At 32.8% G+C, this 57,671-nt stretch carries 48 protein-coding genes and 1 tRNA gene (1 of these 49 cut by a window edge); 20 read left to right on the top strand and 29 right to left on the bottom strand.

The annotated features are described in order from the left end of the window. Positions 1-108 precede the first annotated feature (108 nt). The 6 genes from CELLY_RS08365 to nadD all read left to right on the top strand — a co-directional run bounded on the left by CELLY_RS08365 (position 109) and on the right by nadD (position 4,979). Positions 109-1,161 (top strand): sugar phosphate isomerase/epimerase family protein, encoded by a 1,053-nt coding sequence (locus tag CELLY_RS08365; protein ID WP_013621232.1) that lies wholly within the window; start codon positions 109-111, stop codon positions 1,159-1,161. A 24-nt stretch (positions 1,162-1,185) separates the two neighbouring features. Continuing rightward, a complete protein-coding gene (locus CELLY_RS08360; protein ID WP_013621231.1) occupies positions 1,186-1,944 on the top strand; it encodes a 3-keto-disaccharide hydrolase in 759 nt (252 codons plus the stop codon). A gap of 2 nt (positions 1,945-1,946) precedes the next feature. Further along, complete coding sequence (locus CELLY_RS08355) at positions 1,947-2,756, top strand: 3-keto-disaccharide hydrolase (protein WP_013621230.1); 810 nt, start codon at positions 1,947-1,949, stop codon at positions 2,754-2,756. A 183-nt stretch (positions 2,757-2,939) separates the two neighbouring features. Then, positions 2,940-3,797, top strand: coding sequence for a YicC/YloC family endoribonuclease (locus tag CELLY_RS08350; RefSeq protein WP_013621229.1), 858 nt, complete (start codon positions 2,940-2,942; stop codon positions 3,795-3,797). Beyond that, a complete protein-coding gene (gene gmk / locus CELLY_RS08345; protein WP_013621228.1) occupies positions 3,797-4,390 on the top strand; it encodes a guanylate kinase in 594 nt (197 codons plus the stop codon). Before CELLY_RS08350 ends, gmk begins: the two co-directional genes overlap by 1 nt. 1 nt (position 4,391) lies before the next feature. Further along, positions 4,392-4,979, top strand: coding sequence for a nicotinate (nicotinamide) nucleotide adenylyltransferase (gene nadD / locus CELLY_RS08340; RefSeq protein ID WP_013621227.1), 588 nt, complete (start codon positions 4,392-4,394; stop codon positions 4,977-4,979). Between the two features lie 4 nt (positions 4,980-4,983). On the opposite strand, the gene CELLY_RS08335 is transcribed toward nadD, so the two are convergent. Next, positions 4,984-6,009, bottom strand: a complete 1,026-nt coding sequence (locus CELLY_RS08335; protein ID WP_013621226.1) for a YiiG family protein — start codon at positions 6,007-6,009, stop codon at positions 4,984-4,986. 165 nt (positions 6,010-6,174) lie between these two features. Here CELLY_RS08335 and CELLY_RS08330 point away from each other — a divergent pair, with 165 nt between their 5' ends. Then, the gene (locus CELLY_RS08330; protein ID WP_013621225.1) at positions 6,175-8,631 is read left to right on the top strand and encodes a zinc-dependent metalloprotease; all 2,457 of its coding nucleotides are present in this window, start codon (positions 6,175-6,177) and stop codon (positions 8,629-8,631) included. A gap of 68 nt (positions 8,632-8,699) precedes the next feature. Here CELLY_RS08330 and CELLY_RS08325 read toward each other — a convergent pair whose 3' ends face one another. Next, positions 8,700-9,413 carry a DUF6503 family protein gene (locus tag CELLY_RS08325; protein WP_013621224.1) on the bottom strand — a complete coding sequence of 238 codons (714 nt, stop codon included), beginning with the start codon at positions 9,411-9,413 and terminating at the stop codon, positions 8,700-8,702. A gap of 92 nt (positions 9,414-9,505) precedes the next feature. Here CELLY_RS08325 and CELLY_RS08320 point away from each other — a divergent pair, with 92 nt between their 5' ends. Beyond that, positions 9,506-9,868: a hypothetical protein gene (locus CELLY_RS08320; protein ID WP_013621223.1), complete on the top strand. Its 363-nt coding sequence runs from the start codon at positions 9,506-9,508 to the stop codon at positions 9,866-9,868. A 71-nt stretch (positions 9,869-9,939) separates the two neighbouring features. Here CELLY_RS08320 and CELLY_RS08315 read toward each other — a convergent pair whose 3' ends face one another. Both CELLY_RS08315 and CELLY_RS08310 read right to left on the bottom strand, forming a co-directional pair. Then, positions 9,940-12,231, bottom strand: coding sequence for an inorganic phosphate transporter (locus CELLY_RS08315; RefSeq protein ID WP_013621222.1), 2,292 nt, complete (start codon positions 12,229-12,231; stop codon positions 9,940-9,942). 74 nt (positions 12,232-12,305) lie between these two features. Beyond that, positions 12,306-13,511, bottom strand: a complete 1,206-nt coding sequence (locus CELLY_RS08310) for a porin (protein ID WP_013621221.1) — start codon at positions 13,509-13,511, stop codon at positions 12,306-12,308. A 223-nt stretch (positions 13,512-13,734) separates the two neighbouring features. On the opposite strand from CELLY_RS08310, the gene dgt reads away from it, so the two are divergent. After that, positions 13,735-15,078 carry a dGTP triphosphohydrolase gene (gene dgt / locus CELLY_RS08305; protein WP_013621220.1) on the top strand — a complete coding sequence of 448 codons (1,344 nt, stop codon included), beginning with the start codon at positions 13,735-13,737 and terminating at the stop codon, positions 15,076-15,078. Here the strand turns inward: dgt and CELLY_RS08300 are convergent. Both CELLY_RS08300 and CELLY_RS08295 read right to left on the bottom strand, forming a co-directional pair. Further along, entirely contained in the window at positions 15,075-16,175 is a 1,101-nt protein-coding gene (locus CELLY_RS08300; RefSeq protein WP_013621219.1) for a DUF3078 domain-containing protein, read from the bottom strand. The two genes, dgt and CELLY_RS08300, sit on opposite strands and share 4 nt — an antisense overlap. Before the next feature lie 4 nt (positions 16,176-16,179). After that, positions 16,180-17,949 (bottom strand): 1-deoxy-D-xylulose-5-phosphate synthase, encoded by a 1,770-nt coding sequence (locus tag CELLY_RS08295; protein ID WP_013621218.1) that lies wholly within the window; start codon positions 17,947-17,949, stop codon positions 16,180-16,182. 166 nt (positions 17,950-18,115) lie between these two features. Between CELLY_RS08295 and CELLY_RS08290 the strand changes: the two genes are divergently transcribed. Next, the gene (locus CELLY_RS08290; protein WP_013621217.1) at positions 18,116-18,565 is read left to right on the top strand and encodes a nucleoside deaminase; all 450 of its coding nucleotides are present in this window, start codon (positions 18,116-18,118) and stop codon (positions 18,563-18,565) included. A 56-nt stretch (positions 18,566-18,621) separates the two neighbouring features. On the opposite strand, the gene CELLY_RS08285 is transcribed toward CELLY_RS08290, so the two are convergent. The 4 genes from CELLY_RS08285 to aspS all read right to left on the bottom strand — a co-directional run bounded on the left by CELLY_RS08285 (position 18,622) and on the right by aspS (position 22,722). Next, positions 18,622-18,813 carry a cold-shock protein gene (locus CELLY_RS08285; RefSeq protein ID WP_034644878.1) on the bottom strand — a complete coding sequence of 64 codons (192 nt, stop codon included), beginning with the start codon at positions 18,811-18,813 and terminating at the stop codon, positions 18,622-18,624. Positions 18,814-18,899: 86 nt separating this feature from the next. Then, positions 18,900-19,154: a hypothetical protein gene (locus CELLY_RS08280; RefSeq protein WP_141103717.1), complete on the bottom strand. Its 255-nt coding sequence runs from the start codon at positions 19,152-19,154 to the stop codon at positions 18,900-18,902. Positions 19,155-19,160: 6 nt separating this feature from the next. Then, positions 19,161-20,948, bottom strand: a complete 1,788-nt coding sequence (locus tag CELLY_RS08275) for a chloride channel protein (RefSeq protein WP_013621214.1) — start codon at positions 20,946-20,948, stop codon at positions 19,161-19,163. 19 nt (positions 20,949-20,967) lie between these two features. After that, positions 20,968-22,722 carry an aspartate--tRNA ligase gene (gene aspS, locus CELLY_RS08270; RefSeq protein ID WP_013621213.1) on the bottom strand — a complete coding sequence of 585 codons (1,755 nt, stop codon included), beginning with the start codon at positions 22,720-22,722 and terminating at the stop codon, positions 20,968-20,970. A gap of 215 nt (positions 22,723-22,937) precedes the next feature. Between aspS and CELLY_RS08265 the strand changes: the two genes are divergently transcribed. Together CELLY_RS08265 and CELLY_RS08260 are read left to right on the top strand one after the other, a co-directional pair. Further along, positions 22,938-25,571, top strand: a complete 2,634-nt coding sequence (locus CELLY_RS08265) for a TonB-dependent receptor (protein ID WP_013621212.1) — start codon at positions 22,938-22,940, stop codon at positions 25,569-25,571. Between the two features lie 208 nt (positions 25,572-25,779). Next, the gene (locus tag CELLY_RS08260; RefSeq protein ID WP_013621211.1) at positions 25,780-26,130 is read left to right on the top strand and encodes a toxin-antitoxin system YwqK family antitoxin; all 351 of its coding nucleotides are present in this window, start codon (positions 25,780-25,782) and stop codon (positions 26,128-26,130) included. A 75-nt stretch (positions 26,131-26,205) separates the two neighbouring features. Here CELLY_RS08260 and CELLY_RS08255 read toward each other — a convergent pair whose 3' ends face one another. The 4 genes from CELLY_RS08255 to CELLY_RS08240 form a co-directional block, all read right to left on the bottom strand. Next, positions 26,206-26,397 carry a hypothetical protein gene (locus tag CELLY_RS08255; protein WP_034644744.1) on the bottom strand — a complete coding sequence of 64 codons (192 nt, stop codon included), beginning with the start codon at positions 26,395-26,397 and terminating at the stop codon, positions 26,206-26,208. 215 nt (positions 26,398-26,612) lie between these two features. After that, positions 26,613-28,058: a SusD/RagB family nutrient-binding outer membrane lipoprotein gene (locus CELLY_RS08250; RefSeq protein ID WP_013621210.1), complete on the bottom strand. Its 1,446-nt coding sequence runs from the start codon at positions 28,056-28,058 to the stop codon at positions 26,613-26,615. Between the two features lie 11 nt (positions 28,059-28,069). Further along, entirely contained in the window at positions 28,070-31,162 is a 3,093-nt protein-coding gene (locus tag CELLY_RS08245; protein ID WP_013621209.1) for a SusC/RagA family TonB-linked outer membrane protein, read from the bottom strand. A 28-nt stretch (positions 31,163-31,190) separates the two neighbouring features. Then, positions 31,191-32,447 (bottom strand): alkaline phosphatase family protein, encoded by a 1,257-nt coding sequence (locus CELLY_RS08240; protein ID WP_013621208.1) that lies wholly within the window; start codon positions 32,445-32,447, stop codon positions 31,191-31,193. Positions 32,448-32,616: 169 nt separating this feature from the next. Between CELLY_RS08240 and CELLY_RS08235 the strand changes: the two genes are divergently transcribed. Further along, complete coding sequence (locus CELLY_RS08235) at positions 32,617-33,222, top strand: TetR family transcriptional regulator (RefSeq protein ID WP_013621207.1); 606 nt, start codon at positions 32,617-32,619, stop codon at positions 33,220-33,222. A gap of 4 nt (positions 33,223-33,226) precedes the next feature. Here CELLY_RS08235 and CELLY_RS08230 read toward each other — a convergent pair whose 3' ends face one another. The 3 genes from CELLY_RS08230 to rseP form a co-directional block, all read right to left on the bottom strand. Beyond that, a complete protein-coding gene (locus CELLY_RS08230; RefSeq protein ID WP_013621206.1) occupies positions 33,227-33,454 on the bottom strand; it encodes a CBU_0592 family membrane protein in 228 nt (75 codons plus the stop codon). A gap of 120 nt (positions 33,455-33,574) precedes the next feature. Beyond that, positions 33,575-33,648, bottom strand: a tRNA-Asn gene (locus tag CELLY_RS08225). A 78-nt stretch (positions 33,649-33,726) separates the two neighbouring features. Continuing rightward, positions 33,727-35,043 carry an RIP metalloprotease RseP gene (rseP, locus tag CELLY_RS08220; protein ID WP_013621205.1) on the bottom strand — a complete coding sequence of 439 codons (1,317 nt, stop codon included), beginning with the start codon at positions 35,041-35,043 and terminating at the stop codon, positions 33,727-33,729. Positions 35,044-35,196: 153 nt separating this feature from the next. Between rseP and CELLY_RS08215 the strand changes: the two genes are divergently transcribed. The 3 genes from CELLY_RS08215 (at position 35,197) to feoB (ending at position 38,431) form a co-directional block, all read left to right on the top strand. Next, positions 35,197-35,868: an SCO family protein gene (locus CELLY_RS08215; RefSeq protein ID WP_013621204.1), complete on the top strand. Its 672-nt coding sequence runs from the start codon at positions 35,197-35,199 to the stop codon at positions 35,866-35,868. A gap of 97 nt (positions 35,869-35,965) precedes the next feature. Continuing rightward, positions 35,966-36,196 carry a FeoA family protein gene (locus CELLY_RS08210; RefSeq protein WP_013621203.1) on the top strand — a complete coding sequence of 77 codons (231 nt, stop codon included), beginning with the start codon at positions 35,966-35,968 and terminating at the stop codon, positions 36,194-36,196. A 12-nt stretch (positions 36,197-36,208) separates the two neighbouring features. Further along, on the top strand, positions 36,209-38,431 hold the full coding sequence (feoB, locus tag CELLY_RS08205) for a ferrous iron transport protein B (RefSeq protein WP_013621202.1): 2,223 nt from the start codon (positions 36,209-36,211) through the stop codon (positions 38,429-38,431). A 1-nt stretch (position 38,432) separates the two neighbouring features. Here the strand turns inward: feoB and CELLY_RS08200 are convergent, their stop codons facing one another. Genes CELLY_RS08200 through CELLY_RS08185 form a run of 4 tightly spaced genes read right to left on the bottom strand, consistent with a single transcriptional unit; the run spans position 38,433 to position 41,991 of the window. Next, positions 38,433-39,086 carry a hypothetical protein gene (locus CELLY_RS08200; RefSeq protein WP_013621201.1) on the bottom strand — a complete coding sequence of 218 codons (654 nt, stop codon included), beginning with the start codon at positions 39,084-39,086 and terminating at the stop codon, positions 38,433-38,435. A gap of 56 nt (positions 39,087-39,142) precedes the next feature. Further along, positions 39,143-40,387: a DNA cytosine methyltransferase gene (locus CELLY_RS08195; RefSeq protein ID WP_013621200.1), complete on the bottom strand. Its 1,245-nt coding sequence runs from the start codon at positions 40,385-40,387 to the stop codon at positions 39,143-39,145. 7 nt (positions 40,388-40,394) lie between these two features. Beyond that, complete coding sequence (locus tag CELLY_RS08190; RefSeq protein ID WP_013621199.1) at positions 40,395-41,042, bottom strand: hypothetical protein; 648 nt, start codon at positions 41,040-41,042, stop codon at positions 40,395-40,397. 46 nt (positions 41,043-41,088) lie between these two features. Then, positions 41,089-41,991 (bottom strand): metallophosphoesterase, encoded by a 903-nt coding sequence (locus CELLY_RS08185; RefSeq protein WP_013621198.1) that lies wholly within the window; start codon positions 41,989-41,991, stop codon positions 41,089-41,091. A gap of 116 nt (positions 41,992-42,107) precedes the next feature. Here CELLY_RS08185 and CELLY_RS08180 point away from each other — a divergent pair, with 116 nt between their 5' ends. Beyond that, positions 42,108-44,480, top strand: a complete 2,373-nt coding sequence (locus tag CELLY_RS08180) for a GAF domain-containing protein (protein WP_013621197.1) — start codon at positions 42,108-42,110, stop codon at positions 44,478-44,480. 67 nt (positions 44,481-44,547) lie between these two features. Here the strand turns inward: CELLY_RS08180 and CELLY_RS08175 are convergent, their stop codons facing one another. Next, on the bottom strand, positions 44,548-45,756 hold the full coding sequence (locus CELLY_RS08175; protein ID WP_013621196.1) for a Pycsar system effector family protein: 1,209 nt from the start codon (positions 45,754-45,756) through the stop codon (positions 44,548-44,550). A 47-nt stretch (positions 45,757-45,803) separates the two neighbouring features. Here CELLY_RS08175 and CELLY_RS08170 point away from each other — a divergent pair, with 47 nt between their 5' ends. After that, positions 45,804-49,520 (top strand): metallophosphoesterase, encoded by a 3,717-nt coding sequence (locus CELLY_RS08170; RefSeq protein WP_013621195.1) that lies wholly within the window; start codon positions 45,804-45,806, stop codon positions 49,518-49,520. 3 nt (positions 49,521-49,523) lie between these two features. Here the strand turns inward: CELLY_RS08170 and CELLY_RS08165 are convergent, their stop codons facing one another. From CELLY_RS08165 to CELLY_RS08140, 6 genes are all read right to left on the bottom strand, one after another. Then, positions 49,524-50,375: a hypothetical protein gene (locus CELLY_RS08165; protein ID WP_013621194.1), complete on the bottom strand. Its 852-nt coding sequence runs from the start codon at positions 50,373-50,375 to the stop codon at positions 49,524-49,526. 3 nt (positions 50,376-50,378) lie between these two features. Further along, a complete protein-coding gene (locus tag CELLY_RS08160; protein ID WP_013621193.1) occupies positions 50,379-51,155 on the bottom strand; it encodes an enoyl-CoA hydratase/isomerase family protein in 777 nt (258 codons plus the stop codon). Positions 51,156-51,166: 11 nt separating this feature from the next. Continuing rightward, complete coding sequence (locus tag CELLY_RS08155) at positions 51,167-52,597, bottom strand: sensor histidine kinase (RefSeq protein WP_013621192.1); 1,431 nt, start codon at positions 52,595-52,597, stop codon at positions 51,167-51,169. Positions 52,598-52,708: 111 nt separating this feature from the next. Beyond that, a complete protein-coding gene (locus tag CELLY_RS08150; protein ID WP_013621191.1) occupies positions 52,709-53,074 on the bottom strand; it encodes a hypothetical protein in 366 nt (121 codons plus the stop codon). Positions 53,075-53,151: 77 nt separating this feature from the next. Beyond that, positions 53,152-54,168, bottom strand: coding sequence for a UDP-glucose 4-epimerase GalE (galE, locus tag CELLY_RS08145; RefSeq protein WP_013621190.1), 1,017 nt, complete (start codon positions 54,166-54,168; stop codon positions 53,152-53,154). Between the two features lie 16 nt (positions 54,169-54,184). After that, complete coding sequence (locus CELLY_RS08140; RefSeq protein ID WP_042256824.1) at positions 54,185-55,339, bottom strand: DegT/DnrJ/EryC1/StrS family aminotransferase; 1,155 nt, start codon at positions 55,337-55,339, stop codon at positions 54,185-54,187. 92 nt (positions 55,340-55,431) lie between these two features. On the opposite strand from CELLY_RS08140, the gene CELLY_RS08135 reads away from it, so the two are divergent. Together CELLY_RS08135 and CELLY_RS17290 are read left to right on the top strand one after the other, a co-directional pair. Then, positions 55,432-56,682, top strand: coding sequence for a 3-deoxy-D-manno-octulosonic acid transferase (locus CELLY_RS08135; RefSeq protein WP_013621188.1), 1,251 nt, complete (start codon positions 55,432-55,434; stop codon positions 56,680-56,682). A 98-nt stretch (positions 56,683-56,780) separates the two neighbouring features. Next, complete coding sequence (locus tag CELLY_RS17290) at positions 56,781-56,906, top strand: hypothetical protein (protein ID WP_013621187.1); 126 nt, start codon at positions 56,781-56,783, stop codon at positions 56,904-56,906. 161 nt (positions 56,907-57,067) lie between these two features. On the opposite strand, the gene CELLY_RS08130 is transcribed toward CELLY_RS17290, so the two are convergent. Beyond that, positions 57,068-57,671, bottom strand: partial view of a TolC family protein gene (locus tag CELLY_RS08130; RefSeq protein ID WP_013621186.1) — the 3' end only. 854 nt of this gene lie beyond the right edge of the window; 604 of the gene's 1,458 nt are visible here — the last part of the coding sequence; the start codon falls outside the window, past its right edge; the stop codon is at positions 57,068-57,070.

The following is a 57,671-nucleotide window of genomic DNA, read 5'->3' as shown; positions in this document are numbered from 1 at the left end:
ATAAAAAGCTACCCCAAATCGTTTACAAATTATTATATTTATAACTTGGGTTATTCTTCTTTATAGCCTTAAAAATTAAACGTTAAATATAGCATTAAATTACATAAAATGAAGACAATAAAAGGTCCATCGGTATTTTTAGCACAATTTGTAGACAGTAAAGCTCCATTTAATTCCTTAGGAGGATTATGCAAATGGGCAGCAGACCTTGGGTATAAGGGTATACAAATACCTACTTGGGAAACTTTTTTAATAGACCTAGACAAGGCCGCAGATAGCCAAGAATATTGTGATGAACTTAAAGCAAAAGTAAATTCTTATGGTTTAGAAATTGCAGAACTATCTACTCATTTACAAGGACAATTGGTTGCTGTACACCCAGCTTATGACGTAATGTTTGATGGTTTTGCACCAGAACATTTACGTGGAAATCCACAAGCAAGAACAGAATGGGCAATAGAAACCGTTAAAAAAGCTGGTACTGCAAGTAGGCGATTAGGTATTAAATCTCACGCTACTTTTTCTGGTTCTTTGTTATGGCATACAATGCACCCTTGGCCACAAAGACCTCCTGGTTTAGTAGAACTTGGTTTTGAAGAACTTGCAGCTAGATGGTTACCTATACTAGACCATTTTGACAAAGAAGATGTAGATGTTTGCTATGAAATTCATCCAGGAGAAGACCTTCATGACGGAGATACCTTTGAGCGTTTTTTAGAAGCTACAGGCAACCACAAACGTGTAAATATTTTGTATGACCCAAGTCATTTTGTACTACAACAACTAGATTATATTGCTTTTATAGACCATTACCATCCATACATAAAGTCTTTTCACGTAAAAGATTCTGAGTTTAACCCAACAGGCAAAAAAGGTGCTTTTGGTGGTTATAATGACTGGAAAGACAGGGCAGGAAGGTATCGTTCTTTAGGAGACGGACAAATAGATTTTAAAACTATTTTCTCTAAGCTTACCCAATACGGATGCGATGTTTGGGCTACTATGGAATGGGAATGCTGTATTAAAAGTCCTGAGCAAGGTGCTACAGAAGGTGCTAAATTTATACAAGACCACATAATTGAAGCTACAGAAAAAACTTTTGATGATTTTGCTAAAACTGGTACAGATAAAGAGTTGCTAAAAAAAATGTTAGGCATTTAAAATAACAAACAACAATAACTACTTATGAAAAAATTAGTATTAATAAGCTGCTTAACTGCATTAACTTTTAGCTGCAAAGACAAAGCAACCCAAGAAACAAAAGAAAAAGAAATTACTGCAGAAAACACCATAAAAGAAGTACCTACAAAAAATGAATGGACAGTGCTTTTTGATGGCAGTAACCTTGACAATTTAAAATTGTACGGAAACGATAACGCTATTGAAAATTGGAAGATTGAAGGTGACGCCCTAGTTTTTCATCCACCAACAAACAGACCTAAAGACACCCATTACAATCTTGTTTCTAAAAAAGAATACACAAATTTTGTATTGTCTATAGATTGGAAAATATCTGAAGGAGGAAATAGTGGTATTTTTTGGGGAATTAAAGATGATGGCACATACGGACAGCCTTATGAAACAGGTTTAGAAGTACAGGTGCTAGACAACCAAAAACACCCTGATGCAAAAAACGGAACAGATCGCCAAGCTGGTGCTTTATATGATTTAGTTGCTCCTAGTAAAGACGCAACAAAACCAGTTGGAGAGTGGAATACAACAGTTATTACAATTAACCACAACACCAACAAAGGTAGTTCTGTTTTAAATGGTGTTACGGTAGCAGAATTTCCTTTAGAAGGAGAAGAATGGAACTCCTTACTAGAGAATTCTAAATTTAACGGCTGGGATGGTTTTGCTAAATATAAAACAGGTAAAATTGGCGTACAAGACCACGGTGATGTGGTATCATACAGAAACATAAAAATTAAAGAATTAAATTAAGCATGAAAAAAATTATCTGGTCTCTTTTAGGGCTTCTAATTATTAGCTGCCAAGAGAAAGCAACAGTAGAAACCCCTGAAACCAAATCTGAAGTAGATTACATAATCCACGAGGAATACAGTGGCACAGAACCTACAAAACCTGAAGAAACAGAATTATACAAACCAGTACCAGCAACAGTTACACCTGCAAAAAATAATGCCGCTCCTAGTGATGCTATTGTATTATTTAACGGTAATAACTTAGACCAATGGGTTGGCACAGATGGCAAACCAGCCCCTTGGGATGTTAATGAAGAAGATGGTTTTTTTACAGTAAAAGATAAATCTGGAGACATTAAAACAAAAAAGGAATTTGGCAGTATACAACTGCATATAGAATGGAGGTCTCCTAAAGAAATTTTAAGAGATGGACAAAACCGTGCAAATAGCGGTGTGTTTCTTCAAGATAGGTATGAAATACAAGTACTAGATAACAACAATAATGATACTTATGTAAACGGACAAGTTGGCTCAATATACAAACAACATATTCCGCTTGCAAAAGCATCTGTACCTACTGGAGAGTGGAACACTTATGATGTTGTGTACCACGCACCAGAATTTAATAAAGCTGGTAAAAAAATAAAATCTGGGACACTAACACTTTTACACAACGGAATTCTAGTTTTAGACCATGTAGAAATTAAAGGCACAACACCTTACATTGGATGGCCTAAAAACGAAGCTCACGGTAAAGCCCCTTTAAGATTGCAAGATCACGGAGACAACAGCAGGGTTAGCTATAGAAATATTTGGGTAAGAGAACTCTAATAACACTTCTTTAAAACCAGAAAAATTCTGTCTATTACAACTAGGCAGAATTTTTTACTTTAATCAGAAAATTAAAGTATTTATCCTATCATTTGTTTTCAAACTAGTGAAATAGCGTTATTAGAATAGACTGGTAGCCTCAACTAGTATAGTTTAATTATATTTGCATAAAATTTACAATATATGATTCAGTCCATGACCGGATTTGGAAAACACGTAGTGCAACTTCCATCAAAAAAAATTACTATTGAAATTAAGTCTTTAAACAGCAAAAGTTTAGATTTAAATGCACGTATGCCATCTGCATACAGAGAGAAAGAATTGGAGTTACGCAAAACTATTGCTAATGGCTTACAAAGAGGTAAAATAGACTTTAATCTTTATATTGAAAGTACTGGAGCAGATACTTCATCACAAATAAATGAAGCAATTGTTAAGCAGTACATGCAACAATTAAAAAACATAGCAGAAGGTGATGATGTTAAGCTTTTAGAAATGGCTTTACGTTTACCAGATGCTATGAAAACAGAGCGTGAAGAGATTGACGCTGAAGAGTACAAAGCAATACAAAATACACTTGTAGAAGCCTTAAAAGAAATTAACGTATTTAGAACTGAAGAAGGCGCTGTTTTAGAACAAGACTTTAAACAACGTATTACTTCATTAGAAAGCTTGCTACAACAAGTAATTGCTATAGATCCAGACAGGCAAACTGCATTACGAGAACGTTTAGAAAAAGCTGTATCTGACCTAAAGACTGATATAGACGAAAATAGGTTTGAACAAGAACTTATTTACTATTTGGAGAAATATGACATTACAGAAGAAAAAGTTCGTTTAGCAAACCACTTATCTTACTTTACAACTACAATAAACTCTGCCGACTCTAACGGAAAAAAATTAGGTTTTATATCTCAGGAAATTGGTAGAGAAATTAACACCATTGGCTCTAAAGCTAATTATGCGCCAATGCAACAGTTGGTAGTGCAAATGAAAGACGAGCTTGAAAAAATTAAAGAACAAATGCTAAATGTTTTATAATGAAAGGCGGCAAACTTATCATATTTTCAGCACCATCTGGTAGTGGCAAAACAACTATAGTTAGACATTTATTAGGTAAAAAACACTTAAACCTAGCATTTTCAGTATCTGCAACATCTAGACCTAAAAGAGGAAAAGAAAAAAATGGCGAACACTACTATTTTTTATCATTATCTGAATTTAAAAACCATATAAAAAACGATGATTTTTTAGAATGGGAAGAGGTTTACAGAGATAACTTTTACGGAACACTAAAAACAGAAGTAGAACGTTTATGGGCTGAAGGCAAAAACGTTATTTTTGACATAGATGTTGTTGGAGGATTGCGTATAAAAAAGAAATTTCCAGAACAAACACTGGCAGTTTTTGTAAAGCCACCTAGCATAGACGAGCTTAAGATTAGGTTAAAAAAGCGTAGCACAGAAAGCGACGATAAAATTAATATGCGTATAGCAAAAGCATCTGTAGAATTAGCTACCGCTCCACAATTTGATACCGTTATTAAAAATTACGATTTAGACACTGCTTTAGCTGAAGCAGAAAAACTGGTTGAAGATTTTATAAGCAAACCAAACCCAGAAAAAGAAGCGTAAAATGAAGAAAGTAGGGTTGTATTTTGGAACCTTTAACCCAATACATTTAGGACACTTAGTTATAGCAAACCACTTAGTAGAATTTACAGATTTAGACGAAGTTTGGTTTGTAATAACACCTCAGAGTCCGTTTAAAACAAAACAATCTTTATTAAGCAATCACCACAGGTACCAAATGGTTTTAGAGGCTACAGAAGAATACCCTAAACTAAAACCATCTAACATAGAGTTTAATTTACCACAACCCAATTATACGGTACATACTTTAGCTCATTTACTAGAGAAGTACCCAAATGGTTACGATTTTTCATTAATAATGGGAGAAGACAACCTAAAAAGTCTTCATAAGTGGAAAAACTACGAGGTTATTTTAGAAAACCACAATATTTATGTGTACCCTAGGGTTTCTTCTGGCACAATAGACCATCAATTTAAAAATAACCCTAAAATAAAAATGGTAACAGATGCTCCTATAATGGAAATCTCATCTACGTTTATTCGTAAAAATCACAAATTAGGTAAAAACATTACGCCTTTATTACCTACCGCTGTTTTTAAGTATATGGATGAGATGAATTTTTACAGATAAATACTTAATTTATACTTCTGTATTCGTTTACCATAGCTATAAATTCTAGCTCTAGTTTTAAAGGAGAACCGTCTGCAGCAATGTTTGGATGATCTTTACCATAATCAAAATCATTATTAGCAATTCGCAATTTTAAACTAGTTAACCCCATTAAAATGTTTCCTAAATGGTTGGTAAAATTAGTAACAACTGGCATAGGCTTACCAAATTCTTTTACTATTAAATCTTGGTTTTCCTTCAATCCTTCTAATGCAACATATGCCGCTCTAAGCTCTTTTATTTTTTGGTTAATTACCGTAAAATCTAAAGTTAAAAGTCCGTCTACATCTCTACCTCCAATTTCATTTAAAATAGCCTCTGTAGCATTTATAGCAGTAAATAAATTGTATTGCACTACCAACTCTTGCTCTTTATACTTCTCTTTTTTATACTTTTCAACATCGTCTTGCAACCTGTAAAAAACAATAGACATATCATCAAAAGTAGAAAAGTAATTACGGTAAGCTTCTAGCAATTTTATGTGAAGCTTTTTAGTTTTATTAACATCTACAGACTCTACAATTCCTTTTTTATAATACGCATCTACTTCTAAAATAGTATTGTATAAAATTTCTGCAGTTTTGTACACCAAAAGCATATTGGCATCTACCTTTTTTATAGCAGGACTATGAACTATGGTAGATTTTAAAATGTTTAACTCTTCTAAAGGTAAACCAATTTTACTTTTTAAATTTGTAGTTCCGCTAGTCTCTTTTTGGTTAACCCAACTTAAGTAATTAGCGTAAGATTTACGTACTTTATCATCATAAGTATTAAAAAACTCTATGTAGTTATTGTATTTCACCACAAATTCTGTAGAGTTATATGCGTCTTTAATAGTGCTAACTACAAGTTTTTTTTCATCAGAAGAAAACGGTTCTAAAGAACTAGTTACCGTTTCCATACCCTTGTCATCCTTTTCTTGCTTTATGTTTTTGCAACTTACAAATACAAAAGCAATTAAACAGGTATGTACAAGGTAGTTTTTCATTTCTTATTTTTAATGTGGTGCAAAAATAAACAAAGTTATTATGTTAACTATCACGGCATACCGTGATTATTTATAATTGTTATGAACAATCTATTATTATATTAACTTTTCACTAACAAACATACAATTCTACATTTATTATATTGTAGCCCTAACAAACCACTAATGAAAAAAATACTCTTATTTTGCATAGCAGCATCGTTATTTTCTGCTGCTAGCACAACTGCCCAAAAGAAAAAAAAATCTAAAAAAGGGAAAACAGAACAAACAGCTCCTGCTCAAAAACAAAAAAAAGGAGACATTAAAAATTACAGTCAGGTTGTAACAAAAGATGCCGTTACTGACAATGGTCTCTTTACAGTGCATAAGGTTGATAAAAAGTATTTATACGAAATACCTTTTAGCAAGCTAAACAAAGATATGCTTTGGGTTACTAGAATAGCTAAAATACCTACCGGACTTGGCGGCGGATATATGAATGCCGGCTCTAAAACCAATGAGCAATTAGTACATTGGGTTCGTTTTCAAGACAAAATTTTACTTAAAGCAAAATCTTATGATAATGTTGCAGATAGCAGCAAAGCAATAAGTGCATCTGTAAAAGTTAACAACTATGAGCCTACCCTATTTGCTTTTGACATAGAAGCTTTTAACACAGACTCTACAAGTGTTGTTGTAGACGTAACTGCATTATTTAACACAGATGTACCTGCAATTAGCGGACTATCTAGCAGATTAAGAAAAACATACAAAGTAAAAAGATTAGATCCAAAACGTAGTTTTATAAACAGTGTTAAAAGTTTTCCTGAAAACATAGAAGTAAAACAAGACTTTACTTTTAATGCATCAGAACCATCTACACTTAGAGCAACAGAATCTATTAGCTTACAAATAAATCAGTCTATGATTTTGTTACCAGAGCAACCAATGCAACCACGTATTTTTGACCCAAGGGTTGGCTTTTTTACTGTTAGTCAGTATGATTTTGGTAGTGACGAGCTAAAAGCAGATAAAAAAACATACATTAGACGTTGGAGGTTAGAACCAAAAGACCCTGAAGCATATGCAAGAGGAGAATTGGTAGAGCCTATAAAACCAATTGTTTACTACTTAGATCCTGGTACACCTGAAAATTTAAAAGAATACATTAAACAAGGTATTGAAGACTGGCAAAAACCATTTGAAACTGCTGGTTTTAAAAATGCAATAATTGCACGAGACGCTCCTACACCAGAAGAAGACCCAGAATTTAGCCCTGAAGACATTAGATATTCTATGATACGCTATGTTGCTAGCACAACAAGAAATGCAGTTGGCCCAAGTGTATCTGACCCAAGAAGCGGAGAAATTATTGAGAGTGATATTATTTGGTACCACAACCATTTACGTAGTTACAGAAACAGGTATTTATTAGAAACTGGTGCTGCTAACCCTAATGCAAGAACACTTAACACCAAACCTAAAGAAATAGGAGATATGATGCGTATGGTTATAGCACATGAGGTTGGCCATGCATTAGGTTACCCTCACAATATGGCTGCAAGTTATGCTTATCCTGTAGACTCTTTACGTAATGGAGAATTTACTCAAAAAAATGGTATTGCTGCTAGTATAATGGATTATGCTCGCTACAATTATATTGCGCAACCAGGAGATAAAAACATTAGATTTATTAGACAAATGGGACCTTATGACCATTATGTTACAAACTGGGGTTATCGTTATTTAGCGGCTAATTCTCCTGAAGCAGAAGTACCTACTTTAAGTAAATGGATCTTAGAAAAAGCAGACAATCCTATTTATAAATTTGGAAGACAGTCTAGCCGTTTTGATCCTCAATCACAAACTGAAGGATTAGGAGATGATCCAGTTAAAGCAAGCTCATACGGAGTAAAAAACCTTAAATATGTAGCAAAAAACCTTAGTAATTGGACATCTGACCAAACAAATAACTATGATGATTTAGAAGAATTATACGGAGAATTATTAGGTGTTTATAGTAGATACGCAGGCCATGTAGTAACCAATATTGGTGGTGTTTTTGAAAACTTAAAAACACCAAAACAAAATGGTCCCGTGTATACACCTTTAAGCAAAACTAAGCAAAAAGAGTCTATGAAATGGTTACAAGACAATGTGTTTAGCACCCAATCATGGTTAGTAGATAATGCCATTTTACAAAACATAGATTATGCTGGCTACCCAGAAAATTTACGTAAAGTACAAGCAAGACATTTAAATGGTGTTTTAAGCGCAGACCGCATTGGTAGGCTGCTAGATGCAGAAACCACAAACAAAACATACTACAGCGCTTTAGAAATGTTGTCTGACTTACGTAAAGGCATATGGAAAGAAGCTTACATTGGTAAAAGCGCAGATATTTACCGTAGAAACTTACAACGTACATATTTAGAACGTATGGGAACATTATTAAATGCAAAAAATAGCAGCAGATCTAGTTTTAATGTTACCACATCTGATGTAAGCTCTTTAGTTAGAGGAGAATTAAAAACCTTACGCTCTAAATTAAAAGTAGCAAAAAATGGAAGTATTAATACTGTTACACGCTACCATTATGAAGATGCTATTGCTAAAATAGACCAAGCTTTAGAAGCTAAATAAAACACAGCACTACACATAAAAAGAGGGGTAATTTGTATAAATTACCCCTCTTTTTTATATCCTAAAAACTACTTTTTAGTTAACACATCAGTACCTAAAAGCTTATCATCTTTATTGGTATACCAAGCTCTAACGGCGGGCATACGCACACCATTTATAATTTCTGTATTAGACAATAAAATGTATTCTCCATCATTTTTAGTTTCGTCATGAAAAAACTGATACATCTCCATATCTAAAGATTTAGGGTTAAAATAAAAATACCAAGTATCTTTACCCACTTCTTTATCATAAGTTACCTTAATAACCTTATACCATTTTTTATTAATTGTTTTAGAATAAAGCTTAGGATCTACTATAGCGCCTTTGTCTTTTAGTTTCATTGGCAAACCGTATAAGTATGTATAGTAGTTTCTCATAAAAAGTGCACGTTCCTTATTAAACTTTAGCTTTTTTTGCTCTTCCTCATTTACAATCTGTCTGTCATCAACAAAAAAATGAACACTATCATTTACAACCTTAACAGTATGCTTTTTACCTTCTTTAGCGTTAGATAAAACAAAAGTGCTTTTAGGCTGGTTTATATGAATATCTGTAACTCTATCTTTTTTATTAGGAGTGCTCATTGTAACCACAAAGTCACCTTTAAAAGTAGGCCAATTATTATTAGGATCATAACGAGCAATTACTTTGTCTAAAAACTCAAAAGCTCCAGTTTCTTGAGCCTTTAAACTGGCAAAAGCCAGCATACAAAATGTAAAAAACAAAAGTTTAATATTCATAAAATATTTTTTTTAAGGGTAATAATACTCCTAAAGTATAAAAACTATTTTTAGTTTAATTAAAAATTAATATTTTGTAAGAAAAATAGGCTATGAAAAAATCTTTAATACTTATAGCAGCTTTAGGCTTAATAGCAACTGCATCTTTAGCTCAGCAAAAAAATGTGTTCGCGGTAGATTCTACATTGCTAAACAAAACTACAACTCCTAATATCACAAGTCTATACAGCAATAAAAATTCTGATGCTTTCTCTAGGTTTAGAGAAAAAAATTTAGAAAAGTACAACAAGCAAAATAATTTTTATCTAACAGACGTAACTAGGCAAAAGAACAAACACAGTAGTAAAATGCCAGTTTATAAACCAAAGGGCAACTATTACACAAGAAACATTACAATAGATACTACCGCTACTTATAACCTAAAAATTATATCTCCTGATAAGATTAAAAACTAGTTGTAATTAAAATATTGAGTCAAAAAAAAGCCCAACATAATTGTTGGGCTTTATATTTATATGCTCACTACTTATGATATTGTAGCTGGCGGCACACTACTATCATGCTCGTTGTAATACAACTCTAACATAGTCATTGTAGCCGTCATCAAATCTTTAGTCTCTAATAATAATGAGAAATACAAAGTAGTATTTTTTGGGCTAGATTCTTCTGTTCTAGTACGCTCTACTTGTTTTTGTATTTTTTGAGAAAGCAACTCAAACAACTCCTCTTTTTCTTCTAAAATCTGCGCAATTCCATCAAAAGAACGCGTTTCAAATACAACCTGAGTTTCATTTAAAATATGCTCTAATTTATAGTCTATTTCTTTTAGCTCTTTAATTTGGTTATATTTTAATTTTTTATGGTTGTTATTAATATGCTTGTATGATATTTTAGTAATATACTCTAAAGACTGCGTCATATCTTGTAAAGAGCCTAAAATATTTATGTAAAAATTACTTGCCCCAACACTAGCATCATCTAAGTTTTTAATAAAATAAAAGATATGATCTCTTAAATCATCTACCTCATCACCCAATTTAACAACTCCTTTTTTATTCTTTTTAAGAATGTCTAAGTTTTGCTTAGCCAACCCATCAATAGAATTGGTATAAATTTTATTTGTTCTTTTAACAACATTAGCTGTGTTTTTAGCACTTTCAACAATAACACCTTGGATAGAACTACTTTCTGCTCTTCTAAGGCTATCTTCAGCCTTAATTTCTTTAGATTTTTTATTGTATGATATATAGTTTCTTGCCAATAATAAAATAGCAACAAATAATAATATTGAAATAGCTGCACCAGTACCAAAATTTATAAGAGTTAAAATAATACCAGCTGCAGTAAATGCAATAATTGCAGTTCCAAACCAACCACCAATAACATTTAAAACACCAGCAACTCTGTACACAGCACTTTCTGCACCCCAAGCTCTATCTGCTAAAGAAGTACCCATTGCTACCATAAAAGTTACATAAGTTGTAGACAATGGTAGTTTAAATGATGTAGCTACAGAAATTAAAATACCCGCAACAACTAAGTTAACAGCTGCCCTTACCATATCAAAAGCAGGCATTTCATAAGTTTTATCTTTAGCTAACGCTATTTTTGGTTTTTCAAATCTTGCTTCTACTTTATCAGAAATAGATTTAGGCATTACAGCAGATGTATATGTAGAAATTGCCATTCCTATTCTAACAATACCTCTAGACAAAAAGTTAGGTTCAAAACGTTCTTTACCTTCGCCTTCTCTAGACAAATTTATTTCTGTTTCTGCTACATAGCGTGCCTTTTTAGAGAACCAAAGTGTTGCAACCATTATCATACCCGAAATAAACAACAACAACGTTGGCGTAGGCACTTTTTCTGACAAAATAGACATACTAAAAGCAGTTGCGTCTACACCAGATGCAGACCACTCTGTATAAGATTGGTATGCTGCAATTGGCACACCTATAAAGTTAACCAAATCATTACCTGCAAAGGCTAATGCTAACGCAAATGTACCAACACCAATAATAATTTTATAAATATTAAGCTTTGCAATTGCTGTTAGTATATATGATAAAACAAACCAAACAACAAAATTTACCAAAACAATAGGAAACCACTTAACCTCTAAAAAGTGCTTAATAGTCATATCTCCAATAAGCTCAAAACTCTGACTAGCAAATGCTGTACCTTTAATACCTTTCATAAAAATAAAGTAGGTAATAGCAGATAAACCAATACCACCAAATACAGAACCTACCCATTTTGCTTTTTTATCAAAATCATAAGATAAAAGTAAACGAGAAAACCACTGTACAATAGCACCTATTGAAAAAGCAATAACAACGGAGAGGAGAATACCAATTATAATTTCTGTTGCTTTGGAAGTATTAATATAATTTACAACGTCTGATGCACTACCACCAGCCTGTAATATTTTGATTAATGCCATTGCCACAGCTGCACCTAAAAGTTCAAAAACAATAGAAACCGTTGTAGATGTAGGCATACCCAAGGTATTAAAAAAATCTAACAACAGTATATCTGTAATCATTACGGCCATAAAAATGAACATAATCTCATTAAAATAGAACTCATTAGGGTTAAAAATACCTTTTCTAGCAACCTCCATCATCCCACTAGAAAATATAGCTCCACAGGCAATACCAACACTAGCAACAATCATTATAGATCTAAAGGAAATAGCCTTAGATCCTATAGCTGAATTTAAAAAGTTGACTGCATCATTACTCACGCCAACTACAAGATCCGCAATAGCCAAAACGGCTAAAGCTATAATCATTATTAAATAAATATTACTCTCCATAATTTATAAAAATTCAATTTGCAAATATGCTTTGTTTTTAACTGTCTAACGTTATGTTAAGGTTATTTTTTTACTTAAAAATGCACCTCTAATTGCAGTCTACATATAAGCCCCTCAGGACCATCTACTTCGCTTAAATAAGTAGCATCTGTTTGCACTTTTAACTTATGCCCAACAATGTATTTAGAAACGCCTAATGTGTATTGCAATTCTTTATTTCTGCCTGTGATATCTTTATCCAAATCTACAAATGTATATCTGCCAGACAGCTCCCAATTATTTTTAAACACATAACCAGACATTAAGTTTAGTCCGTTACCTACTTGCACTATATCACCAGTTACCGTACCATCATTATTTTTAGCAATGGCATCACCGGCGTTTCTGCCTGCATATTCACCCATAAAGGAAAAGCCGTTATATTTAAACATAGCATTTACAAATAAAGTTTTTATGTCTGTTTCATAAAAACCGGTATCTGTATACATATAATCTCCTTGGTTGCTTCTTGTTTTTACAGCGTTATTATTAAAATCATAAGCTGCACCAATCATTAATTTAGGCTTTTTTTCACGTTTTAAATCGGCACCAACAAATTCTGTATTACCTGTAAAATTACCAAAAGGTAAAAAATCTATTCTTGCTGTGTATTGGTAACCTCCTAAATTTCCTTTGCTAACATTTCTTCCTTCTCCTTGAGAAATAGCTAATGCTTCTTTTACAATAAAATTTTCTGAAACATTAAATTTATGTCGTAATTGCATTCCCATATCTCTGTCTATTGTAAACCTACTATTTAACAAAGATCTATCAACCATTTGCATATTTGCAGAAGAAACTATGCGCTCTATATTTCCTGGTAATTTTGTTTGGCCTATCCACAGTTCAAAATTCTCATAAAAATTCCACATCACATAAGCATCTAAAATGTAGCGTGGAGCATCATGGGTAAACTCAGACCCTCCAGACAAATCTCTATTAGACAGCCCCAACTCAACCTTATATTTAAATTTAGGAGAGTAAGCAAAACCGCTAAATTTTAACCTGGCTCTACGCACTAAAAAGTTAGATCCTACAGAAGCTAAATTCCCATCTTCATTTTCTCCCCATTGTCCTATTCCTAAAAATTGTAAACGGGCAGATGCTTTCATAGTCCAAGTACTATCTTGCCCAACAATATTTAGTATACCCTTACCAAAACTAGGCGCTTTAATCTCCTGAGCTTCAAGCGTATTTAAACCTACTACAAAAAACAATACTGTAAAAATTCTAAAACACATAAATGCTATTTTCCTCTTGCAACAATCCTTTTACAAATGTTAATTAATTGTTTCTAAATTATTAACTAGATGCAAATTTAGGTAAACTAACTTAAAGACAAAGGTGTTATTTTAGATAACCCATACAACCATAAAATGTATAGTGTATAAATATACTTTTTAAGTTTATTCTACTTTATTTAAAAAGCTATTTAAGTATCTTGCAACTTTTAAATCATGTACTATGAATTGGGAACAATTACTATCTTTAAAGCGCTTTGGAGACACTAATAAAAGACTACGTAAAGAACAAGATGAAACCAGATTGGGTTTTGAAGTTGACTATGACCGTGTAATATTTTCGTCTGCATTTAGAAGTTTACAAGATAAAACCCAGGTTATACCACTTTCCAAAACAGACTTTATACACACTAGGCTTACGCACAGTTTAGAAGTGTCTGTGGTTGGCCGTAGTCTAGGACGTATTGTTGGAAAAAAAATACTAGAAAAACATCCGCACTTAAAAGAAGTTCACGGATACCATTATAATGATTTTGGAGCTATTGTTGCCGTTGCTTCTCTTGCACATGATATAGGAAATCCTCCATTTGGGCATAGCGGAGAAAAAGCTATTGGCGAATATTTTAAAACCGGAAACGGACAAAAATACAAAACCAAACTTACAGCCAAAGAATACCAAGATATTATAGATTTTGAAGGAAATGCTAACGGGTTTAAACTGCTAACTGAATCTAGAACAGGTGTAGAAGGAGGATTAAGATTAAGTTATGCTACACTGGGTACTTTTATGAAATACCCAAAAGAATCTTTACCCAAAAAGCCCACAAAACATATTGCTGATAAAAAATTTGGTTTTTTTCAGACAGAAAAGGATTTTTTTAGTGAGGTTGCTGAAGAACTTGGCTTATTGCAAACCAGAGATGGCAAAGACATTTCTTTCTCTAGACACCCACTTACTTATTTGGTTGAAGCTGCAGACGATATTTGTTATACAATTATTGATTTTGAAGATGGCATAAACCTAGGTTTAATATCTGAAGACTACGCTTTAGAATACTTAATTAAGCTAGTTAAAGACAAGATTAACACAAAAAAATACAACGAAATGGTTTTTATGCAAGATCGTCTTAGCTACTTAAGAGCACTTGCCATAAACACATTAATTACAGATGCAGTTGCTATATTTTTAGAAAATGAAGAAGCTATTTTAGATGGTTCATTTGACGTATCTTTATTAGATAAAAGCAACTATATTGCCCAAATAAAAGACATAATATCTTTAAGTGTATCTAAGGTTTACAAATCACAAGAGGTAATAGAAAAAGAAATAGCTGGCTATAAAATTATATCAGATATTTTAGATGTATACACAAATGCTTTAGTAAAAACAGCAGAAGGTACTGCTTCTAATTATGATAGTATTGTTTTACAAACATTACCAGAACATTACCAAAATACAGATGCTCCTTTGTACAACTTACTTTTAAATACCTGCTGTTATGTGGCAAGCTTATCAGATAGTGGCGCTGTGCACATACACAACAAAATTATGGGCAAACAACTTTAAAAATCATAAGATAACCCCACACCAAGTAGCTGCTTAAATTGTATTTTAGGCCTACCAGGTGTGGTTACAACACCATCTGTTACAACCTCATCAAAAACAACATCATCATCATATAAAAGATTGGTGCCAATATTAGCTTTTACGTATTGGTTAACCTTCATATCTAAACGCAGTTCCCAATCTACATCTATATTACCAAAACTATTTAGGTAATCTGTGTAAAGAGTTAAGTCATGCGCTAAAGTCATATTTTTAGCCACATCTGTTTTCCATGTATTAGTAACTAAAAAGCCAAATTCCATTAAAGTTCGCTCTCCTTCTTTTGTGATGTTACCATCTGCATCTCGCTCAGCTTTTTGCACACCAAAAGCACCAGAATTTGCTAACTCTTGATCTAACACAAATGTTGCTTTTTGTGTTATTGGTGATATGTATAAGTTAAACTTTTTACCTTCTGGAATATACGAAGTACCTGCTCCTAAAAACAAATAACCAGGTGCCATAAATGTAGAAATTTTATCTTCTGTATTTGGGTATTTATAACCGTCTGCAAATTGCGAATTAAAGTTTGCCTTAACAGAATAGTACCAATTACTTATTGTGTCTCTCCTGTATGCAAAAGTAGAGCTAAAACGAATTGCATCATCTGCCTTTCTTAATTTCTCACCTTCTATGGCACTAAGTCCAAACCTAAGATCTAAACTATTGTTCCACTGTATGTATCTAAACTTGTAATTACGAACAAATTTTACATTTCCTATAGCCGATACAGAGTTGTTACCACCAGCTTTCCAGTTTACAAAAGCTACCTCGTTAATAGCTATACCTAAATGGTTTGTTTTATCCCAAAAAGAAGGAACCTTAAACCATCCAAAATTTTCTCTACGTGGGTTTGCCTCATAAGTAATTCTTGGGTTAGCTAGCTTAACACCTCTAGGGATATTCTTAATTTTTTCTTGATTTTTACGAACTACAATTGTACCTACTATAGTGGTATCTACCTGAACAGAATCTGTTTCTACAGGATTAGAAATTTGAGCGTTTATTTTCGCTATACAAAAGGTTAAAACTAAAATTACAATTGTTTTTTTAAACATAATCCTATTCGTTTGCATGTAAAGATTCTATAAAAATCTTAAAACTATTTGCTCCTATATTATTTATTTCATGTAGTTGCGCTACACTGCCATGTTGCACAAAAACATCATCTATTCCTAAAATATGCACCTTATTTGTAAAGCTATTGGTATTTGCAAACTCTAAAATAGCACTACCAAAACCTCCAATTTTACAACCATCCTCAATAGTAACTATTGTTGAATATTTGTTAAAAATAGACAATAATTTTGTAACGTCTAATGGTTTTATAAATCGCATATTAACGTGTCCTATTTTACTACTGTCTAAATCATTTAAAACAGCCGCAACCATGTTACCAATATGACCTACAGAAAGCACCACAATTTCTGTGCCTTTTTTTAATTCTAAAGATTTCCCTATCTCAATTTTTGTAAATGGTTGTTTCCAATTTTTAGTAACACCTCTGCCTCTTGGATACCTTATTGCAATAGGCTGTTGCAATCCTAATTGGGCGGTGTACATTATATTTCTTAATTCCTCCTCATTCATAGGAGCAAAAATTAACAAATTTGGTATGCAACGTAAATAAGCAATATCATAAACACCATGATGCGTGGCACCATCTTCACCAACCAAACCTGCCCTATCTAAACAAAAAATTACTGGCAAGTTTTGCAATGCTACATCATGTATAACCTGGTCATAGGCACGTTGCAAAAAAGTAGAGTATATATTACAAAACGGAACCAAACCCTCTGCAACCATACCAGCAGCTAAAGTTACTGCATGTTGTTCTGCAATACCTACGTCAAATGCCCTATCAGGAATTTCTTCCATCATAATTTTTAAAGAGCTACCTGTTGGCATAGCAGGCGTAATACCTACTATTTTTTTATTTTCTTTAGCTAACTCAACAATAGTTAAGCCAAAAACATCTTGATATTTTGGTGTTCCCTCTCCGTTAACCTTAGGCAATAAATCTCCTGTAACTTTATTAAATTTACCTGGCGCGTGGTAGGTTACTTGGTTTTCTTCAGCTTTTTTAAGCCCTTTTCCTTTTGTAGTAATAACGTGTAAAAACTTAGGGCCTCTAACTGTTTTTAGTCTGTTTAACTCCTCTATTAGTAAAGGTAAATTATGGCCATCTATTGGTCCTGAATAATTAAAATTTAACGCTTCAAAAATATTATCTTGCTTTGCACTACCTTTTTTAACATTGGTAAGGTATTGTTTTAAAGCTCCAACGCTTGGGTCTATACCAATAGCATTATCATTTAAAATTATTAGCACATTTGCATCTGTTACGCCAGCGTGGTTTAACCCTTCAAAAGCCATACCGCTAGCAATAGAAGCGTCTCCAATTACCGCTATATGCTGCTTTAAAGTTTCCCCTTTTAATTTAGAGGCAATTGCCATACCCAAAATTGCAGAAATAGATGTAGAGCTATGCCCTGTTCCAAAATCATCATAAATACTTTCTTCCCGTTTAGGAAAACCACTAATACCGTTTAGTTGCCTATTGGTTTCAAAAACATCACTTCTGCCCGTTAAAATTTTATGTCCGTAAGCTTGGTGACCCACATCCCAAATTAATTTATCAAACGGCGTATTAAATACATAGTGTAAAGCAACGGTTAGCTCAACCACACCTAAACTAGCTCCTAAATGCCCTTCTTTAGCAGAAACAATATCAATAATAAAATCTCTAAGCTCCTTTGCTACAATTGGCAAGTTTTGCGCTGGTATTTTGCGCAAATCATCTGGAGTTGTTATGTTGTTTAAATATGCCATTTAAACAGCAAATTTAAAGGGTATTTATGAGTAAATAAAGAAATAAGTAAAGAGTTATAGCTTTACAACCAAATGTGCTACATAAAAGGTTGTATTTTATTTGGTAAGGTTGATAAACTCTAAAGCTAAGCTTAAAAACTGTTGGTATTTTTTATACTTTTACTCCATGATAAATCCTTTTGACGACACGTACTTTATGAAAAAAGCCTTAGAAGAAGCACAAGCTGCTTATGACAAAGGAGAAGTACCTGTTGGAGCTGTTATAGTTATAAAAGACCGTATAATTGCACGTGCACATAACTTAACAGAACAATTAAATGATGTAACAGCACACGCAGAAATGCAAGCTATAACTTCTGCTGCAAATTTTTTAGGCGGTAAATATTTAGAAAACTGCACACTTTATGTAACCTTAGAACCTTGCCAAATGTGCGCAGGAGCCTTGTATTGGAGTCAAATTTCTAAAATTGTATACGCAGCTAAAGATGTAAAAAGAGGTTTTACTGCAATGAGCACAACCTTACACCCTAAAACAAAAATATCTGGTGGTTTATTAGAAAAAGAAGCCTCTGAACTTTTAAAACGGTTTTTTATTGAAAAACGAAACTTGAATTAAAAATAAAAAGCCTTGCAATGCAAGGCTTTTGTTTTAATCAAAATAAATATACTTTATTAGATTACTTGCACTTGTGCAGCAACCACTCCTTTTCTTCCTTCTTCTTCTACGTATTCTACTTTGTCTCCTTCGTTTAGCTCTACTCCGTTTAGCGATGTTGCATGCACAAAGATGTCTTTTCCTGTTTCGTCGTTTGTAATGAATCCATATCCTTTAGAGTCATTATAAAATTTTACTGTTCCAGTCATTAAAAATAAATTATAAAAAATGTTAATACTCAAATATAACATATTTTAATTAGAGCAATGTAAACAGAAGTTAAAATCGCATAAAATTATTGATTGTCAGTCTTTTCCAAGTTTTTTCCTTGCATTTTCTTAATATTTTCTTCATTTAGCATGTAATTTTTAACATTCTTCCCCTTACTTACTCTTATTAAAAAAAGAGGCATTGCTATAAAAAATATTCCTACGGTTCCAAAACCTATAAACTTGTGCGCTATGGCTTCATTCCCTTCTAAAATAATAAAACCATACACTATTAAGCCTATTGCTACTATAGCTACTATACCACTACTATATTTCATCATACATCATTATTTTGTGAAATCTATTAATTTTTTTCTGTAAGCTGTTAATAGTTTAGATTTAGACACAAAGCCTATATACTTCCCTTCTTTAACAATTGGTAAGTTCCAAGCACCTGAAAGTTGAAATTTATCCATTACTGCCTGCATATTGTCTTTTTCATATTCTATTACCTCTGGCACAGACTGCATAAAATTTTCTACTTTTAACGTTTTATACAGCTCTTGTTTAAACATTACATCTCTAATATCATCTAAAAGCAAAATACCTTTTAAAGCTCTTCCTTTTTTATCTAATACAGGAAAAATATTTCGGTTGGATTTAACAATTGCAGAATGCACTACATCTCCTAACGTCATATTTTGTTTTAAAGGAATAAAGTTAGTCTCTATAACGGTATCAATATCCATTAGTGTAAGGACTGCATGATCTTTATCATGAGTTAACAACTCACCTTTACGACCTAACTCCATAGTGTACACAGAGTGCGGATAAAAATACTTTGTAATACCAAATGACAATGTTGCTGTAATCATTAAAGGCACAAAAAGTTCATAACCACCAGTAACTTCGGCAATTAAAAATATAGCTGTTAATGGCGCATGTAACACGCCTGCCATTAAACCTGCCATACCAATTAATGTAAAATTACTTTCAGACACTGGTGAGCTAACCAAGCCTGTTGCATTTATAATTTTAGCAAAGCAATTGCCCATTATGCTTCCCATAAATAATGTTGGCGCAAAAATACCTCCTACACCACCTGCTCCAAAAGTTAAAGAACCTGCTATTACTTTAAAAAACACCAAACCTCCCAACAAAGCTATAATTACCCATACGTTTTCTAGGTCTAAATGCAAAAAGTTAGTAGATAAAGCTTTTTCTGGATGCCCTGCCATAAGGTGGTTAATAACATCAAAACCCTCTCCGTATAGTGGCGGAATAAAATAAACCAAAACCCCAATAGAAAGTCCACCAATTATTAATTTTTTTAAGGGCGATTCTATTTTATCAAACAATTGCTGAATACGATCATAAACTTCTGTATAGTACATAGAGATTAATGCAGAGACTACACCTAATGCCATATAAAAAGGAACATCAGAAATAACAAATTTGTCTTCTAATTTAAACGGAAGCAAAACATCGTCTCCAAAAAAAAAGTAAGATGTTATTATTGCTGACAAAGATGCCAGTAATAAAGGTAACATAGACGCAATAGTTAAATCTAAACTAAATACTTCTATGGCAAAAACAATTGCCGCTATGGGCGCTTTAAATATTGAAGACAAAGCACCAGCTGCAGCACAACTAATTAGTAAGTTACGCGTAGTTTGGTCTAGATGAAAAAAACGAGATAAATTAGAACTTATAGCAGCACCTGTAGCTACCGTAGGGCCTTCTAAACCTACAGACCCACCAAAACCAACTGTTATTGGAGCTGTAATTAAAGAACCAAACATTTGATACCTTTTCATAAACCCTTTACGCTTGGCTATTGCGTACAATGTTGAAGGTATACCGTGACTAACCTTATTTCTAATAATATATTTAACACATAAGTACACTAAAAAAAAACCTAGTATTGGCGACAAAAAGTAAAAAGCATGGTGGTAATTAGCCACCAATTTACCCTCTAACGCGTGTTGTATAAAATGGGTTGCATTTTTTAGCAACACTGCACCAATACCAGATGTTATACCTACTATTACACTAAGAATGTATATAAACTGCCTATTTGTAATGTACTTTGCTCTCCATACTAAAATACGTTTAAGCAATTTTTTATTAGACATTACGTAGCTTTTTAAATTCCTATTTGTTAACTGTTACTTGTAAGCTTAGTTCTTTTAGTTGTTCATCATCAATTGCAGCAGGAGCATCTATCATAACATCTCTACCGCTATTGTTTTTAGGGAAAGCAATAAAGTCTCTAATTGTTTCTTGCCCTCCTAAAATAGATACTAACCTATCCAAACCAAAAGCTAAACCTCCGTGTGGTGGTGCTCCATATTGAAAAGCATCCATTAAAAAGCCAAATTGCTCTTTAGCTTCTTCTGGTGTAAAGCCTAAGTGCTTAAACATTGTAGCTTGCGTTTCTTTATCGTGTATACGTATAGATCCTCCTCCAATTTCGTTTCCATTTAAAACCAAATCGTATGCATTGGCTTTTACAGCACCTGGATCTGTATCTAAAAGCTCTAATTGACCTGGTTTAGGTGATGTGAACGGGTGGTGCATTGCATGGTAATGCCCTGTTTCTTCATCTAACTCTAATAAAGGAAAGTCTATAACCCACAATGGTGCAAACTCATTTGGTTTACGTAAGCCCAAACGTTCTGCAAGTTCCATACGTAAAGCACTTAGTTGCGCTCTTACTTTATTTGCTGGCCCAGAAAGCACACAAACCAAGTCTCCTGGTTTAGCACCTGTTCGTTCTGCCCATTTAGCAAGATCTTCTTGGTCATAAAATTTATCTACAGAAGATTTAAAAGAACCATCATCATTGCAACGAGAATAAACCATACCTAAAGCACCAACTTGCGGACGCTTTACCCAGTCTATTAATTTATCTATTTCTTTTCTAGTGTACGCGTTACCACCTGGCACAGCAATACCAACAACTAACTCTGCATTATTAAAAACACCAAAATCTTTATGTTGTGCTATATCATTTAGCTCGCCAAATTCCATTCCAAATCTAATGTCTGGTTTATCATTACCATACAAGCGCATAGCATCATCAAACAACATTCTAGGAAACTTATCTACTTCTACACCATTAATTTCTTTTAAAAGGTGGCGTGTTAAGTTTTCAAAAATGTTTAAAATATCTTCTTGCTCAACAAAAGCCATTTCACAGTCAATTTGCGTAAACTCTGGCTGGCGATCTGCTCGCAAATCTTCATCTCTAAAACATTTTACAATCTGAAAATATTTATCCATACCACCTACCATAAGCAACTGCTTAAAGGTTTGTGGCGATTGTGGCAAAGCATAAAACTCACCCTCGTTCATACGACTAGGAACCACAAAATCTCTAGCACCTTCTGGTGTAGATTTTATTAAATAAGGTGTTTCTACCTCTATAAATCCATTATTTGACAAAAAATTACGCACTTCCATAGAAACCTTACTCCTAAAAATAAGATTGTTTTTTACAGGGTTTCTACGAATATCTAGGTAACGATATTTCATACGTAAATCTTCACCACCATCAGTTTCATCTTCAATTGTAAATGGTGGTACAATAGCCTTGTTTAAAATAGTTAATTCAGATACTAGAATTTCTATTTCTCCAGTAGGCATATTAGGGTTTTTAGAAGCCCTTTCTATTACCTTACCTTTAACTTGTATTACAAACTCACGCCCTAATTTTTGGGCACGCTCCATCATTTCTTTACTTGTACGCTCTTCATCAAAAACCAACTGAGTAACACCGTAACGATCACGTAAATCTACCCATACAATAAAACCTTTATCTCTTGACTTTTGCACCCAACCAGAAAGTGTAACCTCTGTATTTATATGAGTTGCGTTTAATTCTCCACAATTGTGACTTCTATACATTTTTAATAGCTAAAGTTGAAAGTAGCAAAGGTATAAAAGTATCTCATTAACTTAAAAACTATATGTGATTTAAAAAAATAGTATATAGTAAGAAAAAAACTATAAATAAAAACTTAAATTATATGTGTTAAAAACTAACATTTGTTAATTTTTTATTTGTTTATGTGGCAAAAATGTCATTATCTTGTCATATAACTAATAAAACACTTAATTAAATGAAAAATTATTTATCAAGAAAACTACTTGGTTTAGTTTTCCTTGTTTCCCCTTTGTTTGCTATGGCGCAGGGTGAGATAAGTGGAACAGTAACAGACCAAAACAATGAACTTTTACCAGGAGTAAACATCATTATTAAAGGAACAACAACCGGAACAACCACAGATTTTGATGGTAATTACAGCATTACTGCAGAGAGTTTTCCTGCAACATTAGTTTTTTCTTCTATAGGCTTTAATACCAAAGAAATTGTTGTTAACGCCGCAGGTAAAGTTAATATGACTTTACAAGAGGGTTTGGCTTTAGATGAAGTAGTATTAACAGGTAACAGATCTAAACCTAGGACTATTTTAGATTCTCCTGTGCCAATAGATAATATAGGCGTAGCAGAACTTACAAGTAGCGGAAAACCTACGGTAGATAGGATGCTTACTTTTAAAGTACCTTCATTTAATGCACAAACACAAGCAATTTCTGATGCAACAGCGCATTATGATCCAGCAGATTTACGTGGCTTAGGTCCTAGTAGAACTTTAGTTCTTGTTAACGGAAAACGTAAAAACCAAAGTGCACAGGTTTACTTAAACAGAACACCAGGTAAAGGTGAAGTTGGGGTAGATCTAAAAAGTATACCTACTGCTGCTATAGAAAGAGTAGAAGTATTAAGGGATGGTGCTTCTGCACAATATGGTTCTGATGCCATTGCCGGTGTAATTAATATGGTATTAAAGAAAAACGCCAAATACACAACAGTATCTGCCAGAACAGGTATTACGTCTCAAGGAGATGGCTTTAACTTTGCTGCAGATGCTAACACTGCTTTTAATTTTGGTGACGGCGGGTTTATAAACCTAACATTGGGTTACTATAACCAACAACTAACAAACAGAGCTGGTTCTCCTGGTATTGCAGATTTACCTGCAGATGCTAGACCAAATGAAATACAATGGGCTACTGAAAATCCTGAATTAGGAATGAAAGTTGGACAGCCAGATTTAGAAAAAGGAGATTTATTTGTTAACCTGGGGCATCCATTAGGTGAAAATGCAGAACTGTACTCTTTTCATGGATACTCTACCAGAAAGGGACGTAGTTTTGCATATTACAGAGCTCCTTACTGGAGAAGAGGCGTTGCTGATTCTGAATTTTTAACAAGGTCTGAAGATTTTGTAGGTTACCAACCAAGTTTTGAAGCACAAATTGATGACCACATCAATGCCTTAGGTGTAAAGTTTGATATTACAGACACTTTTAATGCAGATGCAAGTGTTACTTATGGCTCTAACAGTGTAGATTATACTGTAAATAACTCTGTAAATCGTGACTATTTAGCTGATAACGGAACTTCACCTAGAACTTTTAAACCAGGTGGATATACATTGAGCAATGTTGTAATGAACCTAGATTTTGCTAATGCTTTTACAGAGCAATTAACATCTTCTTTTGGGGTAGAATACAAAAAGGAATATTATGAAGCAATTGAAGGAAACCCTTTATCATATTACAAAGGCGGGTCTGATTCTTTTGCTGGTATTAAGCCAGACGAAGCTGGAAAGTGGAACAGAGATAATATCGCTTTTTATGCCGGATTAGATTATGATATTACCGAAGATCTTTTATTAGGATTAGCTGGTAGATATGAAGACTTCTCAGATTTTGGAGACAACTTTTCTTGGAAAGTGTTTGGCCGCTATAAATTAGGAGATAAAGGGGCTATTAGAGGCTCATACAGTACTGGTTTTAGAGCCCCAACCTTACACCAACGTTACCTAACAAATAGCCAATACATTATTGTTGATGGTTCTCCAGAGCCTGTATTACAAGGAACACTTGCTAATAACAATTCTGCTGTACAAGCCTTAGGTGTACCTAGCTTATTTGCTGAAACTTCTAGAAATATTTCTGCTGGTTTTACGTATAAAATAAATCCTAAGTTTTCTGCATCTATAGATTTTTACCAAATACACGTAGATGATAGAGTACTATTTTCTTCACAAATTGGTTATGATGGAGATGATGCAAGTACAAACCCTGTAGAACAAATTCTTATAGACAATAATGTGGTAGCTCTTCAGTTCTTTATTAATGCTGGCGACACAAAAACTACGGGAGCAGATTTTGTACTTAATTATAGAGGTATAGATATGGGACAAGGTAGATTTAATGTGAGTTTAGCTGCCAATGTTAACGAAACTACAATTGATGCTATTGAGACTCCTCAAGTTCTTGCAGATAATGGCTATAATATTTTTACAAGAGAAGAAAAAGGTTTAATTACAAATTCTAGACCTAGGTCTAAATTTATTTTAGGTATGGATTATGACACTGACAAATTTAACATTGGTTTAAATAACACTCTTTTTGGCAAGGTAACTGTTACTGCTCCAGAAACAGGAGGTATAGATCAAGATTTATCTTCTATGTTGGTTACAGACTTAAATTTAAGCTACAAAGTAACAGACAAACTTAGTTTTACTGGTACTATTAATAACTTATTTGATGTTTACCCAGACAAAACTTTAGCAACTACAAATACAGCTGAAGCTGGTGGAAGATTTCAGTACTCTTCTGAGGTACAACAAGGTGGACAATTTGGTACTAACTTTAGCTTAGGAATGAACTACAGTTTTTAAAAAAATTTAAACTTTAAATTTAAAAGCGGCCTATGAGCCGCTTTTTTTATCGTTGTATGTTAAGTGTTAAAAATAATCAAATAACTGATTATCAGCGTTTTGCATCTTTAATGTAAATTTAATGTTAACTTAAAGCGTATTTATTGTAAAATAAAATGTATCTTTATATCGTTAATGTTAAGAAATTAAAAATTAAAACCTACATATCATGAAAAAAATAGCACTAGTATTCGCATTTATATTCTCAATAGCAATAGTTAACGCACAAAGTACAAAACCAGTTTTTGAAAAAGCAGATAACAAAGTAAAAGCAACTTATTTTCACTCTAACGGAGAGGTTGCACAAGTTGGACACTTTTTAAATGGTAAATTACACGGTGAGTGGACTATGTTTAATGAAGAAGGTAAAAAAATAGCAACGGGTAATTATACTGAAGGTAAAAAAACCGGAAAATGGTTTTTTTGGAATAAAACAGAATTAAACGAGGTAGATTACAAAAACAGTAAAATTGCCAATGTTACAAAATGGAATAACGAGGGAACATTAGTAGTAAACTAATTACTACTTAAATAAAACCCATTAAAAAACCCAGAGAATTTAAATTCTCTGGGTTTTTTATTTTTTGTTTACTTATTAAACAAATAAATGGCAATCTTTACAGTCTTTAATTTCCCCATAATACGTTTGTCTATACTTGTACAAGGTTTTTACAGGAATTCCTAAAACGTATTTCTTTACGTAGGTTACTTTAGCCGCAAGTTGCCCCATTCTTTTGGTGTATCGCTTTTCTACTTTGCTTTTTCTTTTGACTTGTATAATCTTCATAATTGAAATTGTTTACCAACAACATACATTTATACAAACCAAATGCAAGATAAAAGTGTTAATATTTTGTTATAACACAAAAATAAAGCCACTATAACGATATAGTAACAACTTAATTTACAAATACTTACTTTTATAAAATGAAAAACTAGCACCAAAACAAGGTGCTAGTTAAACAAACTAAAAAACGATATTTATAAACGTATGTAAATACCTTACTTTAAAATCCACATTTGTGAATTAATATTATCACCAGTAGTAAACTGTCTATTAATAGCTTCCTCTAAATTTTTAGGGTTATTAGTAGACTCACTTGTTGGATACAACCATCTTTTTGGTATTCTAGCTTCGTTTAATGTACCGCCTCCGTCTACATTAAACTCCGGATAACCAGTTCTACGCTGGTCATAAAACATTTGCCAACCAGTATTTAAAAACAACGCTATGTGTTTTTGAGTTGCAATACTCTCTATAGGGTTTGTAGCATTAAGTTGCACATTTGGGTTTGCCAAATAATCATCAGTATTTGTAATACCATAAAATTCCATAGATGCCTTAATACCCTCTGTATAATACGCAGAAGCATCACCAGAAATCCATCCTTTAGTTACAGCTTCTGCTAAAATAAATTGTAGCTCTGCATAACCAATTAACAAGCTAGACTCATTAACAGGGTCATTATAATACCTTGGAGCAATTCTAGATGCATTACCAGCTACTGCCTTTGCTGCGTTATCACTAAAAACAGCACTACCATATAAGCCTCCATAGGCATTAAAATCTGTTTCATCTAACGCAGAAGCACTTGGCATTTTTTCTGCAAAAACAAATAACCTTGGGTCTTCTAAAGTTTTCAACTTATTTACAAAAGACTCTTCTAAATAATATGCAGTTTGCAAGTTGTTGTTGTTAAATAATGGGTAACGGTTGTTTTGTATGTTTACAAAAGTTAATGCACCGTTGTCATTATTAGAACTAAACAAAGGATATTTACTTGGGTTATCTACAACCTCTTTAAACCTACCTACAACGTTTAAGGATGCAACATCTGTTTTATTAGATAACATTAACAAAACTCTTAAGTAGTAAGAGTTAATTAACTTTTGCCATTGTAGTTTATCACCATTGTAAATTACATCACCCAAAATAAGTTCATCATTAGCAGCAAGCTCGTTAGAAGCCGATTTTAAATCTGTTAACACCTTTAAAAAAATTTCTTCTTGTGTGTCATATACAGGCGCATAAATTTGTTCATCTACACCAATAGCCTGACTGTAAGGAACATCACCAAAAACTAATGTAAGCTCTGTTATAAAGTACGAGTTAAAAAACTTGCCCAAAATAGCATAAACCTCAGACTCTGCGTTCTGGCTCTCTTCTATCATTTTATGAACTTGCTTTATATTGTCATAATTAGCAAAAGAAGCTTGTTGCCAATTGTAATATTGATTTTCATTAACACCGTCTGTAAATGCTAAATATCTACTTGCTAAAGCACTATTTAAACTAACAGTATTAAATGCTAGTGTTTGAATGTTAGTTAGCAATAAATCTGGACTAACTGCTGTTGCTCTGTTAGGATCATCTTGCAACTCTTCTATATCTGTACAACTTACTGTAAAGAAAATTGCACATAAAATGTATATACTAAATTTTTTCATTATGCTTTTATTTAAAATTTCACATTTAAGTTAAGTCCAATATTCCTAGTTGACGGAGCCTGTAATGCATCTACACCAGAATCAGGATCTACATTTGGCACATCAGAATTTAACCAAAGGTTACGTCCTATTAAAGACAAACTAAACTCATGTATAGGTGTGTTTGCTAATGCTTTTTTTGGAAAGTTATATGTTAGTGTAACCTCTCTTAGCTTTACAAAAGACTCTTTATAATAGTGGTAATTTTTATTTTGACCATTACTAGTTGTCTGCATAAAGTTAATGTAGTTAACAGCAACGTCATTAGGAGCATACGTACGCGTATCACTAGTAATATTACCATTAACATCATAAGTTGCTGTGCCGCTTACAACCTTTACTCCCGGAGCTACATAAGAACTAACACCGTTATTAGCATCATCTCTAAACTGGTTTACTGTACCTTTGTGTTTACCGCCCCACCACATTTTTTGATTTGTAGTAGAGTAAATTAAACCTCCTATTCTACCATCAAACAAGAACGATAAATTAAGATTTTTATACTTAAATGTATTTGTAATACCGTACGTCCAGTCTGGATCATCATCACCAATATATCTCTGGTAAGGATCTGCAACAGGGAAACCATTTTCATAAATAACCTCTCCGTTAGCATTAGTCTGGTATACGTTAGCATAAATTTGATCTGTACGTTCACCAACTTTTATAAAGCCTTCTGTCTGCTCTCTATCTCCGTAAATTTCTTCTTGAAATCTTCTAAACCTACTAAAGTTTACAAGCATATCCCAACTAAAATTAGCTGTTTGTATGGGTTTAGCATCAAAAACAAATTCTAAGCCCTTGCGCTTGTACTCATCTCCATTAAGTAAAATACTCTCATACCCAGATCCTTCAGAAATTGGACTATAAATTAGGTTATTATAATCTTTAGCTTCAAAATAAGCAACATCTAAACCTAAACGATTATTAAACAACCTAACATTTGCTCCAACCTCCCAAGTGTCTGATGTTTCTGGCTCTAAACCAGGAGAAAGCAAGCTAGATCCAAAAGATGCTGACGTATTACCGTTCCACGTTGTTCCCTTATCATAAGCTTGTATATAACTATAAGGATCGTCTCCTATTTTACCTTCTGACACTCTAGACCAAGAACCTCTTAATTTTGCAAAACTAATAGCCTGTGGCATATCAAAAAGGCTAGATAAAACTAAAGATCCAGATACAGATGGGTAAAAGAAAGAATTGTTTTCTTTTGGTAAAGTAGATACTTTATCGTTTCTACCAGTTATAGATAAGTAAAATGCATTGTAAAAAGACATATCTACAAAACCATAAATACTCTTTATAGCTTCTTCTTGCTCTAAGTTAGATGCAATATAACTTGCTCCTGCATTATTAGCCAAATTGTAAAAACCAGGAATATTTAAACCATCTGTTTGCGTACTTGCAGCTGTAGATTTACGATAGTAATTAGAGTAAGCAACTTCACTTTTTAGTGTAAAATTATCTGAAAAGTTCTTTTCAAACTTTAAACCAAAATCTGTAATAATATCAAAATATCTACTATCTGCATTGGTAAAATTACCAAGAGATTTATTGCCATAACCCACATAACTTTTAGGCTCTTTATACGTTCTGTTTAAGCTGTAAACATTTATACCACTTGTGCTTTTAACACTTAGTTCTGGCGTAATATTATACTCAAAGGCAACATTACCGTAAACATTATCTTTATCATAACCACGCTCATACTCATATGCCTGAAAGTAAGGATTGTTATAATATGACACATTAAAATGTCTTTGTTGGTACCCCTCTTGTCCCTCTCTCCAATAATTACGCAAATCTTTAACATCTACATCTACACCTGTCCACAAAACCAAATTGTACAAATAATTTGTTGGTCCGTAACCAACCTCAGGAAAATTATCTGTGTATTGCTTATTGTAAGTTAAGTTAGAGCTTACTTTAAAATTATCTGACGGGTTTAATGTACCACCAATTGTAAAAGAAGTGTTCCCCAAATCTGTATTAGGAACAATACCCTTTTGGTATACATTAGACACAGACATTCTATAACTAGCTTTATCATTACCCCAATTTACACTTACGTTATTGGTTTGTATAGAGCCTGTTTGAAAAAAATCTTTGATATTATCTTCACCTCTAGATGTAAACGGAATTGGAATTAAATTACCAGCAGCATCTGTAGGACTATTGTATTGCGTAGTTTCAAAAAAACCGCTTGCTGTACTTGGATCTAATTGATCTACTTTAGGACCCCAAATCCAGCCACCACCTTCAGAGCCACTACCTAAACCGTTAATATATGCGTATTGCCCTTGGTTACCGTTACCGTAGACTGTTTGCACATCTGGTACTTTAATAAAAGAAGGTTGAAAAAGCACTGAACTATTAACTGTTACAGTTAACCTTCCTTTTTCTCCTTTTTTACTTGTAATCATTATAGCACCATTTCTACCAGCAGAACCATAAAGAGCAGATGCAGTTGCACCTTTAAGCACGCTAATACTCTCTACATCATCAGAATTAATTTTCCAAATATCTGCAGAACGGTCTGGTATACCATCTATAACAACTAATGGTGTTGCGCCTCTTAAGCTAATTTCTGGATTCTGAAATAAGTCGGTAGAGTTTTTAATATTTAAACCAGCTACTTTACCCGTTAAAGAATTTACCAAGTTAGGCTCCTTAGCTTTTTCTAAAGAAGCCCCTTTAACTTCTTGTACAGCGTAACCCAATGCCTTTTTTTCTCTTTTTATACCCAAAGCCGTTACCACTACCTCTTCTAATGCCGCAGCATCTTCTAAAAGGGTAACATTAATTACTGTAGCATTTAAAACCGTAATTTGCTTTGTTTTAAACCCCATTGATGAAAATGTAAGCACATCTCCCTTTGCAGCATTAATGGTATAATTACCATCAAAATCTGTTGTTGTACCATTTGTAGTATTAGCAACTACAATGCTAACACCCATTAATGGTGTATTGCCCTCATCTACAACACTACCCGTAATAGTTTGTTGTCCGTAGCTAAAACAGCATACAAACAACATTACAATAAACGTAATTCTAAAATTCATTTTCTTTAATGTTAAGTTAAATTGGTTATTAGTTATTGTTTATGTACCAAGTATTTAGCACATTATTTGGAGTTTCTAATACTATTTTTAACATCTTGCCCGTATGCTTTTTAAGCGATAGCGTAGTCTCTTCACTAGTCAAACTCACTGTTACCTCCTTTGTGTAAGTATCTTTTTTTCCTTCTTTAAATTGATTTGTAGTAGAAGTGTAAATTGTTCCTTTTACATTTTTATCTGAATTATTTTTCCAACGGATAACAATTTTGTCGCCTTCTTTAACAGCTGATAAACCATAAGCATCTACATCGTCTATAAAAGGAGTACCATCTATTTCATAAGCAATATCTTTAGAAACATCAATATTTAAAAAACGAAGCATAGTTGGGTAAATGTCTGTAATTGCTAAGGTTTCATTTTTAAAATAACTGTTAGTGTTTTTCTCATTAGTTACAATCCAAGTAGCACGCTCCCTCTCTGTTTGCCCTCCATGATGGCGCCCATCTTTAGGACTACGACCATGGTCTGTTGTAACTACCAATAACCAATCTTCATTAAACTTAGCTTCACGTATTTTAATAGCATTCCATATTTTGCCAACCAAAGCATCTTCATATGTAATTGCATCATCTAGTTGCGGACTATCACCCAATCCGTGGCCAACATCATCTGTATACTCTAAATACACCCAAGACAAGTCTGGTGCATCAGTTTTTATATACCTAGCGGCCTCAACAGCCACATCATTATCAATTTTTTTAATGTATTGCTTGTAAGCATCATGCGGATAATTAGTGGTGTCTAATTCAAAACCATCAAAAGCATAATCTAGCTCTACATTTTTTGTTTCAGATTCACCCTCAATAAGTTTTGTTCTGTTATCTAGCCAAGTAGAAAAAATAGCTGTTTTTTTAGACGGATATTGATCTTTAAATACCTTAAAAATTGTTGGGTAATTGTAATTTGGTTTTTTAATACTATTACCATATACATTGTGTTTATTAACCCAAGTACCTGTAAGTAGACTGTTATAACCTACTGCAGAAATTGTTGGTGTTTGTGAGTAACCTCCTTTTTTACCACCCACATATGCTTTAGTATAACTACCAGTATTGGCTATACTATCTAAAAAAGGAGTTGGAGCTTTTTGCAGCATATCTGTAGAAATACCATCTACTATAACAAACACTACTTTTTTATTATTTATAGGCTTGCTAGTTTGTTGAGTAAAACCTACCTGCACAACTAAGCACATAACAAATACTACATATTTAATTTTATTCCCCATTTTTTTAGATTGATTGGTTATACTAAAATCTGGGTCAAAAGTATTTTTATAAATTATAAATTGAATGAATGTTCAATTAATAAAACTTTAAATAAATGTTAACTTGCACAGGCAAAGCAAGGCTTGTAATTATCTTAAAATGTTACATTTGCCTAAATAAAAATCTTACATGGGAAGAAAAAGTGTATCTGTACAAAGACGAAAAGAAATTATAAAAGCATTTTACAAAGTTGCAAAAGACATAGGCTTAGAAAACACCTCTATTGCTAAGGTTGCAGAACATTTAAGCATAAGTAATGGCTTAATAATGCACTATTTTAAAACTAAAGATGAGCTATTAATTGGCTTAAATGAGTTTATATTAGAACAGCATTTAAACATTGTACAAAATGACGAAAATGGTGAAATTAACTCCAAACAAAAACTTCACAATCTAATAACATCACTTTTTTCTAGAAACTGGAACAAATATTTTGATGATGGAGTTTTTTATAGCTGCTACGCCCTAATTTACAGAAAAAAAGATTTTAATGATAGCTTTAAAAGCTACCTACAAGCGCTACACACGGTTTTACACAAAAAATTAACAGAAGCAAAAGAGCACCAAATTATTTCCAACACAAACATTGATGAAATAACAGAAGTAATTTTTGCCTTAATAGATGGTGCTTACTATTATTTGGGACTTTTTAATGAAAAAACAGAAGATTACAAGCAAAAAGAGGCTATTTATATTAAGTATGCGTTAAATATACTAGAATTTAAAAACGAGTAAACGTTTACTTAACAACCTTAACAATAGCATAGAGCCCAATACAAGCCCATACAGCGTTAACTACAACATTAGGAAAGTCATTTAAAGCAAAACCATTAATAATTAAGCAAACGGCACCTAATATATTTAAAATATGGTATACTTTAGATTTAGATGATAGTTTACCTATGCTTAGCAACAAGTAAGACACTACAAACAATAAGGCCCCGAGCCAACCTATTATAGAAAACATAGATTTGTAATTTTAAGACTGAAAAGATACTGGAAAAATTAAAACAACTACAAACTATAAAATTGCAGAAACTATATAAAAGCAAAAAACCTCAACTATTTCTAGTTGAGGTTTGTTTTGCTCCCCCTCTTGGGCTCGAACCAAGGACCCTCTGATTAACAGTCAGATGCTCTAACCAACTGAGCTAAGGAGGAATGTTAGCAGACATAACGTCTGTAAGCGGGTGCAAATATATAAGCTTTTTTAATATCTACAAAACAAAAAATAAAAATTTATATAAATTTCTTTATAATATTCCAGATGTCGTTTCCAAACACAATTGCCATAAGACCCATAAGTATTACAAAACCAATAATTTGTCCTTTTTCTAGTACTTTTTCACTAGGCGGGCGGCCAGAAATAATTTCATACAATAAAAACATTACGTGTCCACCATCTAATGCCGGAATAGGTAAAATGTTTAAAAAAGCTAACCATACAGAGAACATTGCCATAAAGTTCCAAATAAATGTCCAGTTCCACTGTTTTGGCATCATTTCTACAATACCAATAGGCCCTTTTACTTGTTTGTAAGCTCCTGTTTTAGTGTTAAAAATAACCTTAAACTGTCTAATTTGTTTTGTTAGTACTTCTATAGTTTTGTTAAATCCTTCCGGTATAGCTGCACCAAAACTATAGTTATCTGTAACAAATAAGTCTTCTCTGCTTAACACAACACCTATTGCTGCTTCCTCAGGAACCGTCATTTGCAATGTTTTTGGTTGCCCATTACGTAAAACCTCTAATTCTATTTCCTTTTCTGGAGACTTTTTAATCACACCAACAAACTCGTTCCAGTACGCTGTTTTTTGTCCGTTAACAGCAACAATTTCATCTCCCTTTAGTACCCCTGCTTTTTCCGCAACCATACCAGACACAACACTGTCTATAGTGGCTTTTTGTCTGTAGCCTAAAAAATTTCTCCCTTGTGTACTAAAAACAGCTTCTTTACCTTCTGCGCTTAATGGCACGGTAATTTCTTTACCGTCTCTTTTAACAGTAACCTCGTCTCCTAAAATAATATCTAATACGGCATCTGTAAACTTTTTACTTTTTTTACCATCTATAGCTAAAATTTTATCTCCTGTTTTTAATCCTAATTGTTCTCCTATAGAATCTATTAAAATTCCGTGTTTTAAACTATCTGCAGGTATATACGTATCTCCGTTATTAAATAACAACATTGTATATATAAACCAAGCTAAAAAAAAGTTTACAGTTACACCACCCAACATTATAATTAAACGTTGCCAAGCTGGCTTACTCCTAAACTCCCATGGTTGTGGTTCGCTTTTCATTTGCTCGGTGTCCATACTTTCGTCTATCATACCAGCTATTTTAACATAACCACCTAAAGGCAACCATCCAATACCATAAACAGTATCGCCTATCTTCTTTTTAAAAAGTGAAAACTTAACATCAAAAAACAAGTAAAATTTTTCAACTTTAGTTTTAAAATATTTGGCAGGAATAAAATGCCCCAGCTCATGCAAAATAACAAGTACTGATATAATTAAAATGAACTGTACTATCTGAATAAATAATTCCATTAAATCTCTTTTAGTTTTTAAAAACGAACAAAAGTACACTTTTAAGCGCTCTTACAAAAAGATATACCTATAACGGCATCATTTTTATGAATTATTTAATAAGCTAGGGTATTGATTATTACCTATGCCTATTGTAAATTTGCATAAAAAATTATGGGAGCGTTTTTTAGCAAATTTAAAGTTTTTGGCATTGTTCTTTTAGTAATATCTGCAATAATAATTACCTTATTTTACAACGCTTTAAAACCAGAAGTTAAGCTGCCTATTTACCAGCCAGCAGATTTTAACACAGAACTTGTAGACTCTACACTTTTACACAAAAAAAAGTACCACACTGTTGCTAACTTTAAACTTACCAACCAAAACGGAAAAACTATTACCCAAGATAATTACGCAAACAAAATTTATGTAGCAGATTTCTTTTTTACCACCTGCCAAACCATTTGTCCTGTAATGACAAAAAATATGGTAAAAGTACAAGAGATTATAAAAAATGATGATGACGTAATGCTTTTATCTCATTCTGTTACTCCTGAAATAGACTCTGTTGCTCAGCTAAAAAAATATGCCCTTAAAAAAGGAGTTATTGACAGCAAATGGAATTTAGTGACAGGAGACAGAAAAGAAATTTATGATCTAGCCCGCAAATCCTATATGGCAGCTAAAACAGACCTTAACAATCCTTACAGTATGGTACACACAGAAAACTTTGTTTTAGTTGATAAAGAAAAACGTATACGTGGTACTTATGATGGCACAGACAGTAAAGAGATTGAGAAACTTATTGAAGACATTAAAATTTTAAAAGCATCATACAAAGACTAATTTTGATGTTAAAGAATATAAAAAAGTAATGTAGAGTTCTGTTATTTTGCTTTTTTCCATTACTTTTGCTCTTACTTAAAATCAATCTAAATAAAAATTGAGCATTACTGTAGCACAACTAAAAAAAGGGCAAAAAGGGGTTATTAAAGATTTCTCTGAAGACACCTTACCTATTAAACTCTTAGAAATGGGTTGCTTGCCTGGCAATGTTGTAGAGCTTATACAGATTGCCCCATTAAAAGACCCTATTTACATTAACGTAAATGGCTCACATATAGCGATAAGAAAATCTACAGCCAACTTAATTGAAGTAGATTTAATTGAATGAATGTAATTGAGTATGAGCAAAAATATTAATGTAGCCTTAATTGGAAATCCTAATACCGGAAAAACATCAGTCTTTAATCAGCTTACAGGATTAAAACAAAAAGTGGGTAATTACCCAGGTATAACTGTAGAAAAAAAAGAAGGTATTTGCAAATTACCTCGTGGTGTTAAGGCGCATATAATAGATTTACCTGGTACATACAGCTTAAACACAACATCTTTAGATGAGAGTGTTGTTGTAGAATTACTTTTAAATAAAAACGATAAAGATTTTCCTGATGTTGCTGTTGTTGTTACAGATGTAGAAAACCTAAAGCGTAACTTACTTTTATTTACTCAAATAAAAGACCTTAAAATACCTGCCATTTTAGTAATTAATATGGCAGACCGTATGACCAGAAAAGGAATTACGCTAAACATACCCTTATTAGAAGAAAAACTAAACACAAAAATTGCTCTTGTTAGCACAAGAAAAGGTATTGGTATAGACACCCTAAAAGAGCTTATTGCAGATTACAAAAACTTATCTGTTAAGCCAAATATAGACACTACATCTATTGCTCCAGATTATTTTAATAAACTTAGAGCTGCTTTTCCTAAGGAAGACGTTTACAAGCTTTGGTTGGTTATTACGCAAGATGTTAACTTTATGCCTATAGAGAAAAAACGCATAAAAGATGCAACTTTCTCTATAAAATCTAACACAGAACTTAAAAAGTTACAGCACAGAGAAACCGTTTTAAGATATCAATTTATAAATAATATTTTAAAAGAAACTTATACTGTAGACCTTACTGTTGCTAAAGGTTTTAGAGCAACTTTAGATAAAATTTTAACGCACAAAGTCTGGGGTTACGTAATATTCTTTTTAATATTATTAGTCATTTTCCAAGCCATTTATGAGTGGAGTAGCTACCCAATGGATTTTATAGATGAGTCTTTTGCGCAAATGAGCGAATGGACAAAAGCTAGCTTGCCGCCAGGTGCATTTACAAACTTACTTGCAGAAGGCATAATAGCGGGTATTGGAGGTGTAGTAATTTTTATACCACAAATTGCATTTTTATTCTTGTTTATATCCTTACTTGAAGAAAGTGGATATATGAGTAGAGTTGTATTTTTAATGGATAAACTTATGCGCCCATTTGGATTAAGTGGTAAAAGTGTTGTACCATTAATTTCTGGTACTGCCTGCGCTATACCTGCAGTTATGGCAACCAGAACAATAGAAAACTGGAAAGAACGCCTAATAACAATATTAGTAACACCTTTTACAACTTGCTCTGCCCGTTTACCGGTGTACTTAATTATAATTGCCCTTGTTATACCAGAAGGGAAATTTTTAGGACTTAGCTACCAAGCGCTAACACTTATGTTGTTATATTTACTAGGGTTTGGAATGTCTATTTTTTCTGCAATGGTTTTACACAAAATTTTAAAAATAAAAAGCAGAACATTTTTTGTTATAGAAATGCCAAATTATAAGCTTCCATTATTTAAAAATGTAGCTTATACGGTTTGGGAAAAAACTAAAAGCTTTGTGTATGGTGCTGGTAAAATTATTTTAGCCATATCAATTATTTTATGGGTATTGGGCTCTTATGGTATATCAGATAATTTTAAAAACGCAGAAGAGATTGTTAAAAACAGAATTAATACGGTTGGTTACTCTGAGTTTAACCAAAACCATATTAAAAATGAAATTGCCATTTATACTGGTGAACTTTACACCAATTACCCTACATTAAGTGGAGCAATTATTAAAGATTCTATTGCAATACGTACAAACGATTTAAAACTAAAAGCAGAGAACGAAGAAATAGCTAGTTTTAAATTAGAGCACTCTTTTATTGGTTACGCTGGCAAAGCTATAGAGCCTATTGTAAAGCCTTTGGGTTACGACTGGAAAATTGGTATTGCAGTAATAACTTCGTTTGCCGCTCGTGAGGTGTTTGTAGGCACACTTGCCACAATTTACAGTGTTGGTAATGATGAAGAAGAAACTATTAAAAACCGCATGGCTGCCGAGATTAACCCGTGGAATAACAAACCACTTTTTAACTTAGCATCTGGTATTTCTTTACTACTTTTTTATGCTTTTGCAATGCAATGTATGAGTACATTAGCTGTGGTTAAAAGAGAAACTAATAGTTGGAAATGGCCTGCTGCACAATTGGTATTTATGAGTGGTTTTGCTTATATAGTTGCTCTTATTGCATATCAAATTTTAAAATAAATTACGCAAACCTGTAACTAAAACTACCATCTTTTTTTTCAATAATAAAAATTACCATAGCTTTTACATTTAGGTAACTTATAAAGTTTTTAGAGGTTTTTAATTGATGAATAAAGCTTTTATAAACTTCAGTTTTATACTCCCAAGCACAACGTAGCTCTAATGCTCTTTTATGTTCTTTAAACGAGTGATGCACTATAAACAAACGGTTTTGCAAGCAACTACGCTTGCCAGCACTTTGCCTACTATAATAAAAGTTCACTATTTTCTCTGGAAACTCAAAACTAAAATTACTTCTTAACTCTTTAGGCACTAACGTTCCTTTAACATCAAAACGTAAATTTTTATCTCCAAAAAATTCTATATCATATTCCTGATCCTTGCCATTTGGATTTCTACTAACTCCAGTATTTGTATAAAATAGATATTCATCGCACCTGGCACATTGCCATAAAAACCATCTTCTTTTAAAATAATTTTTATCATCTGTAGGCAATCCTGTAATTGCAAGCTCTAAACTAGATAATGTTTTACACTTAAATAGAGACACTTTTTTATCGGTAGTGTTGTTTTGTATTTTTCCCCATTGCAAAGGTATTTCTGGAGCTAATTTTTGCAACTCTTTACTGCGTGTATTAAATTCTAATGCGTTCATAAGAATATCTTTTAAGATGAAAACGCAATGTTAAAATTTGACCACAAGGAATAAACTTATATTGCTAAAGTTTCTCTAACCGCTAAAGCAATTGCTTTTGCTAATAAAGGCGGCACAGCGTTTCCTATTTGTACCATTTGTTTTCCTTTTGCTCCTTTAAAAATAAAATCGTCCGGAAAAGATTGCAACCTAGCCATTTCACGTACTGTAATGACTCTAGATTCTATTGGGTGTATGTTTACACCTCCGTGATTCTCTTTTATGGTACAGCTGGCCTCGTTCCAAGGACATTTTTTCCAAGAGTCCGAATAATTATCATACAAGCTTTTACCTTCTGGAACTTTAGCCAAGCGCTTTTTCATGGCATCACTATGCTTTGTTCTAACGTGGTTAAAAGCTGCATCATCTTTTAACGTAACCAAATCTTCTATAGCTTGCTTTGTGGTAATGTATTTATCTGGTGTAAGCAAAGGCTTTGGATGTAAATTTTTTTTACCAATTCTGTTTGCTATAAAAATTATACGCTCTCTTTTTTGCGGTACATAATAGTTAGCTGCATTTAGCACAGTAACATTTACTTGGTACCCTAAATTAGCTATATCTTCCTTTATCTTATCTTCTACCTTACCCTTTAGCATAGAACGTAAACCTTTTACGTTTTCTGCAACAATAAATTGTGGTTGCAACTCATCTATAATCTGAAGCATATCTTTATAAAGAGAGTTTCGCTCATCTTCTACAATACGGCTACCAGACATACTAAAACCCTGACAAGGAAATCCGCCAGACAAAACAGTTAATGGCTTACCATTAAGCGAACTTTTAACTGTGTTTATAAACTTGTCTTTAACGCTCCTTTCTGTAATATCACCTAATATGTGTGGATGTTCAAAATTTTCTCGGTAGGTCATACCAGCTTCCTTAAACCAATCTAATCCGCCAACTTGTGTAAACCCTGCCATTTCAAAACCTTTAGCCATACCACCTGCACCACAAAACAAATCTGCAGATGTAAGCTTAGTTTTTGAAGGATTCTCCCAATTTTCAGAAATATCTGCCCAGTTTACAACATCGGTCTTTATAGATTTAGTGTTTTTTTGGGGCAATTGTTTTTTAGGTTTAGCGTCTAAAACACCACTATTTTTAAATACAGTAACATCTTTAGGTTTTATATAATGTACACCAAAGGTTTTTGTAGATTTTAGCGCGCCAGAATGTATGTGTTTTCTAATTATTTTTTGAGAAACACCCAACTGCAACGCAACATCTTCAATACGTAAAAACTGCTCTTTAACCGCCATACATTAATTACTCTCCCAGTTCTGTAATCTTTTTTTCGTATAAATTTTTACTTTCTATAACCGCCACATTTAATTCTTGCATAATGCCCTCTACTCTACTTTCAATACTTTCCATTTGGCTGTTTATATTATCAAAAGAATTTAGTGCTGCAGCAACCTCTAATGCCTTTACCACTTCTACAGCATCACCGTGCAACAAACGCAACTTAGCAATTGCTTTAGAGGTATTAGCTAAAGTGCCGTTGTATTTTGTTTTAGCTTTATTAATAGCTTTTAAAAGTGTTTTTTTACTCTGCTCATCACTTAAGCTATTAGTTTGGGTCTCCATAGCTGTAAATAAATTAGAGGCTTTAGTTTTTAAATCCTCATATTCTTTATTTAGGTTTTCTACACGCTTGTTTACCTTTTCCCAGTCGCCATAAACCTTAGCAAACTCTTTATCTTCATTTTTAGCGTCTTCTAAAGCTCCTTTTAAAGCACTTAAAGATGTTAAACCTTTGGTTACGTTTTTATTTGCGGTAATTTTTTTCTTTTCAAAAGAAGCAACTTGCGACTTAAACTTCTCTTTTAATCTAATTAAATCTTCTGGACTTTTATTTTTCCAACAAGATGATAATGTTAGCAAAATAACTAACAAGGCAATACTGTTTTTCATATGTTAATTTAGTTAATGGTGGTGTAAAAATAGAAAAATTAAACCATTACTGTTTTGCCCGTTGGTATTCTACTAATTTTTGAGGCCCTTCTAACAAAACTCTAACAACGCGTAGAGTACCGTCTTCTGTAGTTGCAATTTGCCATTTTATTAAAGATATTTCTCCATTTTCAATCTCTATCCCCGTAATACTTCTTGGGTGTACACAACTGCCGTCATTAAAAAAAGGGATATCTCCTGGCTCAGGAAATCTAGGTCTATGAGTGTGCCCAACAATGGTAAGCTTTTCATTATTTTGCAATATCCAACGTTTAATTCGTTTTTCAACCTTTATTAATTCTTGGTGGTTTTTAGCCGGACTAGTAGGATCTGCAATTCCCCAAACTTGCAATGGTTTCCATAAAACACGTACCAAAAACCTACCTACGCGCCAAAAATTATAGTTCCACCAATCTGCCTGGTGTCCGTGTGTTAAAAATAGTTCTTGTTTGGTGTCTTTGTGTTTTAAAACAATACCTTCATGGTAAGTAATACCAACAAACAAATCTTTATCCTTACCATCTATAGGCTCAAAATAACTAGATAAATATTTTTTCACATAATTAGGGTCTTTATACACCATATCATGGTTACCCCAAATCATAAATAAACGGTTTTGTAAATGGTACTGCCTTAACAACCCGTATATGTTTTTGTGAGCTGTAAAAATAGACTCAAAAGATGTGTTCTCCCAAAGTTCATCACCATCACCCAGCTCAAAATAACTAAAACCCTCTTTAAAATAATGCTGTAATGCGTGGTAGTAAATATTTCTGTTGTTGGCAAAATCGTCTGCAAAACTATTATCACCTCTGTGACAATCACTAAAAAGTATTAACTTAGAGCTATCATCAAAAGGGACAATTTTAGACTTTTTATACGCTCTGGTTAACCTAGTAAAAGAGGACATATTTTAATTTTTGTATAAATATCTAAAAAAGGGATTAATTAGGATTATAACAAACCTAATAAAAAGTAATAATTATTTTGTAATTTTGTATGCTATTCTTAGACTAAGTAGGGAAGATGAAAGTTGAAAACGAAATAGAGTTACCACTAAAAAGTCTTGTTAGTTTTGACAAGTTACTTAGACAGTACGATAAAATGGCTGTTAGTAACGACTTGTTCCTTGCTCAAAAAGCTAGGTTTATTTTAAACTACCAAAAGCCTTACCCAGAACTACGAGAAGGTTTTACAGATTTAACTTTACTAGAAAAACATAAAGATGTAATTAATGTTATTTTGCAAGATACTTTTTCTGAAGTATTAACCAAGAATGAGATTAAAGCTGCATCATTACCATATGCTAACGTAATTTTTAACTCTTCTGAGCGATTTAAAAAAATTATTGAAGACGCAGGTGAAGGTTTTGAACTTGAAATTAAAAACGTAGAAGAAAGATTAAATTATATTATGGCAAGTACCGTAATATTAAATTTTCACTACGGCTTTAATTTAGATTTTAGAAGACCTCTATTTTATGAAATTCCGGATAAAAACGGAGTTATGAGACATTATAGAATTTTGTATAATGCAGATTTTATAGACATTACACCTAATAAAAACGCAAAGAAGTTAACACAAGCAGATGTAGATGAATTATTAGAAAACTTTGAGAACCTAGAACTGTGGAAGGAAAAAATTCCGCCAAACAGTTTTACATCTAAAGGCTTTGTAATTTCTAATATGTTTGATGTTACTGCTGAGCATTCTATTTCAGAAATAAAGTCTAGCCTTATTTCTAACGACAAAAGAGGCTCTGAGTTTTTTATGGAAGATTTTCAAAACACGTTTAAGTCGTTATTTGGCCTTCCTAATTTAAAAGTTGGTTTTTCTATACACAATACCAAAGAAGATACTTTTGAAAAAGTACACGGTATTGGCATAGACAGCTTTATACTTAATAAAAAAGCCAATGTAAATTGTAAAACAACACTTTGCAATGACTCTTACAAAACTATATTAAAAGATCATAATTACTTTGTAATTTCTGATCTAGACAAATACCTAAAAAAAGCACCAGATAATAGCTTGTACGCTACACTAGCAAAACAAAATATTAAAAGTGCTATAATTGCACCTATCTCTAGCGGCAAAGAATTACTTGGTGTATTAGAGCTAGCATCTACTAAAAGATACAACTTAAACAATGTAAACGCGCAAAAGCTGCAAGATGTAATGCCATACATAGTAACTGCAGTATTACGCTCTAAGGCAGAAGAAGAAAACTTAATAGAAGCTGTTATACAGCAAGAATGTACTACTGTACACTCTTCTGTTTTGTGGAAATTTGAGAATGAAGCCATACGCTTTATAAGGGCAAATGCAGAAGGCTTAGAACCAACCTTTAAAGAAATTGTTTTTAAAGATGTGCACCCTCTTTACGGTCAAATAGACATTAAAGACTCATCTACTTTTAGAAACAGCTCAATACAAAAAGATTTATTAATACAATTATCTGAAGTAAACAAGATACTTACCAAGGCTTGGGAACTAGATAAATTGCATATTTATGAAGAATTATTGTTTAGAAGCAATAGCTATATAGATGACGTAAAAGAAATACTAAATACCAATAGTGAGCAAACTATTTTAGAATTTATAAAAAAGGAAATTACACCTGTATTTAAGCATTTAAAAAATACAGAGCCTAAAATTGCTCATTTAATTTCTTCGTATGAAGAGGGTATAGACCCTAATACGGGGTCTTACTATGATCATAGAAAAAACTATGATGATAGTGTTATGAAAATAAATGAAAAACTTGCTCAGGTTTTAGACAAAAAACAGATTGAAGCACAAGAAATGTTTCCGCATTACTTTGAGCGCTACAAGACTGATGGTGTAGAACACAATATGTACATAGGAGCATCAATATCTGAAACTAAAGAATACAACCCATTTTACTTAAAAAACCTAAGGTTGTGGCAGTTACAGGTTATGTATGATATGGAAAATGAGTACTACAACCTAAAGCCTAAATTGCCTATAGATTTAGACGTTGCCTCTTTATTACTTGTATACAACGCATCATTATCTATTAGATTTAGAATGGATGAAAAGCGCTTTGATGTAGATGGCACATACAATGCTAGGTATGAGGTTATTAAAAAACGTATAGACAAATCTTACATTAAAGGAACCAATGAAAGATTAACTCAAAAAGGAAAGCTTTCTATTGTTTACTCACAGAAAAAAGATGAATTAGAGTACTTACGTTACATTCGTTTTTTACGTTCTAAAGGATATTTTTCTAAAAACATTGAGGTTTTAGAACTAGAAGGCTTACAAGGTGTTGCTGGTTTAAAAGCAATACGTGTAGAAATCTTATACAAAAAAGACAAGGAGTCTAAAGAAACTTATACTTATGACGATTTAATGCATGAGCTAAAACGTTAAAATATTACACAGCATAAAAAAGGGAATATTAATTTTAATATTCCCTTTTTTTATGTGATTAAGAAACTTACAAAATAACAGCTTCTCTTGGACCGTAAAAATGCAATGCTAAAAAGAAAGATAACACAGATACAATCATTCCAAACATAAATATAGCATAGGTCCAACGCAATAGCTTATATTTCCTGTCTAATACAAGCCCTAAAAAGTACAAATCTTTAGTTAAGGAAGAGTATACATAAGACTGGTCTTTTATTAGCTCTTTCATAGCCCACTCATAATCCTCTAATTTCATTTTATGAAAATTACCAAAAAACAATAAGTTTACCTTTTTATTGTCTACATCTTCTTTTGTAAACTGTCCGCTAGTAATATTTGGCCTAGTTGCAATAATAGACAGCACCATAGATATTACACTAAAAAACATGAACAAAGCCGTAGGCAATATTAAATATTTGTTTGATGGGCTATCTAGTTTTGGCATTAAATCTGCTAACACCAAAGAAATTATAATTGCATTTACAGATAATAAAATATTGGCTTTAGTATCTGCAATATCACTAAGCTTTAAATGGTTACGCATAGTAACCCTGTACATTGTTTGTACACCTCTTTCTGGACTTTTATCTTTAAACTCAGACTTATATTGAGCTTTTACTTTTTCTTTTTTAACTAGCTTTTTCATTTTTTTTCTAGCCTTAATTAGTTTAGCTAGGTTATCATCTTTGGTCTCTTGCCAATTTTTAATAGCATAATCTGTATAAAACCTATGCTTTGTCTGAAACATTCTAATATTAGTATCTCTCCATTCTGCAGGCGAGTAATCTATAAGCCCTAATAAAGATAATTCTTCCCTAAGCATTTCGGTAGTTTCTAAATAACTCTCTTGCCCTAAGTGAGATCCATCTGCATCTCTAATTATCTCTTCACTCAGGCTTGTAGGCTCATACCCTTTTTTAGTAGCTAAAATTAAATTGCAAATATTTTCTATACGTTTTTCATCAAAAGATTTTTCTCTTAAAAACTCCCTAGCAATATCACAACTTCTTTCTTCATGTTCTTTGGCGCTCCTTGTATAACCTGCGTCATGAAACCACGCAGCTAAAAGTAAGTCCTCATGCTCTTTTACGTCTAACTTGTAAAAATCTAACAATTCTTGCGTACTTTTGACAACACGTTGGGTATGCCTTATATTGTGATATAAAAAACTAGAGCTTAACTCATTGGTTAACAAACTAATTACATAATCTTCGGTTTCCTGAATAATATTTGCCATTGTTTTTAATAAATAAGGTGCATCACAAATTACAAAATTTAATCTTTATGAATACTTCCATTAGAAAATATTGTTGGTCGTTATGTATTTTAATCCTTACTAATTGTGCTACACAAAAGGCAAAATACACAAATACAGAACAAGCCAAAGATACTACTACTAATAAAGATATAGAACATACGTTTTATTTAATTGGTGATGCAGGTAAATCTCCTATAAACGGAATGAACCCTGTGTTAAAATCATTTAAAAAAAGAATTGAAAAGGCCCCAAAAAATAGTACCGTTTTATTTTTAGGAGATAACATTTACCCTGCAGGAATGCCAGACCCTAAAGATTCTACACAAGCTTATTTAATTGCAAAAAGTCATTTAGATGCACAATTAAACACTTTAAAAAATTACAAAGGAAAACCATTATTTATACCTGGTAACCATGATTGGTATACAGAAGGTTTGGTTGGCTTAGAAAGAGAGCAAGATTACATACAAGAAGCCCTAGACAGCAAAGATGTTTTTTTTCCTGAAGATGGCTGCCCATTAGAAACTATAGAAGTAAATGAAAATCTTATAATTATAGCTATAGACACAGAATGGTACTTAACCAATTGGAATAAAAGGCCAGACATTAATGATAAGTGTGATATTAAAAGTAGAGAAAAGTTTTTAATAGAGCTAGAGAGTTTAATATCTAAAAACAAGCAAAAAACTACAGTTATTGCAATGCACCACCCAATGTTTAGCTATGGTTCTCATGGCGGACAATACTCTTTTAAAAAACACTTTTACCCTAAATCTGGTGTAGGCCCATTACCTATTGTTGGTACTTTTTTAAATTTACTTAGAAAAACTGCTGGTCCGTCTTCAGAAGATTTACAAGGCAAAAGATACAGAGAACTACGCAACCGCGTTGTTACACTTGCACAATACTCTAACAAAGTAATATTTGTTTCTGGGCATGAACATTCTTTACAATACATTGTAGAAGAAAACACTCCGCAAATTGTTAGTGGCGCTGGTGCAAAAAGTGGTGAAACTAGACTTATTAATGGCAGCAAATTTTCTACTGGAGAAAAAGGGTATGCAACATTAGAAATTTATAAAGATGGCTCTTCTAGAGTACGTTTTTATGGCTTAGACCAAGATAATAACGAAAAATTTCTTTTTACTTCCGAAGTTTTACCTGAAGACAAAAAACTATTTACAAAAAAATTACCCGATAGTTTTCCGGCAACAACAACAGCATCCATATACACACAAGAAGAAATTACCAAAACAGGATTTCACAATTTTGTTTGGGGAGATCGTTACCGTAAATACTACGGCACCCCTGTAACTGTACCCACATTAAGCTTAGACACAATTTATGGTGGCCTAACACCTGTAAGAGCCGGTGGCGGACACCAGTCTAAATCTTTACGTTTAGCAGATAAAGATGGCAAAGAATATGTTATGCGATCTATGCGTAAAAGTGCAGAATTATACTTACAATCTATGGCTTTTAAAGACCAATACGTAGTTGGTGAGTTTGAAGATACTGCTATAGAAAAATTACTTATGGATTTTTACACTGGGTCTCATCCTTACGCTCCATACATTGTATCTAAATTATCTGATGCTATAAATATTTATCATACAAATCCTAGATTGTACTACATCCCTAAACAAAAAGCTTTAGGAGATTTTAATGTAAATTATGGAGATGAATTATATATGTTTGAAGAACATGCTGGCGATAACCACGGAAATCTTAAAAGTTTTGGTTATGCTAATGAACTTAAAAGCACAGATAGTATGCTTGAAGATTTGCGTGATGATGAAAAATATGCCGTAGATGATAAAATGTACCTTAGAGCCCGACTTTTTGATATGGTTATTGGAGATTGGGACAGACATACAGACCAGTGGCGTTGGGCAGAAAACAAAGAAAAAAATAAAATAATTTACAAACCCGTTCCTAGAGACAGAGATCAAGTGTTTTCTAATATGGGAGACGGACCATTAATGAGTTTGGCTACCAGAATTGTACCCTCTTTGCGCTTAATGGAAGGGTTTAATGAAGAAATAAGAAGTGTACGCGGGTTTAACTCTTCACCTAAAACTTACGTGTTAGACATTGCCCTATTAAGCGAAACAAAATTAGAAGATTGGATTGCAGAAGCTACATACATACAACAAAATTTAACTGCAGATATAATAGATAAATCTTTTAAAGATTTCCCTGTAGAAATACAAGATGAGTCTTTACCAAAACTAAAAAAAATATTACTGTCTCGTATAGCTCACGTAAAAGAGTATGCTAAAGAATACCACCGAATTTTAAACAAATTTGCTGTAGTTTCTGGTACAGATAAAGATGATTGGTTTGAGATTAATCATCTAAATAAAAAAGAAGTACAAATAAAAGCCTACCGTAACATTAAGGGAGAAAAAGAAAAGCTATTTTTTGACAAAACTTTTAGTAGTGATATTACTAAAGAAATATGGGTTTATGGCTTAGATGATGATGATTATTTTGAAGACTATGGAGCTAACCAAAGTCAAATTAAAATTAGAATTATTGGCGGACAAAACAATGATATTTACAACCTAACAAACGGTAAAAATACCATTGTTTATGATTACAAGTCTAAAAAGAACACTTTTAAGGCAGATAACAATGCAAGAATAAAACTTACAAATGATTACAACACAAATGTGTATAACCCATTAGCAATACGCAATAGTGTAAACCAAATTATACCAACAATTGGTTTTAACCCAGATGATGGTGTTAAAATAGGCTTTACTAACACCTATACATACAACGGTTTTAGGCTAAATCCTTTTACAGAAAAACACACATTTAATGCTTCTTTTTACTTTGCAACGCAAGGTTTTGATTTTGGATATACTGGAGAATTTGCTAATATTTTTGGCAACTGGAATTTTGAAGTAGACACAAGGTTTACAAGCCCTAATTTTAGTGTAAACTTTTTTGGCTATGGAAACAATACAACAAATAGTGATGATGACCTTGGTATGGATTACAACAGGGTAAAACTAGAGCAAATTAAGGTTGCACCATCTATTGTATTTAACGGACAATTAGGAGGTAAATTTAAAGCTGGTCTATTACTAGAAACAATAGAGGTAGAAGAAACAGAAGACAGGTTTATAAATACTTTTTATGTAGCAAATAATGAAGATGTACGCAACACATTTTTAGGTGCAGATGCAACTTACACTTATGAAAATAAGGATAACAATGCTTTTCCAACAATGGGTATGTCTACAATGATAAAAGCTGGTTACAAGCAGTCTCTAGTTAATGACAGTCAAAATTATGCATACATAATTCCTAGTCTTGCTTTTGATTATAAACTAGTACCAAACGGAAGGTTAGTTTTAGCTACAAAATGGAAAGCCCATTTTAACATAGGAGATGATTATGAGTTTTACCAAGGAGCAAGTATTGGTGGTATAGACGGATTAAGAGGTTACAGAAACCAACGTTTTACTGGTAAAAAAGCATATTACCAAAATACAGATATACGCTATAGTCTTAGAAAAATGAAAACCAATATTATACCATTATCATTAGGTGTATATTCTGGCTTTGATTATGGACGTATATGGTTGCCAACAGAGGATTCTGACGAGTGGAAAACATCATATGGTGGCGGTATCTTTTTAAATGGTGCAGATGTTATTTCTGCCAGAGTTGCCTTATTTTATGCAGACGAAGGACCAAGATTTACATTTGGACTAGGGTTTGGATTTTAAACCCTAGTTTAATGTATAAATATATAGGTTTCCGCCTGTTTTTTTATGATATTCATCTGCTAAATACAAGGTATTATTTGTAATAAAACAAACAGACTCTAACTGGGTTCTTACTCCCAAATCTATGGTTTTAACAGTACCCTGTGTAAAGTTGTCTGCTTTAAAATTTGTAAAACTCCAAAGCATACCATTACTAATAAGCACTATAGTTTTTTCATCTGGAGAGATTGCCGCAGATGTAATTCGGCTGGTACGTTCATCTGTACCCGCCATAAAACTACCAACTAACTCTGCCTTATACTTGCCTTTAGTTGCAGGAACTTTATAAATAAGTGCTTCACCAGTAAATGGTTTAGCTCTATTTTTAGTAATTATATAAAGGCTGTTTTTCCAATAAAAAAGAGATTCTGCATCATACAATAATTCCTTTTTCTTAGGAGAAAAATCTGTCTGTTCTGGATAACTAAACTCTATTTTTTCTGCTTCAATATCATCTCCCTTTTCATTATCAGGATTAGGTACTTTTAAAATTTCTAGATCATCTCTATCACTACTATTATTTCCAAAGTCTCCTATGTAAACATTGCCAGCTTTATCTTTACTTAGATCTTCCCAGTCGTGATTTTTGCCGTTTTTAACCTTAAGTGTTTTTAGCCAATTGCCTTTAGAGTCAATTTTATAAAGTTCATCTTTATTTCCCTTATCTTCAATAAGCCAAACACTATTTTGCGCTGTAGACACAAGCCCAGATACTTCTTTAAATTCTTCAGGTATATTTGCTATTACTTTTAATTGTCCGTAATTACTACAGCCAACTAAAAGCAATAAATAACTTAATCCTAAGTATTTTTTCATACACTATGCTCCTGGAAAATTTGCTTTTCTTTTCTCTAAAAATGCAGTAGTACCCTCTTTAAAATCTTCTGTTCCAAAGCAAGCACCAAAGGCTTCAATTTCTACATCATAACCATCTTTAGTAAAACCAGCATTAACTGCTTTAATAGCTGCAGAAATTGCTACAGAAGAATTGTTTGTAATTTTACCTATTAGTTTATGGCAAAGTGGCAATAATTCTTCTTGTGTTACCACATAATTTACCAACCCGTAGTCTAATGCTTTATCTGCAGAAATCATTCCTGCTGTCATTATTAATTCCATTGCTCTACCCTTACCAACTAATTGCGGTAAACGTTGTGTACCACCGTAACCAGGTATTACTCCTAAAGACACTTCTGGCAAGCCCATTTTTGCATTATCACTAGCTACTCTAAAATGGCAAGCCATAGACAGCTCTAATCCGCCACCTAATGCAAAACCATTTACAGCCGCAATTACAGGAGTTCCTAAGTTTTCTACTAAATTAAAAAGTTCATCTTGTCCTTTACGTGCTAATCTGGCTCCTTCTTCTTCAGAAAAATTAGCAAACTCAGAGATATCTGCACCAGCAACAAAAGCCTTATCACCACTACCCGTTAATATAATTGCTTTAACACTTTTATCTGCTTCTAAATTTGCAAAAGCTTTATGCAATTCTAAAATAGTAGCCTTGTTTAAAGCATTTAGCTTTTTTGGTCTGTTTATAGTTACAATTGCAGTGCTATTTTGCTGTTCTACTAAAATAGTTTCAAAATTCATATTTGTTAGTTTTAATTATTTTCTTTGGGAAAACGCACTACAAAAACTGTCCCTTTTTGTGGCTGAGAAGTAAATGTAATGTTCCCTTTATAGGTTTCTACAATATTTTTTACCATTCCTAATCCTAATCCCATACCACTAGTTTTAGTTGTAAACTTAGGCTCAAAAATTTTATCTTTAAATTCATCTGCAATACCCACACCGTTGTCTGCTACAGATATTTTTACAAAATCACCATCTGATGCTACAGTTACCAATACCTTAGGGTTTTCTACTTCTGGTAGTGCTTGCATTGCATTTTTAACCAAATTGGTAACCACACGCACCAACTGTGTCCGGTCTAATTTTGCCACAATACTCTCTTCTTCTGCTATAAAGTGAATATAACTTTCATTAAAGATATCTACAGCTAATTTAACAATTTTAACTACGTTTAACGTCTCGTTTTGTTGTGCTGGCATTTGCGCAAAATTAGAAAAAGCAGAGGCTATACTACTCATAGTATCTATTTGCTGAATTAACGTTTTAGAATACTCTGTAAGTTTCTCTTTTATGTCTGGGTCATTTGGGTTAAACTTACGCTCAAAACTCTGCACACTTAAACGCATAGGAGTAAGCGGGTTTTTTATTTCATGAGCCACTTGTTTTGCCATTTCTCTCCAGGCTTGCTCCCTTTCGCTTTTAGCTAATTTTACAGCACTTTGCTCTAACTCATCAATCATTCCGTTATAAGCATCTACTAAGCGCCCTATTTCTTCACTAGGATTATCTATTAATATTTTTGGATTTCTAATGCTTAAATCAGTTTTATTAAGCTTATCTGAAATTGTTTGTAAAGACCTTGTTATGTATTTAGATGTAAAGTAAGCCAACACAATAGCAATTATAAACATTACTATGTAAACCAAACCTAGTCTTAGCAAAAACTCTGGCAGCTCTTTATCTTCAAAAGAGGTATCCTCTACATACTCTAGCTTTAAAATACCAATATCTCTAAATTTTAAATCCTTTATAAAAGTGTAAGAGGATCTAAATATTTTCTCTTCGTTAGATATTTTTTCAATATGACTAACTTCTTCTACGTAACGCTGATTATCACTAGTTTTTAATTTTTGAAGAACAATAGCATCTAAACAAGTTGTTACAGATGTTTTATTAAGTAAAGGATGGGAGTCTATAATTAATTCTCCCTCTAGATCATAAATACTAAAATTTACATTCTGAATTTCTGCAATTTCAAAAATCTCGTCCTTAAAAATTAAATGCAATTTTTCTGTAATACGCTCAAAAGAGGTTTTTCTTATTGTAAGATTAACACTTTCCTTTATCTGTGCTTCTTTACGCTCTAAACGGTCTTGGTTATATTCTTTAGATTGTTCTCTGTATTGATAAATAGTTACACCAGCAATTAGTATTGATGCCATAAGCACCAAAAACATCATGGTAATAAAAATACGTGACCTAAGTGATAATTTTTTAAACAAGAGTTTATTATTTACCCTCAAATATAGCAATTATTACGCCAAACTTAATTGCTTAAAACCTAGTATTAATTAGCTAGAGTATTGCTTTTTGTACCACACTTTTTGCCATTCTCTTTTTAAGATTAAAAATGCTACTTGGTCTGCTACTTCCACTGCATCTGTAACTTGTATTTGCTTTAGGGTTTGCTCTGGAATGTCTATAACATACAACAGGTTTAAGTACTCTGTAAAACGTTCTAAAAGCAGTTGGTAAATTTTTTCGCGTAGGGCAGTGGCAAGCTCTTCTGGAGAAATTGTTTTATTTTCTTGAAGCAGATTAAAGTCTATGTTAGCTAAACTAAAGTCTTTTTGTAATTGAGTTACCAAATTACCATATAGGTTTTGGCTCGTTACAGAGCTTAAAAGAGTTTTGGTATTTGGGTAGTTAAATGTCATCTCTTTTATGTACGCAAAAAAATAAAGTATGGTTTACACCCAAACCATACTTTATTACTTTTAACATTAAGCTTTAATTATTTTCTAATTTTTTGCTCCCAATCCCAGGCAGATTTCATAGCATCATCTAATGTAGACTCTGCTTTCCAGCCTAAAACGGTATTTGCCTTTGTAGTATCTGCGTAGGCAGTTGTAATATCTCCTGGTCTACGATCTACAATTTTATAATTTAATTTTTTACCAGACACACGCTCAAAGCTTTTTATTGCTTCTAAAACAGAACTTCCAGTACCTGTGCCTACGTTAAAAACTTCATAGTTTGCACTATTATTACCGCCAATTAAACGTTCTAAAGCTACTACGTGTGCCTTAGCTAAGTCTACAACGTGTATATAGTCTCTAATACAAGTGCCATCTGGCGTAGGATAATCTCCACCAAAAACAGACAATTGCTCTCTTAAACCAACACCTGTTTGTGTTATAAAAGGTACTAAATTTTGTGGCACTCCTATTGGTAATTCTCCAATTTCTGCACTTGGGTGTGCACCCATTGGGTTAAAGTAGCGCAATGCTATTGCATTTAATGCCGGTACAACTTTACACGTGTCTCTAATAATTTCTTCGCCCATTTGCTTGGTATTGCCATAAGGAGACTCTGCTTCTTTTACTGGTGCATTTTCTGTAATTGGCATAATGTCTGCTTGCCCATATACAGTACATGAAGAACTAAAAATAAAATTAGCTTTTTGCAAAGCAGACAACTCTTGTAGTAAATACACCAATGTTCCTATATTGTTTTCATAATACAATAATGGTTTTTCTACACTTTCTCCTACAGCTTTAGAAGCTGCAAAATGTATAACACCAGCAATATTAGAGTGACGTTTAAAAAAATCTTGAACTTTAGACTTTTCTTTAAGATCAAATTTTTCAAAAGTTGGCTTTGTGCCAGTTATAGCCACAATACCATCCAATACTTTTTCTGAAGAATTAGATAAATCATCAATAATTACGACTTCAAAGCCTTTATTCTGTAATTCTACCACAGTGTGCGAACCAATAAAACCTAATCCGCCTGTTACTAATATTTTCATCTATTTCTATATTTGGTTAGTTATTTAAAAACTCTAAAACTGCGTCTGTAATGTAGGTTATTTGCTCATCATCTAACTCGGTATGCATTGGTAAAGAAATAACTTCTTTTACCAGTTGGTTTGTAACAGGAAAATCAGACTCATTATACCTGCTATCTTTATATGCCTTTTGCAAGTGTAAAGGAATTGGATAGTACACACCACACGGAATATCTTTAGATTGTAAATGCTTTACAAGTGCATCTCTGTCGTTGTTTTTTATTTGTAAAGTATATTGATGAAATACGTGACAATCACAAACACAAGTGTCTGCCGAACAACACACATCCATTTTTGGCGTAATAATATCTTTATGGTTAGCCAAAGCCATAGAATATTTTAATGCAGCTGCTCTACGCTTTTGGTTATAAGTATCTAAATTAGGTAGTTTAGCTCTTAAAACTGCCGCCTGTATAGAGTCTAACCTAGAGTTTACTCCTACCACATCATGGTGGTAACGCTCATACATTCCGTGATTTACAACGCCTCTTAATGTGTGCGCTAATGCATCATCATTTGTAAAAATAGCTCCACCATCTCCGTAAGCTCCTAAATTTTTTGAAGGAAAAAACGATGTTGCTGAAACGTGACCCATTGTGCCCGCTTTTTTCTTGCTTCCTTCTTTAGAAATATAACTTGCACCTATTGCTTGTGCATTGTCTTCTATAACAAATAAATTATGCTTTTCTGCAATTTCTAAAATGGCATCCATATTTGCACATTGTCCAAATAAATATACAGGAACAATAGCTTTAGTTTTTGGTGTTATAGCCTTTTCTATAGCAGCTGGGTTTATGTTAAACGTATCTGGCTCAACATCTACCAAAACAGGCGTTAATTGTAATAATGCAATAACCTCAACAGTAGCTGCAAAGGTAAAATCTGCAGTAATAACCTCATCTCCAGGCTGTAAACCAAGACCCATCATTGCAATTTGCAAAGCATCTGTCCCATTTGCGCAAGGTATCATATGCTTAACACCCAAATACTCTTCCATTTCTTTTTGTAGTGCGTGTACCTCTGGACCGTTAATAAATGCTGATGTTTCTAATATCTGAGCTATAGAAGTGTTTACTTGCTCTTTTATATCTTGGTATTGACCTTTAAGGTCTACCATCTGAATTTTTTTCATTGCCTTAATTTGAAAGGTAAATTTACAAAAATACCAATGGGCAACAATGAAATTAATGAAAGAAACGTATTTTTACGACAAATAAACATTAGGTGCATCTTTTATATAACATTGTAGTACACATTGCCGCTCTTTTGGTTAAAATAATTGCAAATTTTAACCCTAAAATAAAACTCTTTGTGCAGGGCCGTAAAAATATTTACAACACCCTAAGCAAAAACATTTCTGTAAAAGATGATGTTATTTGGGTACACACAGCCTCTTTAGGTGAGTATGAACAAGGTTTGCCTGTTATAGAAAAACTTAAAAAAAATTACCCTACCTACAAGTTTGTTGTTACATTTTTTTCTCCTTCTGGCTACCAAGTCAAAAAAGATGACAACATTGCTAATGCTATTGTTTATATGCCATTAGACACTTTAAAAAATGCTAAAAAATTTATAAAAGCTGTAAATCCTAAGCTTGCCGTTTTTGTAAAATATGAGATATGGCCTAACCACCTTAAAATTTTAAAAGAAAAACAAATACCAACTCTTTTAGTTTCTGCCTACTTTAAAAAAGAACAACTATTTTTTAAATGGTATGGTAGTTTTATGCGCAAAAGCTTAACTGCATTTACACATTTTTTTGTGCAAGACTCTAACTCTAAAAACTTACTTAAAAGTATTGGTTTTAACAATTGCACTGTTAGTGGTGATACAAGGTTTGACCGCGTATCTAAAATACTAGAGCAAAACAATGAGTTAGATTTTATGACCAACTTTACACAAAACAAAACTTGCGTAGTAGCTGGTAGTACTTGGCCAAAAGGACATTTATTTTTAATAGATTACATAAATAATACCTCTGCAAAAAATATAAAATTTGTTATTGCTCCGCATAATATTATTACAGACCAAATAGAAGAGTTAAAAAATAGCATACACAAAAAAGTAGTTTTATTTTCAGAAATAAACAATAATGATATTTCTGATTTTGATGTTTTAATTATTGATACTATTGGAATTTTAACCAAAGTATACAGTTATGCTCACATAGCTTATATAGGTGGTGGTTTTACAAAAGGCGGCTTACACAACACTTTAGAACCTGCCGTGTTTGGAGTTCCTATACTAATTGGCCCAATTTACAAAGGCTTTAAAGAAGCTGAAGATTTAGTACAACTAAAAGGAGTTTTACCCGCCGCAAACCAAAACGAGTTTACGAGTGTTTTAGATCTGTTAATTTCTAAAAAAGAACACTACAATAGCACTGCAGAAATAAATAAAAATTACGTTGCTCAAAATATTGGAGCTACAAACAAAATAGCAAGTTACATTGGCACTTTACTTGTAAACAAGTAATACAACAGTTTTTACAACTCATATAACAACTTGATTTACAGTGACTAAAATTGTTAAAGTCGATTTTAATTTGTAAATTACTAGAAACTATTGAGATTATGAAAGAATTAACTGTTGGTACAAAGGTCTTAAATAGTTTCCTAGGCGCAATGGTTGTTGTACTTATTGCAATATTAATTGCCGTTGTAGGATGCTTAATTTTGGCTGCCGTAGGCGTCTTGTAAAAAGGACAAAAGCACTTTCCCCACGTCTTGTTTTTGAATTTAGCTTTAAAACGCTATAGATTATATAAAAAGCCCTTCATTTCTGAAGGGCTTTTTCGTTGAAAAAGTAGAGAACTAAAAAACTTTAACAACTAACTTAAAAAACATAACAATTAAAAAAACTAATTCCAACCACCGCCTAAAGCGTGGTATATGTTTACATGCGCTAGCAACTGCTCTTTTTTGGTTTCTACAAGTTCTATTTTTGCCTCTAAAGCATCACGCTGTGTTAATAACACCTCCATATAATCTGCTCTAGCAGATCTAAATAGCTTGTTAGAAATTGCAATAGACTCTGTTAACGCATTTACTTCTTGCTGTTTAACATCAAAACTTTTTTTAAGATTTTTTATATTAGACAATTGGTTTGTGGTTTCTATATAACCATTTAAAATAGCCTTCTCATACTCGTATACCGCTTTAATTTGCCTTTTATTTGCATTTTTATATGCTGCCTTAATAGCATTACGGTTTATAAGTGGTGCAATCACATCACCAACAACATTATAAAGTACAGACTCTGGCGTTTTTGTTAAAAACTTAGGTTTAAAAGCCTCTAACCCCACACCTGCTTTAATACCTATTGATGGATAAAAATTGGCTTTGGCTACTTTTATATTCAATTTATTAGCAGCCAACTCATACTCTGCACGCTTAATATCTGGTCTATTTTGTAGTAACTGGCTTGGTATACCTGCGTGTACTGGAGTAGTAGTAATTTCTACA

The organism is Cellulophaga lytica DSM 7489 (genome assembly GCF_000190595.1).
GTDB lineage: Bacteria > Bacteroidota > Bacteroidia > Flavobacteriales > Flavobacteriaceae > Cellulophaga > Cellulophaga lytica.
This window is presented reverse-complemented; position numbering and strand designations above follow the sequence as displayed.

Coding starts and splice junctions, on each gene's coding strand:
- CELLY_RS08365 (WP_013621232.1), top strand. CDS start 109: ATGAAGACAATAAAAGGTCCATCGGTATTTTTAGCACAATTTGTAGAC.
- CELLY_RS08360 (WP_013621231.1), top strand. CDS start 1,186: ATGAAAAAATTAGTATTAATAAGCTGCTTAACTGCATTAACTTTTAGC.
- CELLY_RS08355 (WP_013621230.1), top strand. CDS start 1,947: ATGAAAAAAATTATCTGGTCTCTTTTAGGGCTTCTAATTATTAGCTGC.
- CELLY_RS08350 (WP_013621229.1), top strand. CDS start 2,940: ATGATTCAGTCCATGACCGGATTTGGAAAACACGTAGTGCAACTTCCA.
- gmk (WP_013621228.1), top strand. CDS start 3,797: ATGAAAGGCGGCAAACTTATCATATTTTCAGCACCATCTGGTAGTGGC.
- nadD (WP_013621227.1), top strand. CDS start 4,392: ATGAAGAAAGTAGGGTTGTATTTTGGAACCTTTAACCCAATACATTTA.
- CELLY_RS08335 (WP_013621226.1), bottom strand. CDS start 6,009: ATGAAAAACTACCTTGTACATACCTGTTTAATTGCTTTTGTATTTGTA.
- CELLY_RS08330 (WP_013621225.1), top strand. CDS start 6,175: ATGAAAAAAATACTCTTATTTTGCATAGCAGCATCGTTATTTTCTGCT.
- CELLY_RS08325 (WP_013621224.1), bottom strand. CDS start 9,413: ATGAATATTAAACTTTTGTTTTTTACATTTTGTATGCTGGCTTTTGCC.
- CELLY_RS08320 (WP_013621223.1), top strand. CDS start 9,506: ATGAAAAAATCTTTAATACTTATAGCAGCTTTAGGCTTAATAGCAACT.
- CELLY_RS08315 (WP_013621222.1), bottom strand. CDS start 12,231: ATGGAGAGTAATATTTATTTAATAATGATTATAGCTTTAGCCGTTTTG.
- CELLY_RS08310 (WP_013621221.1), bottom strand. CDS start 13,511: ATGTGTTTTAGAATTTTTACAGTATTGTTTTTTGTAGTAGGTTTAAAT.
- dgt (WP_013621220.1), top strand. CDS start 13,735: ATGAATTGGGAACAATTACTATCTTTAAAGCGCTTTGGAGACACTAAT.
- CELLY_RS08300 (WP_013621219.1), bottom strand. CDS start 16,175: ATGTTTAAAAAAACAATTGTAATTTTAGTTTTAACCTTTTGTATAGCG.
- CELLY_RS08295 (WP_013621218.1), bottom strand. CDS start 17,949: ATGGCATATTTAAACAACATAACAACTCCAGATGATTTGCGCAAAATA.
- CELLY_RS08290 (WP_013621217.1), top strand. CDS start 18,116: ATGATAAATCCTTTTGACGACACGTACTTTATGAAAAAAGCCTTAGAA.
- CELLY_RS08285 (WP_034644878.1), bottom strand. CDS start 18,813: ATGACTGGAACAGTAAAATTTTATAATGACTCTAAAGGATATGGATTC.
- CELLY_RS08280 (WP_141103717.1), bottom strand. CDS start 19,154: ATGATGAAATATAGTAGTGGTATAGTAGCTATAGTAGCAATAGGCTTA.
- CELLY_RS08275 (WP_013621214.1), bottom strand. CDS start 20,948: ATGTCTAATAAAAAATTGCTTAAACGTATTTTAGTATGGAGAGCAAAG.
- aspS (WP_013621213.1), bottom strand. CDS start 22,722: ATGTATAGAAGTCACAATTGTGGAGAATTAAACGCAACTCATATAAAT.
- CELLY_RS08265 (WP_013621212.1), top strand. CDS start 22,938: ATGAAAAATTATTTATCAAGAAAACTACTTGGTTTAGTTTTCCTTGTT.
- CELLY_RS08260 (WP_013621211.1), top strand. CDS start 25,780: ATGAAAAAAATAGCACTAGTATTCGCATTTATATTCTCAATAGCAATA.
- CELLY_RS08255 (WP_034644744.1), bottom strand. CDS start 26,397: ATGAAGATTATACAAGTCAAAAGAAAAAGCAAAGTAGAAAAGCGATAC.
- CELLY_RS08250 (WP_013621210.1), bottom strand. CDS start 28,058: ATGAAAAAATTTAGTATATACATTTTATGTGCAATTTTCTTTACAGTA.
- CELLY_RS08245 (WP_013621209.1), bottom strand. CDS start 31,162: ATGAATTTTAGAATTACGTTTATTGTAATGTTGTTTGTATGCTGTTTT.
- CELLY_RS08240 (WP_013621208.1), bottom strand. CDS start 32,447: ATGGGGAATAAAATTAAATATGTAGTATTTGTTATGTGCTTAGTTGTG.
- CELLY_RS08235 (WP_013621207.1), top strand. CDS start 32,617: ATGGGAAGAAAAAGTGTATCTGTACAAAGACGAAAAGAAATTATAAAA.
- CELLY_RS08230 (WP_013621206.1), bottom strand. CDS start 33,454: ATGTTTTCTATAATAGGTTGGCTCGGGGCCTTATTGTTTGTAGTGTCT.
- rseP (WP_013621205.1), bottom strand. CDS start 35,043: ATGGAATTATTTATTCAGATAGTACAGTTCATTTTAATTATATCAGTA.
- CELLY_RS08215 (WP_013621204.1), top strand. CDS start 35,197: ATGGGAGCGTTTTTTAGCAAATTTAAAGTTTTTGGCATTGTTCTTTTA.
- feoB (WP_013621202.1), top strand. CDS start 36,209: ATGAGCAAAAATATTAATGTAGCCTTAATTGGAAATCCTAATACCGGA.
- CELLY_RS08200 (WP_013621201.1), bottom strand. CDS start 39,086: ATGAACGCATTAGAATTTAATACACGCAGTAAAGAGTTGCAAAAATTA.
- CELLY_RS08195 (WP_013621200.1), bottom strand. CDS start 40,387: ATGGCGGTTAAAGAGCAGTTTTTACGTATTGAAGATGTTGCGTTGCAG.
- CELLY_RS08190 (WP_013621199.1), bottom strand. CDS start 41,042: ATGAAAAACAGTATTGCCTTGTTAGTTATTTTGCTAACATTATCATCT.
- CELLY_RS08185 (WP_013621198.1), bottom strand. CDS start 41,991: ATGTCCTCTTTTACTAGGTTAACCAGAGCGTATAAAAAGTCTAAAATT.
- CELLY_RS08180 (WP_013621197.1), top strand. CDS start 42,108: ATGAAAGTTGAAAACGAAATAGAGTTACCACTAAAAAGTCTTGTTAGT.
- CELLY_RS08175 (WP_013621196.1), bottom strand. CDS start 45,756: ATGGCAAATATTATTCAGGAAACCGAAGATTATGTAATTAGTTTGTTA.
- CELLY_RS08170 (WP_013621195.1), top strand. CDS start 45,804: ATGAATACTTCCATTAGAAAATATTGTTGGTCGTTATGTATTTTAATC.
- CELLY_RS08165 (WP_013621194.1), bottom strand. CDS start 50,375: ATGAAAAAATACTTAGGATTAAGTTATTTATTGCTTTTAGTTGGCTGT.
- CELLY_RS08160 (WP_013621193.1), bottom strand. CDS start 51,155: ATGAATTTTGAAACTATTTTAGTAGAACAGCAAAATAGCACTGCAATT.
- CELLY_RS08155 (WP_013621192.1), bottom strand. CDS start 52,597: ATGATGTTTTTGGTGCTTATGGCATCAATACTAATTGCTGGTGTAACT.
- CELLY_RS08150 (WP_013621191.1), bottom strand. CDS start 53,074: ATGACATTTAACTACCCAAATACCAAAACTCTTTTAAGCTCTGTAACG.
- galE (WP_013621190.1), bottom strand. CDS start 54,168: ATGAAAATATTAGTAACAGGCGGATTAGGTTTTATTGGTTCGCACACT.
- CELLY_RS08140 (WP_042256824.1), bottom strand. CDS start 55,339: ATGAAAAAAATTCAGATGGTAGACCTTAAAGGTCAATACCAAGATATA.
- CELLY_RS17290 (WP_013621187.1), top strand. CDS start 56,781: ATGAAAGAATTAACTGTTGGTACAAAGGTCTTAAATAGTTTCCTAGGC.